This window comes from Corynebacterium sp. UMB8791 (assembly GCF_054166365.1).
Genome location: NZ_JBSZCG010000114.1, coordinates 1 through 57,671 on the forward strand (window position 1 = coordinate 1; position 57,671 = coordinate 57,671).

53 protein-coding genes and 1 pseudogene (1 of these 54 running past the window's edge) are annotated in these 57,671 nt (G+C 59.1%); 25 read left to right on the plus strand and 29 right to left on the minus strand.

The window, feature by feature from the left end:
- Entirely contained in the window at positions 1-684 is a 684-nt protein-coding gene (locus ACXIUA_RS05475; RefSeq protein WP_457976325.1) for an exonuclease domain-containing protein, read from the plus strand.
- On the opposite strand, the gene ACXIUA_RS05480 is transcribed toward ACXIUA_RS05475, so the two are convergent.
- Both ACXIUA_RS05480 and mnmA read right to left on the minus strand, forming a co-directional pair.
- Positions 681-1,526 (minus strand): methionine synthase, encoded by an 846-nt coding sequence (locus tag ACXIUA_RS05480; RefSeq protein WP_457976326.1) that lies wholly within the window; start codon positions 1,524-1,526, stop codon positions 681-683. The two genes, ACXIUA_RS05475 and ACXIUA_RS05480, sit on opposite strands and share 4 nt — an antisense overlap.
- Positions 1,523-2,614, minus strand: coding sequence for a tRNA 2-thiouridine(34) synthase MnmA (gene mnmA / locus ACXIUA_RS05485; RefSeq protein WP_457976327.1), 1,092 nt, complete (start codon positions 2,612-2,614; stop codon positions 1,523-1,525). Before mnmA ends, ACXIUA_RS05480 begins: the two co-directional genes overlap by 4 nt.
- 100 nt (positions 2,615-2,714) lie before the next feature.
- Here mnmA and ACXIUA_RS05490 point away from each other — a divergent pair, with 100 nt between their 5' ends.
- The 6 genes from ACXIUA_RS05490 (at position 2,715) to ACXIUA_RS05515 (ending at position 7,928) form a co-directional block, all read left to right on the plus strand.
- On the plus strand, positions 2,715-3,896 hold the full coding sequence (locus tag ACXIUA_RS05490) for an ATP-binding protein (RefSeq protein ID WP_457976328.1): 1,182 nt from the start codon (positions 2,715-2,717) through the stop codon (positions 3,894-3,896).
- A complete protein-coding gene (locus ACXIUA_RS05495; protein WP_457976329.1) occupies positions 3,893-4,597 on the plus strand; it encodes a response regulator in 705 nt (234 codons plus the stop codon). The genes ACXIUA_RS05490 and ACXIUA_RS05495 overlap by 4 nt, the downstream gene beginning before the upstream one ends.
- Positions 4,598-4,692: 95 nt before the next feature.
- Positions 4,693-5,607, plus strand: coding sequence for an ABC transporter ATP-binding protein (locus ACXIUA_RS05500; RefSeq protein ID WP_457976330.1), 915 nt, complete (start codon positions 4,693-4,695; stop codon positions 5,605-5,607).
- Positions 5,604-6,350 carry an ABC transporter permease gene (locus ACXIUA_RS05505; protein ID WP_457976331.1) on the plus strand — a complete coding sequence of 249 codons (747 nt, stop codon included), beginning with the start codon at positions 5,604-5,606 and terminating at the stop codon, positions 6,348-6,350. The genes ACXIUA_RS05500 and ACXIUA_RS05505 overlap by 4 nt, the downstream gene beginning before the upstream one ends.
- Before the next feature lie 2 nt (positions 6,351-6,352).
- Positions 6,353-7,102 carry an ABC transporter permease gene (locus ACXIUA_RS05510; RefSeq protein ID WP_457976333.1) on the plus strand — a complete coding sequence of 250 codons (750 nt, stop codon included), beginning with the start codon at positions 6,353-6,355 and terminating at the stop codon, positions 7,100-7,102.
- A gap of 16 nt (positions 7,103-7,118) precedes the next feature.
- Positions 7,119-7,928 (plus strand): spermidine synthase, encoded by an 810-nt coding sequence (locus ACXIUA_RS05515; RefSeq protein ID WP_457976334.1) that lies wholly within the window; start codon positions 7,119-7,121, stop codon positions 7,926-7,928.
- Here the strand turns inward: ACXIUA_RS05515 and ACXIUA_RS05520 are convergent.
- The 6 genes from ACXIUA_RS05520 to ACXIUA_RS05545 form a co-directional block, all read right to left on the minus strand.
- A complete protein-coding gene (locus tag ACXIUA_RS05520; RefSeq protein ID WP_070479191.1) occupies positions 7,925-8,986 on the minus strand; it encodes a glycoside hydrolase family 25 protein in 1,062 nt (353 codons plus the stop codon). The genes ACXIUA_RS05515 and ACXIUA_RS05520 overlap by 4 nt on opposite strands.
- A gap of 305 nt (positions 8,987-9,291) precedes the next feature.
- Positions 9,292-11,556, minus strand: a complete 2,265-nt coding sequence (locus ACXIUA_RS05525; RefSeq protein WP_457976335.1) for a hypothetical protein — start codon at positions 11,554-11,556, stop codon at positions 9,292-9,294.
- A gap of 633 nt (positions 11,557-12,189) precedes the next feature.
- Positions 12,190-13,314: a cysteine desulfurase family protein gene (locus tag ACXIUA_RS05530; protein ID WP_070363537.1), complete on the minus strand. Its 1,125-nt coding sequence runs from the start codon at positions 13,312-13,314 to the stop codon at positions 12,190-12,192.
- Positions 13,315-13,319: 5 nt separating this feature from the next.
- Positions 13,320-14,474 carry a THUMP-like domain-containing protein gene (locus ACXIUA_RS05535; protein WP_070362602.1) on the minus strand — a complete coding sequence of 385 codons (1,155 nt, stop codon included), beginning with the start codon at positions 14,472-14,474 and terminating at the stop codon, positions 13,320-13,322.
- On the minus strand, positions 14,471-15,328 hold the full coding sequence (locus tag ACXIUA_RS05540) for an NUDIX hydrolase (RefSeq protein ID WP_070362603.1): 858 nt from the start codon (positions 15,326-15,328) through the stop codon (positions 14,471-14,473). The genes ACXIUA_RS05535 and ACXIUA_RS05540 overlap by 4 nt, the downstream gene beginning before the upstream one ends.
- 24 nt (positions 15,329-15,352) lie before the next feature.
- Positions 15,353-16,195, minus strand: coding sequence for an ABC transporter ATP-binding protein (locus ACXIUA_RS05545; RefSeq protein ID WP_070362604.1), 843 nt, complete (start codon positions 16,193-16,195; stop codon positions 15,353-15,355).
- A gap of 210 nt (positions 16,196-16,405) precedes the next feature.
- Between ACXIUA_RS05545 and ACXIUA_RS05550 the strand changes: the two genes are divergently transcribed.
- Positions 16,406-18,430: a maltotransferase domain-containing protein gene (locus ACXIUA_RS05550; protein WP_457976337.1), complete on the plus strand. Its 2,025-nt coding sequence runs from the start codon at positions 16,406-16,408 to the stop codon at positions 18,428-18,430.
- Between the two features lie 34 nt (positions 18,431-18,464).
- Complete coding sequence (glgB, locus tag ACXIUA_RS05555) at positions 18,465-20,669, plus strand: 1,4-alpha-glucan branching protein GlgB (RefSeq protein ID WP_256021076.1); 2,205 nt, start codon at positions 18,465-18,467, stop codon at positions 20,667-20,669.
- A gap of 56 nt (positions 20,670-20,725) precedes the next feature.
- Here glgB and ACXIUA_RS05560 read toward each other — a convergent pair whose 3' ends face one another.
- The 19 genes from ACXIUA_RS05560 to rho all read right to left on the minus strand — a co-directional run bounded on the left by ACXIUA_RS05560 (position 20,726) and on the right by rho (position 37,315).
- Positions 20,726-21,604 carry a tetratricopeptide repeat protein gene (locus tag ACXIUA_RS05560; RefSeq protein WP_457976338.1) on the minus strand — a complete coding sequence of 293 codons (879 nt, stop codon included), beginning with the start codon at positions 21,602-21,604 and terminating at the stop codon, positions 20,726-20,728.
- A gap of 3 nt (positions 21,605-21,607) precedes the next feature.
- Entirely contained in the window at positions 21,608-21,913 is a 306-nt protein-coding gene (locus tag ACXIUA_RS05565) for an MTH1187 family thiamine-binding protein (RefSeq protein WP_070479533.1), read from the minus strand.
- 10 nt (positions 21,914-21,923) lie between these two features.
- The gene (locus tag ACXIUA_RS05570) at positions 21,924-22,211 is read right to left on the minus strand and encodes a hypothetical protein (RefSeq protein WP_457976340.1); all 288 of its coding nucleotides are present in this window, start codon (positions 22,209-22,211) and stop codon (positions 21,924-21,926) included.
- A 15-nt stretch (positions 22,212-22,226) separates the two neighbouring features.
- Positions 22,227-22,919, minus strand: coding sequence for an endonuclease NucS (nucS, locus tag ACXIUA_RS05575; protein WP_070479532.1), 693 nt, complete (start codon positions 22,917-22,919; stop codon positions 22,227-22,229).
- 45 nt (positions 22,920-22,964) lie between these two features.
- On the minus strand, positions 22,965-23,438 hold the full coding sequence (locus ACXIUA_RS05580) for a DUF2550 domain-containing protein (protein WP_070479530.1): 474 nt from the start codon (positions 23,436-23,438) through the stop codon (positions 22,965-22,967).
- A gap of 169 nt (positions 23,439-23,607) precedes the next feature.
- Positions 23,608-23,982, minus strand: a complete 375-nt coding sequence (locus ACXIUA_RS05585; RefSeq protein ID WP_070362610.1) for a F0F1 ATP synthase subunit epsilon — start codon at positions 23,980-23,982, stop codon at positions 23,608-23,610.
- A gap of 9 nt (positions 23,983-23,991) precedes the next feature.
- A complete protein-coding gene (gene atpD / locus ACXIUA_RS05590) occupies positions 23,992-25,485 on the minus strand; it encodes a F0F1 ATP synthase subunit beta (RefSeq protein ID WP_070362611.1) in 1,494 nt (497 codons plus the stop codon).
- 3 nt (positions 25,486-25,488) lie between these two features.
- Positions 25,489-26,463 carry a F0F1 ATP synthase subunit gamma gene (locus ACXIUA_RS05595; protein ID WP_070362612.1) on the minus strand — a complete coding sequence of 325 codons (975 nt, stop codon included), beginning with the start codon at positions 26,461-26,463 and terminating at the stop codon, positions 25,489-25,491.
- Between the two features lie 52 nt (positions 26,464-26,515).
- Positions 26,516-28,186, minus strand: a complete 1,671-nt coding sequence (gene atpA / locus ACXIUA_RS05600) for a F0F1 ATP synthase subunit alpha (RefSeq protein ID WP_256007778.1) — start codon at positions 28,184-28,186, stop codon at positions 26,516-26,518.
- 9 nt (positions 28,187-28,195) lie between these two features.
- A complete protein-coding gene (locus tag ACXIUA_RS05605; protein WP_070362614.1) occupies positions 28,196-29,029 on the minus strand; it encodes a F0F1 ATP synthase subunit delta in 834 nt (277 codons plus the stop codon).
- 5 nt (positions 29,030-29,034) lie between these two features.
- Entirely contained in the window at positions 29,035-29,604 is a 570-nt protein-coding gene (locus tag ACXIUA_RS05610; RefSeq protein WP_070362615.1) for a F0F1 ATP synthase subunit B, read from the minus strand.
- Between the two features lie 47 nt (positions 29,605-29,651).
- On the minus strand, positions 29,652-29,894 hold the full coding sequence (locus ACXIUA_RS05615; RefSeq protein WP_070362616.1) for an ATP synthase F0 subunit C: 243 nt from the start codon (positions 29,892-29,894) through the stop codon (positions 29,652-29,654).
- Positions 29,895-30,000: 106 nt separating this feature from the next.
- Positions 30,001-30,795 carry a F0F1 ATP synthase subunit A gene (atpB, locus tag ACXIUA_RS05620; RefSeq protein WP_070362617.1) on the minus strand — a complete coding sequence of 265 codons (795 nt, stop codon included), beginning with the start codon at positions 30,793-30,795 and terminating at the stop codon, positions 30,001-30,003.
- Positions 30,796-31,237: 442 nt separating this feature from the next.
- On the minus strand, positions 31,238-31,699 hold the full coding sequence (locus ACXIUA_RS05625) for a hypothetical protein (protein ID WP_256006503.1): 462 nt from the start codon (positions 31,697-31,699) through the stop codon (positions 31,238-31,240).
- Positions 31,700-31,710: 11 nt separating this feature from the next.
- On the minus strand, positions 31,711-32,853 hold the full coding sequence (locus ACXIUA_RS05630; protein ID WP_070362618.1) for an MraY family glycosyltransferase: 1,143 nt from the start codon (positions 32,851-32,853) through the stop codon (positions 31,711-31,713).
- Positions 32,854-33,513: an L-threonylcarbamoyladenylate synthase gene (locus ACXIUA_RS05635; RefSeq protein ID WP_070362619.1), complete on the minus strand. Its 660-nt coding sequence runs from the start codon at positions 33,511-33,513 to the stop codon at positions 32,854-32,856. It abuts the gene before it with no gap.
- A gap of 37 nt (positions 33,514-33,550) precedes the next feature.
- Entirely contained in the window at positions 33,551-34,417 is an 867-nt protein-coding gene (gene prmC / locus ACXIUA_RS05640) for a peptide chain release factor N(5)-glutamine methyltransferase (protein ID WP_457976341.1), read from the minus strand.
- Positions 34,404-35,477, minus strand: coding sequence for a peptide chain release factor 1 (prfA, locus tag ACXIUA_RS05645; RefSeq protein ID WP_070362621.1), 1,074 nt, complete (start codon positions 35,475-35,477; stop codon positions 34,404-34,406). Before prfA ends, prmC begins: the two co-directional genes overlap by 14 nt.
- Positions 35,477-37,315, minus strand: coding sequence for a transcription termination factor Rho (rho, locus tag ACXIUA_RS05650; protein ID WP_070362622.1), 1,839 nt, complete (start codon positions 37,313-37,315; stop codon positions 35,477-35,479). The genes prfA and rho overlap by 1 nt, the downstream gene beginning before the upstream one ends.
- A 304-nt stretch (positions 37,316-37,619) precedes the next feature.
- On the opposite strand from rho, the gene ACXIUA_RS05655 reads away from it, so the two are divergent.
- The 5 genes from ACXIUA_RS05655 (at position 37,620) to mobA (ending at position 42,871) form a co-directional block, all read left to right on the plus strand.
- Positions 37,620-39,362, plus strand: a complete 1,743-nt coding sequence (locus ACXIUA_RS05655; protein ID WP_070479523.1) for a long-chain fatty-acid--CoA ligase — start codon at positions 37,620-37,622, stop codon at positions 39,360-39,362.
- 62 nt (positions 39,363-39,424) lie between these two features.
- Complete coding sequence (moaA, locus tag ACXIUA_RS05660; RefSeq protein WP_083433233.1) at positions 39,425-40,543, plus strand: GTP 3',8-cyclase MoaA; 1,119 nt, start codon at positions 39,425-39,427, stop codon at positions 40,541-40,543.
- A 6-nt stretch (positions 40,544-40,549) separates the two neighbouring features.
- Complete coding sequence (locus ACXIUA_RS05665) at positions 40,550-41,782, plus strand: molybdopterin molybdotransferase MoeA (protein ID WP_457976343.1); 1,233 nt, start codon at positions 40,550-40,552, stop codon at positions 41,780-41,782.
- Positions 41,783-41,799: 17 nt separating this feature from the next.
- Positions 41,800-42,279: a cyclic pyranopterin monophosphate synthase MoaC gene (moaC, locus tag ACXIUA_RS05670; RefSeq protein ID WP_256041846.1), complete on the plus strand. Its 480-nt coding sequence runs from the start codon at positions 41,800-41,802 to the stop codon at positions 42,277-42,279.
- Positions 42,280-42,289: 10 nt separating this feature from the next.
- The gene (gene mobA, locus ACXIUA_RS05675; protein ID WP_284804928.1) at positions 42,290-42,871 is read left to right on the plus strand and encodes a molybdenum cofactor guanylyltransferase; all 582 of its coding nucleotides are present in this window, start codon (positions 42,290-42,292) and stop codon (positions 42,869-42,871) included.
- Positions 42,872-42,878: 7 nt separating this feature from the next.
- On the opposite strand, the gene ACXIUA_RS05680 is transcribed toward mobA, so the two are convergent.
- Complete coding sequence (locus ACXIUA_RS05680) at positions 42,879-43,367, minus strand: molybdopterin-binding protein (protein WP_284804927.1); 489 nt, start codon at positions 43,365-43,367, stop codon at positions 42,879-42,881.
- Between the two features lie 215 nt (positions 43,368-43,582).
- Here ACXIUA_RS05680 and ACXIUA_RS05685 point away from each other — a divergent pair, with 215 nt between their 5' ends.
- The 7 genes and pseudogenes from ACXIUA_RS05685 to ACXIUA_RS05715 all read left to right on the plus strand — a co-directional run bounded on the left by ACXIUA_RS05685 (position 43,583) and on the right by ACXIUA_RS05715 (position 54,722).
- The gene (locus ACXIUA_RS05685) at positions 43,583-44,872 is read left to right on the plus strand and encodes an MFS transporter (RefSeq protein ID WP_070479515.1); all 1,290 of its coding nucleotides are present in this window, start codon (positions 43,583-43,585) and stop codon (positions 44,870-44,872) included.
- A gap of 56 nt (positions 44,873-44,928) precedes the next feature.
- A complete protein-coding gene (locus tag ACXIUA_RS05690) occupies positions 44,929-48,663 on the plus strand; it encodes a nitrate reductase subunit alpha (RefSeq protein WP_457976344.1) in 3,735 nt (1,244 codons plus the stop codon).
- Positions 48,663-50,243 (plus strand): annotated as a pseudogene (gene narH / locus ACXIUA_RS05695) (nitrate reductase subunit beta); the annotation flags it as partial. The gene ACXIUA_RS05690 and the pseudogene narH, both read left to right, overlap by 1 nt.
- Before the next feature lie 143 nt (positions 50,244-50,386).
- Positions 50,387-51,082: a nitrate reductase molybdenum cofactor assembly chaperone gene (gene narJ / locus ACXIUA_RS05700; RefSeq protein WP_311474759.1), complete on the plus strand. Its 696-nt coding sequence runs from the start codon at positions 50,387-50,389 to the stop codon at positions 51,080-51,082.
- A gap of 15 nt (positions 51,083-51,097) precedes the next feature.
- The gene (gene narI / locus ACXIUA_RS05705; RefSeq protein ID WP_070362631.1) at positions 51,098-51,856 is read left to right on the plus strand and encodes a respiratory nitrate reductase subunit gamma; all 759 of its coding nucleotides are present in this window, start codon (positions 51,098-51,100) and stop codon (positions 51,854-51,856) included.
- Positions 51,857-51,976: 120 nt separating this feature from the next.
- A complete protein-coding gene (gene modA / locus ACXIUA_RS05710; RefSeq protein WP_457976345.1) occupies positions 51,977-52,762 on the plus strand; it encodes a molybdate ABC transporter substrate-binding protein in 786 nt (261 codons plus the stop codon).
- 22 nt (positions 52,763-52,784) lie between these two features.
- Complete coding sequence (locus ACXIUA_RS05715; RefSeq protein ID WP_457976347.1) at positions 52,785-54,722, plus strand: ATP-binding cassette domain-containing protein; 1,938 nt, start codon at positions 52,785-52,787, stop codon at positions 54,720-54,722.
- On the opposite strand, the gene ACXIUA_RS05720 is transcribed toward ACXIUA_RS05715, so the two are convergent.
- Positions 54,719-54,973 carry a MoaD/ThiS family protein gene (locus tag ACXIUA_RS05720; RefSeq protein ID WP_070363540.1) on the minus strand — a complete coding sequence of 85 codons (255 nt, stop codon included), beginning with the start codon at positions 54,971-54,973 and terminating at the stop codon, positions 54,719-54,721. The genes ACXIUA_RS05715 and ACXIUA_RS05720 overlap by 4 nt on opposite strands.
- Before the next feature lie 45 nt (positions 54,974-55,018).
- On the opposite strand from ACXIUA_RS05720, the gene ACXIUA_RS05725 reads away from it, so the two are divergent.
- The 4 genes in view from ACXIUA_RS05725 to ACXIUA_RS05740 are tightly spaced (at most 9 nt apart) and all read left to right on the plus strand, a layout consistent with a single transcriptional unit that may run on beyond the window.
- Positions 55,019-56,188 carry a molybdopterin molybdotransferase MoeA gene (locus ACXIUA_RS05725; RefSeq protein ID WP_457976348.1) on the plus strand — a complete coding sequence of 390 codons (1,170 nt, stop codon included), beginning with the start codon at positions 55,019-55,021 and terminating at the stop codon, positions 56,186-56,188.
- Positions 56,189-56,197: 9 nt separating this feature from the next.
- Positions 56,198-56,680, plus strand: a complete 483-nt coding sequence (locus ACXIUA_RS05730; protein ID WP_070976320.1) for a MogA/MoaB family molybdenum cofactor biosynthesis protein — start codon at positions 56,198-56,200, stop codon at positions 56,678-56,680.
- Positions 56,670-57,161 carry a molybdenum cofactor biosynthesis protein MoaE gene (locus ACXIUA_RS05735; protein WP_070362636.1) on the plus strand — a complete coding sequence of 164 codons (492 nt, stop codon included), beginning with the start codon at positions 56,670-56,672 and terminating at the stop codon, positions 57,159-57,161. Before ACXIUA_RS05730 ends, ACXIUA_RS05735 begins: the two co-directional genes overlap by 11 nt.
- Positions 57,148-57,671, plus strand: the 5' portion of a protein-coding gene (locus tag ACXIUA_RS05740) for a ThiF family adenylyltransferase (protein WP_288857864.1). 505 nt of this gene lie beyond the right edge of the window; the window shows 524 of its 1,029 coding nt (coding positions 1-524); it begins with the start codon at positions 57,148-57,150; its stop codon lies off the right edge, out of view. The genes ACXIUA_RS05735 and ACXIUA_RS05740 overlap by 14 nt, the downstream gene beginning before the upstream one ends.

Below are 57,671 nucleotides of genomic sequence, written 5' to 3' on the forward strand. Positions count from 1 at the left end.
ATGGCTTTCTTCGACGCATCCCGCATGATGTCCTTCGACCTCGAGACAACCTCTGTCAACCCGCGCACTGCACGCATTGTGACGTCCGCGCTTGTCACCATCGACGGCGCTCAGGCCAACGCACACGAGGCCCTCGCCAATCCCGGAGTTGAGATCCCCGCGGAGGCTGCCGCGGTCCATGGCATCACCACGGAGTACGCGCGGGAGCACGGCCGCCCGCACGATGAGGTCCTGCGAGAAACAGTCGACATGATTAAGCGCGGGTGGGACGACGGCCTTACCCTCATCGTCTTTAACGCACCGTACGACCTTTCTGTTCTTCGTCAGCTCACCGGCGATTTCACAGTAACTGGTCCCGTGTTCGACCCCCTCGTCATCGACAGGGCGAAAGATCGATACAGAAAAGGCAAGCGCAACCTCGGCGCGCTCTGTGAGCTGTACGGAGTGAAGCTCGACAACGCGCACGACGCCACGGCCGACGCGACAGCTGCGGCTCGCCTCGCATGGAAGCAAGTGCGCTCAACGTACCCTGAGCTCGCCCAAATGAACACGGATGATCTCATGGAGTTTCAGGCGGTCGAATACTATAAGCTCCAAACGGAGTTGCGGGAGTTCTTCGAGTCAAAGGGCCGTGACGTTTCCAATTTCACCACATCGTGGCCGATGATCGGGGATGCGAGCTAGCGCAACCCTTCCGCCATTTCGGCGGCTTCCCTATAGTTTTCAGCGGCATGCAGCAACGTGTCCGCGGGCCGAGCCCACACGTCGAAGCTGCATGCATCAGGATCAGTTTGGAGTTCGTCGAGTACGTTCCACACGTCACGCGGCTGCATCGGTGCGAGCGCGAAGCTGCTCCCTCGATCGAGCAATTGTGCAAAATGATCTTTTTCAGCCGTTGTTTGCAAGGTCGCAAGGTCGACGGTCTGCCATGGCACATCGATCATGACGGGCGCGTGCAGCAGGTACTCACCGAAGCTCGCGAGCCGTTCCTCGGGTTCCGGGTATGCTGAAATGCGCTCGGCGTCGGTTGCGCCGCGCAGGGTGCCATGCATCACTGCGCTAAGGCTGGGTTCGTCGATTTGCAGCACCGTCGGCGCTAAGCGACGCTCCACATCCTCTCGATGATCGTCAATAGCCTGTGCAAGCGCCTCGGTTACATCCCGCAGCGCGCCGGTGTCCGTGATCATTCGGTGGCCGTTGCTCATCTCGATTTCGGCAGCAAGCGTCCAAGGCCCGACTACCTGGACTTTGACCCTATCGAGCTTGCCTGCCCACAGAGACTCCAGCACGTCGAGGTCGCGGTCCATTTGGTCGCGCACCGCTCTATGTTGGGTGCCGACGCGCCACCCACGCGGGCCACGGTCGATGGGAATATCGAGCAACGCGGCCGTTCGCCCAATCAGATCACTGCCAATTCCACGCTCCGGCAACTGAGGGAGGTGAGGCAACGGTGACTCTGAAAGTACGACGTCCGCGGCAGCGACTAGGTCCGTGCCTGGCAACTCCCCAAGTCCAAAGGCCGTCATGGTTGCACGCTCGAAGTCCCGCAGATCGTACCGGACCCCAGGACAACATCGCCGAGGCCATCAGGATCAGGCAAGTACAACACAGCGGCCTGCCCCCGCGCGACGCCTTCCAGGGGCGTCTCGAGCTCGAGGTGCATACTGTCGCCCTCAACGCGCGCTCGGCAGGCCACGACCCCGCCGTGCGCGCGGATCTGGACGTTGGCCGCAAACTCTCCCTGCATCGCCGGGTGCAGTACTTTCAAGCGATCGGCGTCGATCTGCCATACCTTGAGCGCCTCGCGTGGACCGACAGTAACCGTGCCCGTGGTGGCGTCGACATCCGTGACGTAACGCGGCTTTCCGTCCTGTGCGGGCACGCGAAGGTTAAGTCCACGGCGCTGCCCGATGGTGTACTGGAATGCGCCGTCGTGTTCTTTGAGCTCGGTGCCGTCCTGATCGCGTACAATCCCGGGACGCATGCCAATCGATCTACCCAAAAACGCTTGGGTGTTGCCGTCAGGGATGAAGCAGATGTCGTAGGAGTCCGGCTTCTGCGCCGTAGAAAAACCGAATGCTGCCGCCTCCTCACGGATCTGAGGCTTTTCCGTGTCGCCGATCGGGAAGATGCACTTGTCGAGTTCGTCGCGGGTCAGCACCCCCAACACATACGACTGATCCTTCAACGGGTCGACAGAGCGCCGTAGGTTTCCGTCATCGTCGATAATCGCGTAATGCCCTGTCGCGATGGCGTCGAACCCAAGCGCGACAGCACGTTCAAGCAAGGCTGCAAACTTGATTTTCTCATTGCATCGCAGGCATGGATTCGGGGTCTCACCGTGTTCGTACGACCACACGAAATTATCAATAACCTCGGCCTTAAAGCGATCGGAGAAGTCCCACACGTAAAACGGGATACCGAGCTTGTCACATACGCGGCGAGCATCTGCAGAATCCTCAAGGGAGCAACATCCGCGCGCTGACTCTCTGGTGGCCTGCGGGTCCTGTGAGAGCGCCAGATGCACTCCCACAACGTCGTGGCCAGCTTGGACAAGGCGTGCTGCGGCCACCGAGCTGTCCACGCCTCCACTCATCGCCACTAAAACTCGCATGTGGCGGAAGTGTACCCGCGAGGAGAAGGAGAAGGAAAGCGCCCGGCGAATCATACCGTGGCATGACGACTGCCCCGAACAGGTCGGTTAGGTTGAAAGTATGCCACCCACGACTTCTCAATCACCGTTCCGTATGCGAGACGCGGGCATCGCACTTGCACTCGGCGTGGGTGCATTGCCTGGCGTTCTCAACGCTCCCGGTTCTTTGTGGGGAGTTGTGCCACTTCTTGTGTGGGCGCTTATCGCTCCGTTTGCTCGCTGGCAGTGGCCTACGATGACTGTGCTGACCGCATTTGCGTTGTTAGGCATGCACGCGTTCAGTCCCGAGCTCACCGTCGCCGTGATCGTCGTTGGAGTGTTCACGGCCTACGTCATCCGACGCAATGTACGCCCTGTACTCCGCGACGTCGCTGCCGCTACGCTCGTCGTCGGTGACCTTGTCGCGCTCTCCTTCGTCTCACCAGTGCTACGAAGCATGCCGTTTGTACAGCAGCTCCCCTACCTCGCGTGGAGCGCCACGCTGCTCGTCGCAGCTGGGCTCTTCGGAGAGCTGCGCAGACGAACCGAAGAAGCCGCGGTACGGGAGCTCGAACAAGCACTGCAGCAGCAGCGGATCGAACTCGAGCATGCCATGTCTGAGCAACGCGCCTTCCTCGCCCGCGAGATCCACGATGTTGTCACCCATTCGCTCACCGTGATCGTTGCCCAGGCGGATGGCGGACGCTACGGCGGGGACAGTGAGGAAGCGCTCCGGGTAATTGGAGAGGTCGGGCGGAAGTCACTGGGTCAAATGCGCGAAGTGGTCACGCTCCTCCGCTCACCCGAGTCTCGGTCAGTCGAGCCCTCGCCAGTTTCACTTGATTTCGATGAGCTGGTGCACACCAGTCAACTCGGTGGGCTTGATATCAAATACACAGTACGTGGCACCCCTCCAGAGCAGCTGCCACTTGCCACTTCCCTCGCAGCGAGGCGCGTAGTGCAGGAAGCACTTACGAACGCGCTAAAGCACGGCGACGGCACTGCTTTGCTCAATGTGGAATGGGGTGAAAGGCACGTGGTGATCCGTGTGACCAACAGGTTCACAGACACTGCGGCAAACGGCAGTCATGGCCACGGCTTGCGTGGGATGCGCGAGCGCGCCGCTCTGATTGGGGCGAAAGTGCAGGCGGGACCCGCTCCCAACAGCAACGGGCATATAGAGTGGGTCACCCAAGTGGAGATCCCTTACGCTCACCAACATTCCGACGGAAGCCAGCACCCGGGCACGATGGAGCGCGCATGAGCTCAATTCACATAGGCATCGTCGACGACCAGGTCCTCTTCCTCCACGGTATCCGGCGAGTGATCGACTCCCAGACGGATTTACAAGTAGTTTGGCTTGCTTCGAACGGAGCCGAGGCACTCGAGCAGCAAGCAACACACCCGGTAGACATAGTCTTGATGGACGTGCAAATGCCTATCCTCGACGGCATCACTTCGACAGCGGAATACGCCAAGCGTTTCCCAGACGTCAAGGTGGTCATCCTCACCACATTTGACGACGAAGACTATGTCGTCAACGCCCTGAAAGCCGGGGCGAGCGGTTTCTTGCTCAAGGACTCTCAACCCGAAGTACTGCTCGACGCCATCCGCACCGTCGCTGCCGGAGACGCCGTGGTCTCCCCGCGCGCCACCAAACGGATCATTGCTCGCTTTTCCAACCGCGCCCACCTAACCGCGCACGCCGACGTCGATGCCTCGCTCTCGGGCTCCGATCGCAGGGCACTTGGCGAACTCACCGCTCGCGAGCGCGAGGTGCTCATCGCAATTGGTCGTGGCTGGTCAAACTCAGAGATTTCTGACCGTATGTTCATCTCCATGCCGACAGTGAAGACACATGTTGGGCGCATCTTGTCCAAGACACAGTCGCGCGACCGCGTACACGCTGCGCTGTTCGCGTACCGCACGGGCCTTGTCAGCCGGTCTGACCTGCTCGACGAATAGGCATCATCATCCCCCTCGATCATCCCCCAGTATGACGCGGAAGATCGTACCCGGCTCCGATGTTTTCGTGGCAAAGCCTGCGAATAGTAGACACTATGAACTCACCAATCATTACTACACGGGGTCTGACCAAGACGTACGGTTCGCATACTGTCGTCGACAAGCTTGCCCTTGAAGTTCCCCAGGGCGCCGTACACGGGTTGCTTGGCCCGAACGGCTCCGGCAAATCAACCACGATGAAGATGCTGCTCGGCCTGGTCACCCCGACCGCGGGTGAAATTACCGTGTTGGGGCGGCCGATGACCCGTGCGACGCGTGGCAAGGTTCTCACCAGCATCGGTTCGCTCATCGAATCGCCAGCCGCATACCCGCACCTCACCGGCGCGGAAAACATGCAGATTGTGACACGCCTATTCAAGGCCGATCCGGCAAACGCAACACGAGCGGTACGACTTGTTCGCTTGGAGAAGCACATGGATAAGCAGGTCAAACACTATTCTCTCGGCATGAAGCAGCGCCTCGGCATCGCGTTCGCACTCGTACGCGACCCTCAGTTGCTCATCCTGGACGAACCGACCAATGGCCTCGACCCAGCGGGTATCGAGGAAATCCGCGAACTCATTATTAGCCTCGCGCGTGATGAAGGGCGCACAGTCCTCGTCTCCAGCCACCTGCTGTCTGAGATTGAAAAGATGGCCACCAGCTTCAGTATTATCAACCACGGCAAACTCGTCTTCCAAGGCTCGCAACAGCAGCTTTTCGACGCCCACCTGCCCGATGTCTACGTCCAAACCTCAGATGCAAGCACTGCCGCCAAGGTTCTACGAGAAAAGCAACCGCGCATAGTTTCCGGAGGCGTGGAATTGTCGGGACTTAGCGACGATGCCGTGGCTGATGTATGCGCACACCTTGTGCATCGTGGAGTTCCGATCCACCAGGTCTTGCGCAAACGCCGGAGCTTAGAGGAAATCTTTATCGGGATGACGGGACGCAAGGGACTCAGCGCATGAACCTCGAACTTCTGAAACTGCGTCGCACGCATATCATATGGCTGGGCGCGGCACTGTCCCTCGGCATCGTGTTGTTCGCTTCTATGAATCTGTTCGCTGCTGGACAAATCGACTCCTTCGTGACAGAACCGGCCGCAGCATGGTCTGGTCAGTTGGTAGCGGTTGCAATGTCACTCGCTTTCCTTACCCCTCTGCAGATGGCACTCGTCGCGAGTCGCGCAGTAGATAGCGAGCACGCTAGTGGCGGCTGGCTGCTCAACGCGGTTGCTGGCGTCCGAAAGGGCTCCCTGCTGCGCAGTAAGTTGCGAGTAGTGGCACCCCTCGTCGTCGTGCTCAAACTGCTGGAGTTCGGAGTATGTATCGCGCTACCGGTACTGCTCGGAGCACCACTACCGAGCACAAGCACTGCCACAGCTTGGGCCGTATACGGCGCCGCGGCGATGATTACCAGCCTGGCTATTGCAAGCGCCATGCTGTTGCTCGCAGCGCTCGCTGAATCACAAATCGGCGTGCACGCTCTCGGCGTGGTTGGAGGTTTCTTCGGCATCGCCTCGATGCTCTCCCCTGCATGGCTCGCCGTCATGAACCCCTTTGGCTACTTTGCTGTACTGCTTCCCTACACGTTCACGGACGAAGGCGTCGTCCCTACGCAGCCTGGATGGGCAGCATGGTGCATCTACATCGTTCTGCTTGCGACTGGGTTTGTGGCAGCCACGCGGTGGCTTAACAGGAAGGAGATCTAACCATGGACATGCTTTCCAACGAGTTTTCTAAACTTCGACGCACCCATGTCGCCGTAGTTCCCATCGCTATTCCTCTCATCTCCGTCGCTTTCGGTGCTGGCAACTACGCCGCCAACGCTGAGACACTAGATGCTGGGTGGGCCAGCTATTGGTCCCAAACGACGCTGTTTTACGGGTTGCTCTTCATGGTCGCGGGCATTTCGATTCTCGCTTCCGCAGCGTGGCGCATGGAACACCGCGGTGGAAATTGGAACACGCTGCTTACCTCGTCAAGGTCAGCAGCAAGCCTAGTTTCAGCAAAACTTGGTGTAATCGTCGCGATGACGGCACTTATGCAGTGCATCTTCATCTTCACCAGCATGATCGGCGGTTGGATCAGTGGCCTGTCAGGCATACCACCGCTGTCGTTGCTCGCGCCTGCGTTGCTCGCTGTGATTCCTGCGGTAGCGGTTGCCGCGTGGCAGAGTTTTGCGTCTATGGTGATTCGCAACTTCGCCATGCCGGTCGCAATCGGGGTGCTGTTGAGCATCGCTGCTTTCGGCACGATTGCTGCCGGGGCCACGGCAGCACAGTTTTTCCTTCCACCTGTCGGTGTATCCACGACGTTGTGGATGGGTGGTACCGCGGTCGCTGGCTCGGGTGCACTCGAGTGGGGTGCGATTTGCCGGGTCATCGCAAGCACCCTGTTGCTTACTGCCGCCGCGTGGCTTGCATCCGTCGTGTACCTGCGCCGTGTCGACGTGAAGGCGTAAGGTACTCTCACTGTCCATGGCAGCAAAGAGTGAATTCCACGAAATCGATACCGGCGTCGCGGAGGTGCTCCACGAGCCGGACGGCTCCATGGTTCTCCTCGTTAACGGGGTACCCAGCTCCCACATCGTCCCCGGCGACCCCGAAAGACTGGATTTCGAATACATGCGGTGGATCGCTGACTTTCTCAACGATCAACAGCCTGTCGACGCCCCCCGCTGGCCCAAACCACGCCTGACGCACTTGGGCGGGGCAGCCTGCACACTGCCCCGCTACTTCGCGTCCAAGTGGAAAGGCTCACGCAATACCGTCGTGGAAATCGACATGTCTCTTGCCGAACTCGCCCGCGAACTTTTCGATATCCCCCGCTCACCAATCGTAAAAATACGAGTAGGCGACGCCCGCGAAGTCACAGACAGCTTCAAGCCAAACACGCGCGACATCATCATCCGGGATGTCTTCTCCTCGGCGGTCACGCCCCGCAACCTGACCACAGTGGAATTCTTCGAGCAGGCGCGGAAATCACTGAGCCCGTCAGGAATGTACGTGGCAAACTGTGGCAGCCACGCAGATCTCAAAGAAGCGAAGGAAGAACTGGCTGGCATGCTCGAGGTCTGGCCTCATGTTGCCGCAATCGCGGACCCACCCATGCTGAAAGGTCGTCGCTACGGCAACATCGTCCTTATCGGCGCAAACACCCCAATCGAGGCGAGCCCTTCGTTGAATCGCGAGCTGCTCAAAGGCGCCGTGCCTGCACAGTTCAAAAATGAGAAATGGGCCCGTAGCCTTGCTACGAGCCCTCGCTACGACGCGCCTACCGACGTCTAGTGCGCAGCGTTATCCAACAGGATCAGCAGGTCACCAACCTGGTAATCACCAATCATCATGTTACGCAGGTCATCCACGGGCAGTTCGCCCTGAGAAGCCAGGCGCTGGACAAGGCCAGCGATGTTGTTCGCGTCCTTAATATCGAAGCCGAATTTCGCAGCCTCCGACGCAACCTGTGATGCACCCAGGGCACCGGCGGCCAACGCGAGGATTGCGACGACCAGCGCCGTGCTGTTCTGTTCCAGAACCTCAAGCTGATCGGAGTCCGGCACCTGGAACGTCTCAAGGACGCCACCTGCGGAACCGAGATTGCCAGCGGCGAAACCGCCGAACTGTGCACCGGTGCCGTTAAACAAGTTCATATCGACAGTCGCCGGAATACCAGCGACCCGGCCGGAGTCGCTGCGCTGCCAGAACGTCAACTTGTCCCAGCCACCGACCGGACGTGGCGGCTGGTTCTGGTATGCGGCAAGCCACAGCGGGTAGCTAGTAAACGCGTTGGTGTTGTTCATCCGCTCGTACCAGAAATAACGGTAGGTATAGAGCATCGGCCGCTTGCCCGATGCACGCTCCAACTCAGTGAGGAAGATCTGCGTCCACGCCGCGAGCTGTGTTGGACCAAGCCCCTCATCGACCTCAAGGTCAAGAACTGGTGGCAGCTGCTGCGCAGGGCCAGCGTTAATGACGTTTGCGAAGTGGCGAGCCTGCGCAATAGGGTCCATCCCCGGTCGCGCATAGTGATATGCACCGACCTTCAAACCTGCATCTGCAGCAGCTTTGACATCCTCTTCGTAAAACGAGTTCTTGTACGTCGTTCCCTCAGTCGCCTTGACGAACGCAAAGTGCTGCCCACCGACCGTTCCAGCCATCTTCCAGTTGATTGGCGCACCACCAGGGCGCTGGTGATCAGCCACATCAACGCCAGAGATCAGACCAGGGATCGATTGAGCATCCGCGTGGGAGCTCAACGATTGAGGTGCAAAAACAGTAAGCGCAAGGGCAAGCGTCGCGGCTACAAAAGCCGCGGTTGCAGAGCGAAGTCTAGGGGCTACATACATACGCGACACTCTAGCGCACACCAGTCACACTATTCACACGCGACACACACAAATCATCAGACGCTTCAGTACTATCTGCCTGTGCGTTGGCTGGGCACCACATTCCCACCGCATGCAGACACGACCAGCAAGTTCTCGTCACGACGGGCGGCAAAACCCGGATTCTGGTGCACCCCCTCATGCCACTCGAAAATAGTTCGTGCTGCCGGGGAACAATCCCACACCCCAGCCCGACACACAATAGAAAAACGGGGCCCTCGGCACCGGGAACACTCCCGGCACCACAGGCCCCACAGAACAACTAGCTAGAAGTGCAGACCACCAGCCATCGCAGCGGCAACACCACCACCAATTAACAGCAGCAGCACCACAATCGGAGCAACAATCGCCGCAATATTCGTCTCACCCTCCGCCTGGATACGATCCTTGCTTGCCGCATCCTGACGATCATCCTGCACACTCGTCGCTGGACGCTGCGCCGTCGTCAACTGCGAGGACTCATGCTTACCAGCCTTCGCCGTCGTCGGGGCAGTCTGTGTATTCTGCTGCGGTTTACGAGGCGCACCAGCCATCGCATCACCATCAACATCCGCATCCATGACCGCGGCAACATCAAACCGGCCAGCAAAGGCTTGGGAGCCATCCTCATTGACCACACGCACATCCAACGGCAACGACGACGTCTTAACCACACCAACACTGATTGGCAGCGCAACCGTCGCCTCGCCTTGGCCTGCAACCGTCACAGTCTGCTCAGCCTTCCCCGACGGGTAGACAACCTCAACACGCATCCGGGCCGCATCCAACCCAGGATTTGCAACCTTCAAGCTCACCGTATTCTCACCACGGTGAAGCTCAGGGGAACCTGCAACAGCAACCTTGACAGAACCCTGCGCATCTTCTGCCGCCTGCATCGCTTCCTGCTGCGCGGCAAGCGCTTTACCATCAACCTTCACATCGGCGGCACCGATGGTGGAGTTGTAATCCTTGCCGATCTTGCCGGTGTTGATCATCAGGTTGTCCCAGTCGGCTGGCACACGGTAGTCACCTTTGTAGCAGTCCATGCCTGGCTGGTTGCATACCTCTGGCAGTGGGCCACCAGAGACGGATTCTTCATCCGAGTAGTTAAAGTGGGTGAACTGGTAGAGGTAGTTCATCACCGAGTAGTAGTTCGGCAGGTAATCCGACTGCGGGACCTCGTTGGCGAACTTCATCGAACCATTATGATTCAACCCCAAGGTGTGGCCCAGCTCGTGCATGATCGTGTTACGCAACTGCTCATCGGTGCGCATACGCTCATGCTTGGCAACATAAAACGAGTTATCCGCAACCAAAGCCAAGCCGGTACCCCAGTGGCCACGCTGCATCTGATCACCAATGACACCAACCCGGAAGACTGCCGCACGCGCACCCAAAATGGTATCGATATTATCGACCAGCTTCATACCCGGGATGGTGCCCTCAAAGTAGTACGGGGCATACGGCTCAGTCTGCCCACCATGACGCGTCGGATAGTTTGCAATGTTGGTGTAGGTATCACCGGCATCGATGTGCAGGTTGACCCCGTACTGGTCGAAGCGATCCACCAGTTGCTGCAAAATATCGCGGTGTGGGCGGTAGCTTGCCACCGACATCTGCGCACACATGGCAGCATCCGCACCAGGTGTGTCGCAGCCAGCCTGCTGCCACTGCGAGTTCATCCAATTAAGCTGCAGGAACAAATCCGGTCGCTCAGGATCAGCACCCCACTGATCAAGCGGCATGACGGTACCGTCGCTTAAGGTGACGCCTTCGCGTTCCCACATATCCGGCAGACCGTCACCATCAGAATCAACAGCACTGTCCTGGGTTGTGACCTCCATGTGCATGGCAGCAGTCAACGTTGCACCAGCATCAATGCGCTCAAACCAACGACCACGCTGGAAGCTGGCCCCTGCTGGATCCACAAACCCAACCTCACCGGCAGCCGTGGTGCGCTGGAACGCATCGGCTACACCAGACGAGGTCGCATCATCAAAGGCCACCGCAGTCTCATAGCCAAGCTGGGCCGGGGCAACAACAAACTTCCCATCATCGTAGGAGCCGGAAAGGCCAACCTGGGAGTTAATCTGATTCGTCAGATCCGCCTGCACAAACGCTGAAGCATCCTTGTTGTTGGTCACCCGCACAATGACATCGACACGGTTGCCATCAAAGCGGTATTCACGCTCGACCGACACACCAGCGTCCTGGTCTTCACCGCGGTAGATGACCACCTGGGTGTTACCATCGCGGTAGGTATCCACGTCAAGGCCAGACTCTAAATCCACCAACGCACCATCGGCACGCAGGTCCACGTACAGTGAGGACTCCTGGCTGCCTGCAATGGAGCGGGCATCCGTAAACTTCAACGTCGAAATACGCCCCGGCTGTGTTACCGAGTTGTGAAAGACCGCACCCGGCCCGTCAGCGGTCACTGTGACCGACGAGTCAGCAACAGCCATCTCCGCGTGAGCAACCTGTGCACCATTAGCCGCAACGGCCAACACACACGCTGCTACGCATACCTTCCGCGCAATGCTGTTCATCATCGTTGTCACAATCCTTATACCTTCCATCACGCACCACCCAAGCGGTGGAACATGAAACCCTTCGTTGTTCTGACCCCAAGTTTATGCACCCGAACTATACATGGCTAATCAGCCCACAACGCCCCAACCAAACAGGCAAAAACACGCCTACAAAACCCGGATTGTTCAACACATCCAGCCCTACAACCTGCACACATAGCTTAAAAAACACTCAGAAACCATCGCAGCAAACCCAACATGTTCAACAAACCCACCGACACCTGTCGATGGGTGTTCAACAATCAACCCACCCGTATATTATGCGCTCTAGTGCAACAGTAGGTAAGAGAATACTTAACAAATCGGGATTACCAGGCACGACATGTGTCATTCGACACGTGTCGCCGATACTATTAATGCACAACCTTTTTATACTAAAAACCTTTCGTGGTCTGGTGTAGCCAAACTCAGGCCCTATGAATGCGTTAGGCAGACCTTTTCGCGATCGTTGAACAATTGGTACCCCCGTGTTTTACCCCCGTTGGGTTGGGTCGAAAGTATGAAAGGCCCGAACCAGCATGATGCTTGTACTGGTTCGGGCCCGGCAACCAACGCCAACACATCGACGTTAACTCGCCCACTATCGCGTGAGATCTACATGTTCCCCGCCGCTCGCGCCTTCGCAACTACATCAGCGATGTTCTGGACAAAGTAGTCGACGTCCTCACGTGTGTTCGTTCGCCCCAGCGAAATTCGTAGCGCGCCCAAGCCGAGCGCTTCCTCCACGCCCATCGCCTCAAGCACATGACTCATTCGGGTCACACCACTTGCGCATGTAGACCCAGTTGATACAGCGATGCCCAACGAGTCGAGCAGCATCAGCATCGCGTCCCCGTGGGCACCGCGGAACATGAAGTGGGCATGCCCCTCCACAGCTGGCTCCTGGGTTGTTACCACCACGTCCGGGACCTCACGCTGTACACCTGCCACGAGTGCATCGCGAAGTTCCTTCACGCGTTCGCGTTCACGATCCATCTCAGAGCATGCTTCCGCCAGTGCTACAGCTGTTGCAGCGGCAGAGGCCACGTCTACCGTCCCTGGTCGCAGTCCACGTTCCTGGCCGCCACCGTGAATCGATGCGGTCGGCGCCGGCGAGCGTTTCGCTAGCAGTAGGCCGGTTCCGCGTGGCCCACCAAACTTATGTGCGCTCGCTGCCAATGTGGTAGCACCGAGGTCGTGGAAGTGAACGGGGACCTTTCCAACGGCCTGCACAGCATCCACATGAACAGGAGTGTTCTGAAGCGCAGCTCTGCGAACAACCTCCTTCACTGGCTGGAGTGCGCCAGTCTCATTGTTTGCCCACATCACTGCGGCCACAGCTGCCGGAGTGTCAAGCGCCTCGAGGTCCGACAGGTGGCCGTCGTCGCCTACCGGGAGCCAATCCACGTGCTGTGCTCCTAGTGCCTTGACAGTCTCGAGCACTGCCGAGTGCTCAACCGGTGAACACACCACCCGGTCCCCTTGCTTGCCACGCATGGCTTCGTAGAGACCGCGGACCGCGATGTTGTCTGCCTCGGTGCCCGAGCCTGTGAAAATCACTTCAACCGGGTCCGCGCCAAGCAACTCCGCGACTTGTTCTCTTGCATCGGCAAGCACCGCGTTGGCTTGGCGTCCCGCTGCGTGTTGCGCACCGGGATTCAACGCACCTGCGTGTTCAACCCAGGCATCGATTGCTACCTGACGCATCGGAGTAGTTGCAGCGTGATCGAGATACTTCATGCGCACTACCCTACGCGCTGATGCTCCCTTGCCTCGCAAATGTATGCAGTCGGGCTGTTGCCTGTTCGCGCAATAAGTACCGCCATCTGTCGGTGCCCTTTCAGCTTCATCTTCTTCCGAAGCTGGTCCGGGTTGACGTCTACCCCGCGTACGAGGATCTCAAGCGCCCCCGCTTGATAGTTGGCCAGTGCTGCCTTAAGACGCTTGAACGGCACAGCCTCTAAGAAACGGAAGCCACTCGTTGCTGCGGGAAGCTCATCACCCGTAAGAAATGCAATGTGCGGGTCCACCATCCACAAGCTGTGCCGGTGCGCCCAGTGGCGAACTAGCCCGGCGCGGATGATCGCTCCGTCGGGCTCGATCATCCAAGTACCTGGTTCGGCGACAGTGGTGTCGTCAGGCTCGTCCGACCTCACTATCTCTCGCGAACCGTCCGCGCGCAGCACCACCGCTTCGCGAATGCCGGATCCGAAACCTTCTGTGTACAGGCAGGTTTCTTTGACGCCGCCATCGAGAGAGACGACGCTGACGAGCCCGCTCCACTCGCTGTAGTCGATTCCGGGTGCACACTTTACTGCGAGTTCTCTGCCACGATGTGCTTCCACGAGGTCTGGCAGGGGTGGTAGGAGTTTTGCTGGGTCGGTGATTCGTCGGCCGTTGGCGCGTCGTGCTGGGTCAGCCACGATGACATCGGCGCGGCTAATGGGTTGCAGTGCATCGGCTTGGCAGAGGAGCACGTTGGCGTCGGCAAGGTTTGCTTGAGCCATCGCAAGCCGTACGCGATCGAGATCGGAGCCTATCCAAGAGAGCTGTTGTTTTCTTATCGACGCCCCTTCGCTTCCCACTGAACAGGTCACGTCGTGGACCGTGGCTGCTCCGAAATCCTTGATCAGCTGCGCTCTGTATTCGGCAACGAGCTGTGGCGTTGCTTGTTGCGCGGCGTCGCTATCGGTAAGCCAATGTTCGGGCATCTTCCCACGGGCGCTGCGCTGCGCAGCGAGTAACTCCGAAACGACACGGGCATGATCGCCGAATTCCTTTTCCAGTACGGCTCTGTCGCGAATTAGCGTACTTGGAATGAGTTCGAGGTCCGGTCCAAGCGCCAGAATCTTTTGCAGGTTGTCCCGTAGGAACCCAACCTCGTCCAAAGTAAAACTCATTTGGGCGTCCCGATCCTATCTGTCGGGTGCTGGTGGAAAAACTCGTGGTAGCGCGGATCATCGGCGGGGTCTCCGATGATCGGGCGCATGTCGGCGTTGCGTGCAAGTTTGACCGCATCCTCGAAGGTGTCGCAGGAGCACAGCTGTTGGAGTTGCCCCCATGTTGATGGCACGAAGCGAACGAGCCCGGCGCGCCATCCTTCCATGAGTAGCTTCGGGGAGAACCAGTTTGCGTCGTCTGCCTCGCCGGTTTCCGCGTCTGGTTCTTGTCCGATGGGTGCTTTTGCGAGGAAGCTGAAGGTGTCGAACCAGTTACCTCGGTGCGAGCAACCTACCCAGCGTGCAAATGGGATGAGGAGGTCGCTGCAGACGTTGAGTTCATTGGCCTGCAGCATGTCCGTAAGCGAGATCTCGTGCGAGACGAGTTTGAGCCGTTGGTCGTGGAAAGGACGTGCGTCGCCGAGTAGGGTTCCTTCGTCGTCAACGGCGAGCAGTGTTCCGGTTTCTTCGAACAATTCGCGAACAGCGGCAAACAGCAGGGCATGTGCCTTGTATTTGGTGACGCCGAGCCTTCGTGCAACAGAGACTGCCGACTTGCCAATCCACAGGTCGCCGTCATTCCAGGCGCGGGGTGGGAAGTCGCGACTATCGACGCCACCTCCGGGAAAAACTGTCATGCCTGGGTAGTTTTTCATGCTCATGACTCGTTCTTGCATCCACACCTTGATTCCGTCGGGAGTGTCGCGGATAAGGATGACGGTGGCAGACAGGCGTGACCCGTTGAACCCACTGGTTTCCGTTGCGTCGACGGCGTCTGTTGCGTCGACAGAAAATGCGCCGGTTTTGCGGTACACGGTGCTCCACCTCCTCGCGTGGTGTTATGCGCGGTGCGCACCACTTCGTGCGCTTCGTGCACGGCGTGCATAGAACCGGCCGTCGTCGTGCTGCACTTCGATTGGCTGATGATACGCCTTAGAGACGTTTTCACTGGTCAATACGTCTTCGATAAGACCTTGGGCGATCACTGTTCCTTCGTCGAGCAGCAAGGCATGTGTAAAACCATATGGGATTTCTTCCAGATGGTGGGTGATCATCACCATAGCTGGCGCATCGGGGTCGAGTGCGAGGTCGCCGAGGTATGCGATGAGGTCCTCGCGTCCGCCGAGATCCATACCTGCCGCCGGTTCGTCCATGATGAGCAGTTCTGGGTCGATCATGACCGCGCGGGCGATGAGGACGCGCTTCTTTTCTCCATCTGAGAGCGTTCCCCACGTGCGGTCGATAAGGTGCATAGCCCCGACCTGTTCCAGGACTTCGAGTGCTTGCTCGTAGTCGACGTCCTCGTACTGCTCGCGCCAACGCCCGACGACCGCGTAGCCTGCGGAGACGACGACGTCGCCAACTTTTTCACTTGGCGGAATCATCGAAGCAATCGCTGAGGACGTCAATCCGATTGCCGCGCGAAGGTCACGCATATCTGTTTTACCGATGCGCTCTCCGAGTACGAATGCGACGCCGCGCGATGGGAACTCTTGGGCAGCCGCCATTCGGATCAGTGTGGTCTTGCCGGCGCCATTTGGGCCGACGATGACCCAACGTTCGTCGAGCTCCACCTGCCAGTCGATAGGGCCAACAAGCGTGTTGCCTCCGCGAATAAACTCGACTCCTCGGAAGTCGATAAGCAGATCTGGATCAGTGGTTGGTTCGTTCACGGCTACCATTCTGGCTTCTTTCTACTTCGGCGTCTTGGTGGATAGAAAAACAAGCGACTGAGTTCTCAGTGTAACCATATCGTTGTATGAGAATCGCCACGGATGAAAGCGAACCCTTATGTCGATATTTAACGCGAGAGTTAGCTAGTCTGAGAGAAGAAAGAGCACACCTATAGGTGTGTCCGACTTCCATCGGCCACATGTGAGGACAAAAACGACATGGTTGCACGCTTTGGTATCGACGACGTACGCCCTCAAGTTTCCGGGCGAACTCTTCCGGCAAAGGCGGTGGTAGGTGAGGTTGTGCCAGTCTCTGCCCTGGTGTGGAGAGAAGGCCACGACGCTATCGCTGCAAGCTTGGTTATTACGGATCCGAATGGAGAACAGTACTCCATTCACATGCAGCAAGAACCGTACCGCCCGGACTACACCCATGCGGTGTTTGTCCCCGATGCTCAGGGGCTGTGGCGCTACCGCGTTGATGCGTGGAGTGACGTCATGGCGACGTGGCGCAACGCCGTCACAAAGAAGCTGGAGGCCGGGCAGACTACCGAAGAAATGGCGAACGACATCGCCCACGGCATCCACCTTTTTGAAGCCGCAATTGCGCAGACTCCGGCCCCAGACCGCGAGGTGCTCGAACGGGCCGCTGCGGCGCTTGATAATCCCGCGCTGCCACTGGCTGAACGAATTCTCGCCGGCATTTCTGACGAAGTACTCGAAGTACTCAATGCTTTTCCGCTTCGGGAGCTCGTCACCCATGGGCCTATTTGCGATATCTACGTAGAACGACGCGATGCGCTGGTGAACTCGTGGTACGAGCTCTTCCCGCGTTCCACCGGCGGTTGGGACGATGAAGGCAACCCGGTTCACGGTACCTGGGCTACCACTGCGAAGGCGCTCGATCGCGTTGCTGCAATGGGCTTTGACACGGTCTACTTCCCTCCTATCCACCCAATCGGTGAGATCAACCGGAAGGGCAAAGACAACACACTTGTCGCCGAGGAGGGTGATGTCGGCTCCCCGTGGGCGATCGGTTCACGAGACGGTGGGCACGATGCCTTCCACCCGCAGCTCGGTGGTGAGAAAGAGTTTTGCGCGATGCTTGACCATGCGCACGAACTCGGATTGGAGGTAGCGCTGGATTTGGCCTTGCAGGCTGCGCCGGATCACCCTTGGGCGAGCGAGCACCCCGACTTCTTCACCATCTTGGAAGACGGCACGATTGCTTACGCCGAGAACCCGCCGAAGAAGTACCAGGATATCTACCCGATCAACTTCGATAACAACCCGGAGAAGGTCTACGAGGAGATTTACCGGGTTGTCATGTACTGGGTAGACCTGGGCATCCGAACGTTCCGTGTGGACAATCCGCACACGAAGCCGGTGAACTTCTGGCACTGGTTGATCACCCGCGTCCACGAGACGCACCCCGACGTCATCTTCTTGGCCGAAGCGTTTACCCGCCCACCAGTGATGTACGGGCTGTCGAAGGCAGGGTTCTCCCAGTCCTACACTCACTTCACCTGGAAAGTATCTAAGAGTGACCTCATCGACTTCGCTGAGCACATGGTCGACGTCGCGGATGTCTCGCGCCCGAACCTCTTCGTGAACACGCCTGACATCTTGCACACCTCGCTGCAGTACGGAGGTCCAGCCGCGTTCGCAATTCGCGCCACGCTTGCCGCCACAATGAGCCCATTGTGGGGCGTATATTCCGGCTTTGAGCTCTTCGAAGGCGAAGCCGTCGCAGAAGGTAGCGAAGAGTACAACCACTCCGAGAAGTATGAACTGCGCCCACGCGACTTCCAGACAGCCCTCGATAACGGGCAGTCTCTAGAGCCTTACATCACTTCGCTGAACCGCTTCCGCAAGGCGCAGCCTGCGCTGCAGCAGCTACGTCAAATTCGCTTCCATCACGTGGACAACGACCAGATCCTCGCGTACTCGAAGGTCGATGCGATCTCTGGCAACGCGGTCCTCGTCGTCGTTAATCTCGACCCTTGGAACGCGCAGGAAGGCACGCTGTACCTCGACGCGTCGGCAGTTGGTCTCGAATATGGTGCGCAGTTTGCCGTCCATGACTTGGTAACTGACGCGTACTACGACTGGGGATCAGAAAACTACGTGCGCCTCGCACCGGAAGTCAACGTCGCTCACATTCTCAAGCTGCCTGATGTTGCGCCACAGAAGAGAGAAGCGCTCGCTTTCCGGCAAATTTCAGATCACGACTACCGCCCATAACAACCGCGACCAAACAGACGCTAGAAAGATCATTATGTCTGCAAATTCAGTCAACCCAGCACTGCTGATCCCGGCTCACGACCGGCACCGCCTCCTCGAATGCAAGCACCACGCACCGCACGACTTCTACGGATGGCACGCGGCACCCGAGGGCTCCCTCATTCGCACCCGATTCCTCGGCGCAACGAACGTCGAGTTACTCATCCACGATGAGATCCGGCAAATGCAGTCCCTTGGCGACGATATTTGGGCGATCGGCTTGACCGACACCACTGCGCCCGACTATCGCTTCAAGGTGCACTACCCCGAGGGCGACCCGGTGACCGTCGCCGACGCATATCACTTCCTGCCTACACTCGGCACGCTCGACCTGCACCTGATTAGCGAAGGCCGCCACGAGCGTCTCTGGGAGGTGCTCGGCGCCAACGTCCGTACCTACGAGACGACGCTCGGCACCGTCACTGGTACCTCGTTCGCTGTATGGGCCCCGAACGCACAGGGCGTAGCCGTCGTCGGTGACTTCTGTGCATGGAACCCAAACCAGTACCCGATGCGCGTCCTCGGTTCGACTGGAGTGTGGGAGATCTTCATCCCGGGCATTGAGGCAGGCACCACGTACAAATTTGCAGTACAGACGTCCGACGGCCGTCGCATCGACAAGGCCGACCCTCTGGCGAAGCAAACGCTGACACCTCCAGAGACCGTCTCCGTGGTTGCCGCCCCTTCCGAGTTCAAGTGGACAGATGAGGATTGGGCGCAAAAGCGTAGCGAAGCAGACCCGACCAACTCCCCAATGAGCGTCTACGAGTGCCACGTCGGCTCATGGAAGAAGGGCGCAACCTTCCAGACGATGCGCGACGAGCTCGTACCGTACCTCGTGGAAAACGGCTTCACCCATGTCGAGTTCCTCCCGGTGGCCGAGCATCCATTCGGTGGCTCTTGGGGCTACCAGGTCACGGGGTACTACGCCCCAACCGCCCGTTGGGGGACTCCAGATGATTTCCGCGCACTCGTCAACGACCTACACGCAGCAGGCATCGGGGTCATCGTCGACTGGGTGCCAGCCCACTTCCCGAAGGATGACTGGGCACTCGCCCGCTTCGACGGCACTGCCCTCTACGAGCACCCCGACTGGCGCCGTGGCGAGCAAAAAGACTGGGGCACCTACGTGTTCGACTTCGGGCGCAACGAAGTTCGCAACTTCCTGGTCGCTAACGCCCTGTACTGGTGCGAAGAGTTCCACATCGATGGCCTCCGCGTCGACGCCGTCGCATCAATGCTCTACCTCGATTACTCCCGCCAGCCTGGCGAATGGCTCCCGAACCAGTTTGGTGGGCGCGAAAACTGGGACGCCGTCCAATTCCTGCAAGAGATGAACGCAACGGTTCACCGCAACCACCCAGGCATCGTGACCATCGCGGAGGAGTCTACTGCTTGGCCAGGCGTGACCGCTATGACGGAAAACGACGGCCTCGGTTTCTCCCTGAAGTGGAACATGGGCTGGATGAACGACACCCTCGAGTATTTCTCCCTCGACCCGATTCACCGCTCATACCACCACAATGAGATCACGTTCTCACTGGTCTACGCGTTTTCCGAGCAGTACGTCCTGCCGTTTAGCCACGACGAAGTAGTCCACGGCAAGGGCTCGCTTTGGCAGCGCATGCCTGGCGATGACTGGAACAAGGCCGCCGGCCTTCGCACGCTCTTCGGCTATATGTTCTCCCACCCAGGCAAGCAGCTCCTCTTCATGGGCTGTGACTGGGGCCAGACCACCGAGTGGGACGAAGCGAACTCAATCAACTGGGACAATATTTCTGACGGCTGGGGCCACGAGTACCACCGCGGTATCCAACAACTGGTTCGCGACCTCAACCGGGTGTACGTCGACACCCCTGCGTTGTACGCGCAGGACAATGTGCCTGCCGGATTCCAGTGGGTCAAGGGCGACGACTCACAGCACAACATCCTCGCCTACCTCCGGTGGGATACCGAGGGCAACCCTGTGCTGGCCGTCATCAACATGTCCGGAGCTTCCCAGCCAAATTACCGGATCGGCCTGCCGGTCGCCGGTGAGTGGGAGCTACTCATCAACACGGACGCAGGCGTCTACGGCGGTGCCAACAACGACCTGCCACACACTGTGCACAGCGACGATGTTCAGTGGGATCACTTCCCTCACTCGATCGAGCTGCACGTACCAGCAATGAGCGCACAGCTGTACAAGCTGAGCCGCTAGAACGCTAGAGCCCGGGCCTCAGGAGTTCCTGCAGGCCCGGGCTTTTGCATATCACGCTAGAACAGCGCACTCGCAAGCTTCGTACGAGCGGCGAGCACACGCGGGTCGCCGGCGTCGAAAAGCCCGAAGAGCTCGAGCAGTCGCTCCTTCGCCTCTGGAGACTGCTTGACCAAGCCCAACAGACGGTCGAATGCTCTCTCAGGCGCACCGGACACGAGCTCAGCATCAGCAGCCACCATCTGTTTCGCGACATCGTCAGGGTGCTCCGCAGCATCAGCAATAGGATCAACCGACAAGTTCGCAGGGTCAAGCCGCTTGACGACGGCCACCGTCGCCTTCGCCTGCGCAACCTCCTTGTTACCAGGCTCCTCGCTCAGCATCGCATCGTAGATAGCCGTAGCCTGATCGAAATCACCTGCCTGCATCGCACGAGCTGCCTCTTCCAAACGCGGGTCCTCTGCTGGGGCAGCATCCTCAACGGGCTCCTCGTCTAGGCCCTGCAACTGCCTGCCAACGTTGCTCACCAATGCCTCGAGCCAAGGCTTCAATTCTTCCTCCGACTGATCCCCCTCGAAGCTCGTCAGTGGGCGCCCAGCAGCGAGCGCGAGCGTGGTCGGAACAATCCGTACACCAAGCGCCTGCGCGATCTGCGGAGTGGCATCAGCATCAACGTATGCGTACGCGAATCCTCGCTGACCGGTAGCCAACTTGGTCAACGTCGCCCGTAGCGACTCGGAATCAGCTGAACGCGCACTACCGACATGAACGACAACCGGAATCTGCATTGAGCGCTGCAGTACTTTGGCTTCGAGATCCGCCTCGGAGACGGTAAACACAGGCACAAACCCCTCGCGCTGCATTTCTTCGCGCGCTTCCGCCTGCTTTGCTACCTGAGCTAAATCAACAGCTCCTGCCGTAAATTGTGGTCCTGTCACGTCCTAGTTCTCCTCGAGATGCTTGTTCAGGGACTCCATCTTCTGGTGGAGCATATCTGTAAACCCACGACGGATATCCGCTTTAATCACCAACGAAACGCGCGGAGAAACCTCCTCCACAGCCTGCGTCGCACGCTTAATGGTGTCCATCACCTCGTCCCACTCACCCTCGATGGTGGTGAACATGGCGGTCGTTTCGTTCGGCAGCCCCGATTCGCGAACCACCTTCACGGCGCGGGCCACAGCCTGCGACATTTCAGCGTTCGGTGTATCAGTGACGGCTGGTGCTACTGAAAATGCTGCAATCATGCCTCCTACCCTACCGCCTGGACCAACAATGTTTATGCCAGTGTCTCCGGTCATCCGCGCCGCGCCCCACTTCCTTTGGCCACGCAACTACGTGAGCTACGCCGGGCGGGATGTTCTGGTTACAGCCGGGGCACACATAGAACTTTCGGGCTGCGGCAGAGCCAATCTGGCGTACCTTGTAAGTCTCGCCCTGTGTCCACCCGGGCCCCTCCATTTCTTGGGTCCCAATGAAAGTAGAACCATCTCGTGGCAGCACGTAGCTCGGCTGGATATTTCGACGCCGATTTCTCCGCGGCACTGCTACATCGCTCCTCTAAAACAGGCGCAGCTCGTCTGATTCGATTCCACGCAGGTCGTCATAGTCCAGCACAATACAGCGAAAACCACGATCTTCCGCGAGCGTGCGGGCCTGAGGCTTAATCTCCTGCGCAGCGAACACACCCTGTACTGGACGAAGTACGCTATCGCGGTTAAGCAGTTCAACATACCTGCTGAGCTGCTCGACGCCGTCGATCCCTCCCCGGCGTTTCACCTCAACGGCAACTGTCTTGCCGTCTGCGTCCTTGGCGAGCAGATCGACTGGGCCAATCGCCGTCGGATACTCACGGCGGACGAGCGTAAACCCATCGCCGAGCGTAGAAATATGCTCAGCCAACAGCTCCTGTAGGTGCGCTTCCACCCCGTCCTTCACAAGACCTGGATCTTCACCGAGCTCCACGTTGGTATCAGACACGATCTCCTCGACCGTTATGCGAAGCTGTTCGCCTTTTGGGTTCTCCACGATCCACAACTCGTCCCCCGTGTCTTCCCCATCAATATCCACGACGGCTTGTTCACGTATCGTGCACGGCGGTGTCATCCAATTCAGTGGTTTATAAGCACGGTCGTCTGCGTGGATCGACACAGACCCGTCAGCTTTCATCAAAATAAGGCGAAGCGCAGACGGCAAATGCGCATCGAGACGACCAACATAATCTACTGAACAGCGAGCAATGACAAGACGCATGGATACTAGGCTACCGGTCGTGTCATTCTGTACGGAATTATCCCGCTAGTTGCGCTGATCGCGGCCGCGGTCACGCAGCGCACGCCGACGCAGCGCCTCGTAATCAACCTTTTCCTGCCGCTCATCAGGTGCAGACTCAATCCATGAAATCAACGCCATCTGCGCGCGCTTCTGGCCCGCGAATTCAATATCGCCATCGGCACCGTGCAGCAGTACGGCTTCCTTAATCCCTGGCATGAACGACTGCTCTTCTTGACTCAGCGCTCGCATTCCCTCGAAGCTGGTCTGGGTGCGCTCAATGCACATGTCGTACTGGAATGACAAGGACCGCAGTTTATAAAAACGGAGCTCCTCCGCGTGATAGATCAGCACACCGTGGCGCCAACCGTGGACCCCGGTGGCCGGGAGTTGTCGGAACAGGCCTATCGCGCCGGAGTTGCGGAACATTAAAAAGCGCCACACGCACACAGTAATAACAAAGAACACAAAGAACAATGCCACGTACAGTAAAACGATCACATTGCACCTCTGCTTCGTTCAAACCGACCTTGATGAAAGTATGCGCTTCATTTTAGCGACCTTCGCTGCCAGTGCAAGCAACGAAGAAACGGAAAGCCCCGCTGCTAAAACAGCGGGGCTTTACAAGGTTGAGCGTGGCGCTCTACCTTCCTCCTACGCGGTGACCGCGTTAGCGAGATTCACTGCGACGGACGGCAGCAAGCTCGGCCTCTGCACGAGACTTCGCGAGTGCGTCATCAATGTTCTGAAGCTCTGCCTGAGCTTCATCACGATTCACTTCGTGGGCGAAGATGGCGTAATCCGCAAGAATGGTCACTTTGTCACCTTGCACGGAAAGGAACCCACCCTGGACGGCGGCGACGATGCGCTCGCCGTCGATTGGGCGGATGGTCACGACACCATTGTCCTTGAGCTGACCAAGGATGGGTTCGTGGCCAGGCAGAATGCCGATCTCACCTTCGGTAGTCTGAGCAGTCACGATGCTTGCTGGACCCTTCCAGAGCAAACGGTCTACCGAGACTAATTGAGCGGTAAGTTCAGCCATTATTGCCTCCTAGCCCTGCAGCTTCTTGTAGGCAGCCTCAACGTCATCCAAGCCACCCAGGCCGTTGAATGCCTGCTCTGGGTATGCATCGAATTCACCGTTGCACAGCTTCTCGAAGGCATCGATGGTCTCCTCGAGAGGTACGTAGGAGCCCTCGTCGCCGGTGAACTTCTTAGCGACGAAGAAGTTCTGGCCCAGGAAGCGCTCGATCTTACGAGCACGCATAACCGTGACCTTATCCTCTTCGGAAAGCTCGTCCATACCGAGAATTGCGATGATGTCCTGCAGTTCCTTGTTCTTCTGCAGAATACCGATAACTCGCTGTGCAACCTCGTAGTGACGCTCGCCGACGATACCTGGCTCAAGGATGCGCGAGGTCGAGGTCAGCGGATCCACTGCTGGGTAGATACCCTTGGAAGCAATGGAACGCGAAAGCTCGGTCGTCGCGTCCAGGTGAGCGAAGGTCGTGGCCGGAGCCGGGTCGGTGTAGTCGTCAGCCGGAACATAAACTGCCTGCAGCGACGTAATCGAACGGCCCTTGGTCGAGGTAATGCGTTCCTGGAGAACACCCATCTCGTCTGCCAGCGTTGGCTGGTAGCCCACGGCCGATGGCATACGACCCAGCAGGGTCGAAACCTCAGAACCAGCCTGGGTGAAACGGAAGATGTTATCGATGAACAGGAGCACGTCCTGGTTCTGAACATCGCGGAAGTACTCCGCCATGGTCAGGCCGGACAGCGCGACACGCATACGAACCCCTGGCGGCTCATCCATCTGGCCGAAAACAAGGGCCGTATCTGGAAGAACGCCCATGTCCTCCATCTCGAGGAAGAGGTCCGTACCCTCACGGGTACGTTCGCCGACGCCGGCGAACACGGAGGTACCGGAGAACTCGCGTGCAATACGCGTAATCATCTCCTGGATGAGAACTGTCTTACCGACACCAGCACCACCGAAGAGGCCAATCTTGCCACCCTTCACGTAAGGGGTAAGCAGGTCGATGACCTTAATGCCGGTCTCAAGGATCTCGGTCTTACCTTCCAAGTCCTTGAACGCTGGTGGCTCGCGGTGGATGCCCCAACGCTCACCACCGACGCCGACCGATGGGTCGTCCAAGCACTGACCAAGCGCGTTAAACACGTGGCCCTTGACCTGGTCGCCAACCGGAACGGAGATCGGATTGCCGGAGTCGCGTACCTGTGCGCCACGGACCAGACCGTCGGTTGGTGCCATGGCGATCGTGCGGACGAGGCTGTCACCCAAGAACTGGGCTACCTCAAGCACGATGGTGCGGGACATTTCGCCGAGGTCGATGTCAACCTCAAGCGCGTTGTACAAAGCGGGCAGCTCGCCACGCGGGAACTCCACGTCGACGACTGCGCCGATGACGCGCACGACGCGGCCATTCTCAGACCCTGCCGGGTTCTGAGCGAAATCGGACTCATTCTGAGCCTGACCCGTTGGCTCCTCGCCGAGCTCGTCGTAAGAGTGAGCAGTAGTCATGATTTAGTCACTTTCTCCACTACCAGACAGCGCGCCAGCGCCGCCGATAATCTCGGTGATTTCCTGGGTAATTTTTGCCTGACGGGCTTGGTTAGCCTCACGGGACAAGTTGTTCGCCAATTCGGTCGCATTGTCCGTAGCGTTCTTCATCGCCGTACGACGTGAAGCGGACTCCGCTGCAGATGCCTCCAAGAAAATCGAGTACAGCGAGCGAGAAACATACGCCGGAAGCAGTTCGTCCATCAGCGTATCCGCATCAGGTTCGAAATCCATGTCCGGTTGCACATCCCCGCTTGTGGTGAGCATGTCTTCCTGCTCGTACTCGTAATCCTCAAGCACCGGCTCAATTGGGAGCAACTGGTGCACCCTGGCTTCTTGTGTCAACATCGACACAAATTCTGTGTACACCACGTGTACCTGGTCGAAGCCACGAACCTCCTGCCCCTCAGGGCCGTGCAGGCCCTCGCGCCACTTAGCGGTCCCTTCAGAGCTCGCCATGAAGCCGTCGATCAGGTGGCGACGAACGTCGTGGGTCGCTTCCCACGAAGGCTTCTGGGACCAACCGGTCCAAGAGCCTTCGACCTCCATATCGCGGAAACGGTAGTGGGTCACGCCCTTACCGCCCGTGATGTAGCGGACGACTTCGTAGCCAGCTTCCTCAAGCATGCGCTCGAGCTCTGCTGCCTTCTTCAACACGTTGTGGTTATACCCGCCGGCCATACCGCGGTCTGATGTGACCACGAGGACTGCTGCGACTCGACCATTCTCACGCTCACGGAGCATGGGGTGATCGAGGGAGCTCGCAGCTGCGAGGCGTTCCATGACGTCTTTCAACTCGTCGGCATACGGCTTTGCCGCTTCGACGCGCTGCTGTGCCTTGGTGATCTGCGAAGTCGCGATCAGCTCCTGGGCTTTAGTGATTTTCTTCGTGGAGTTTACAGACCTAATACGGTCACGTAGTTCGCGAAGTGTTGCCATGGTTTACTCTCCTCCCTTCCTATATGTAGACGTTTACGTCTTGTTCCAAGAACTACTTCTTGGAACGGCCGACGTTAAGGGTATTTTTCTTGACCTCACGCTTGTCCAGCGGATCCGCCTCTGGCTCGCGCACGATGTGCTCACCGGTGGAGGACTGGAACGAGCGAGCGAAGTCATCATTGACGCGCAGCAGCGTCTGCTTGCTCGTATCGTCGAGCGCAGCGCCACCGGAGATCTGTTCGTAGACTTCCGGAGCGACGGAGCGAATGTGCTCCTGCAGCTCGAACTCGTAGCGACGCACGTCTTCGACGGGAACGACGTCAAAGGCGCCTTCGTTTGCAAGCCAGATAGATACGATCTGGAACTCAACAGGCTGCGGAGCGTTCTCCGACTGCTTGAGGAGCTCTACGAGACGCTGACCGCGCTCGAGCTGGCGCTTCGAAGCTGCATCGAGGTCGGACGCGAACGCAGCGAACGCTTCCAGGTCACGGTATGCAGCAAGGTCGAGACGCAGGTTACCTGCAACCTTCTTCATACCCTTAGTCTGCGCAGCGCCACCGACACGGGACACGGAGATACCCACGTCAATAGCTGGGCGAACACCCTGGTTGAAGAGGTCGGACTGGAGGAAGACCTGGCCGTCTGTAATCGAGATGACGTTGGTAGGAATGAACGCACCCACGTCGTTAGCCTTCGTCTCGATGATCGGCAGTGCGGTCAACGAGCCTGCACCCAGCTCATCGTTGAGCTTCGCAGCACGCTCCAGCAGACGAGAGTGCAGGTAGAACACGTCACCTGGGTATGCCTCGCGGCCTGGTGGACGACGCAGCAGCAACGAGATGGCACGGTATGCCTCTGCCTGCTTGGTCAGGTCATCGTAAATCACCAGCACGTGCTTGCCCTGGTACATCCAGTGCTGGCCCAGCGCTGCACCAGAGAATGGTGCGAGCCACTTGAAGCCTGCGGAGTCGGATGCAGGTGCAGCCACAATCGTGGTGTACTCAAGCGCGCCGTGCTGCTCGAGGGTTGCACGAACGCCGGCAATCGTGGAGCCCTTCTGGCCCACCGCGACGTAGATGCAACGAACCTGCTTCGACGGGTCACCGGTTTCCCAGAAGTGCTTCTGGTTCAGGATGGTGTCGATGCAGACTGCGGTCTTACCAGTCTTACGGTCACCAATGATGAGCTGACGCTGACCACGACCAATTGGGGTCATGGCGTCAATAGCCTTGATACCAGTCTGCATTGGCTCCTCAACCGGCTGGCGGTCGAGAACGCCTGCAGCCTGCAGCTCAAGCGCGCGCTCTTCGTTGGATTCAATCGGGCCCAAGCCGTCAATCGGCTGGCCCAATGGGTTAATAACACGGCCGAGGAACTCTTCCCCGACCGGGATGGACAGAACTTCGCCTGTCCGCTTTACTTGGTCGCCCTCGGTGAGGGTCTCGAAATTACCCAGAACCACGACACCGATCGAATCGGTCTCAAGGTTCTGTGCGACGCCAATGACGCCGTTCGGAAACTCGAGCAGCTCATTCGTCATGCATCCTGGCAGCCCGGAAACCTGGGCAATACCATCTGCAGCCGAAGTCACCACGCCGACCTCCTCACGGGAGGCCTCCGCGGAGTAGCTCGAGGTGTAGTTCGCTATCGCGCTACGGATCTCATCGGAGGAGATCGTCAGCTCCGCCATGTTCTTCCTGCTCTCGGTAGTTTGTTCCAGCATTATCTCTTACTAAAGGGTCGCGTTGGCGAGAAGGTCGGTGCGCATGCGGTTCAACTTACCGCGCGTCGACCCGTCAATCAGTTCATCGCCGACTCGGATGGTCAGTCCACCGAGGAGGCTGGGGTCAACCTCAGAATGGATCGCCATCTCACGACCGTAAATGTTCTCAAGTTTCTGTGCCAGTGCATCGCGCTGCGCATCAGAGAGCGCCTGTGCGGTGACCACACGTGCCACGGCCTTCCCACGCAACGCGGCGACGTCAGCTGCCAGAGCAGCGAGATCGTCTACCGGGTGGTGTTCTGGACGGCCAATGACCTGCAAAGCTAGCGCTTCAGTAACCGTGGTGACCTTGCCGTAAATGACATTCGCAAGCAGACCGCGCTTCTGTGCGGCTGTAGCGGTTCGGTCGGAGAGAAGCTGAGTAAGCTTCCGCTCCTTCTCAAGCAAGGTGGAGAGTTGGTACAGCTCGTTTTCGACCTGCTCCAACTGCCCTTGAGCCTCCGCGCCCTTCATCAGCGCGCGTCGACCTAGGTTGATCAGGCCTGCGCGGAACTCGCGCGGGTTTGACCACTCCTCGGAAGCTGCTGCAGCAAGGATCTGTGCCGTAGGCTCTGCCACCTTGGCACCGAAAACATCGTTGATGATCCCGCGACGCTGCGCGGCATCAAGCGAGTTATCAGCGACAGCGATGCGCAGTGCACGCTCGGCGTCCAGCTGATCCACGGTCAGGAACAATTCCGTACCGAGCTGCAATGCAACAGCAACGGTGTCCCCTGCCCCTTGAATCAGCTGATCAAGCTGCTCAGAAACTTTTGTTTGTGCTTCGCGACTAGCTGCCTTCATTTCGCCTACTTCCTCGTAGAAACGTTGTCGAGTTCGGCGAGGAAAGCATCAATCGTGTTCGAGCGGCGGGTATCATCCGAAAGCTCGGTACCCAGCAGACGCTCTGCCAGACTGATGGAGTTCTGACCCATCTCGTTGCGCAGTTCAGCGACGACCTGCTCGCGGGAAGCCAGAAGCTGCTTTTCGCCTGCTTCAACAATTCGACGAGACTCTTCCTCAGCGCGCTCACGAAGTTCTGCCTGAATCTCCTTGCCCTTTGCCCGGGCAGCTTCACGGATCTCAGCAGCTTCGGCACGTGCCTCAGCGAGTTCAGCGTTGTTCTTTTCTAGAGCAGCCTTAGCCTCGGCCTGGGCAACCTGAGCACGCTCAATGCCGCCCTTGATTCGGTCTTCGCGCTCCGCCAGTACTTCCTGGAACTTCGGAAGGACAAACTTCCAGAAGAGCAAGAACACGATGACGAAGACAACGGTCGACCAAACCACGTCGTACATGGCAGGCAGGAGAATGGACGGCTCCGTCTCAAGCGGAAGCTTCTCTCCCTCTGCCAACACGAAAATATCGTTGACGTTAGTCATTGGTTGCTCCTGATCTAAAAAGTGTACGTGGAATTCGTGAGTTCTTTTTAGAACAGGAAGCCTGCAACGAGGCCAATCAGGGCAAGTGCCTCAACGAAGGCGATACCCAGGAACATGGTGGTACGCAGCTGGCCGGCCATCTCTGGCTGACGTGCCATACCCTCAACGGTCTTACCGACCAGCATGCCGATGCCGATACCAGGGCCGATGGTAGCGAGGCCGTAGCCGATGGTGCCGAGACCGGTGTATTCGGTAGCGGCTGCTGCCTGAGCAAGAATGATGTCGTTCATGTGAAAGTCGTTCCCTTTCTTGGTGTTTGCTTGCAACGCTTCCTGCAAACAAACGAGTGACAATTTGTATGGGGTTTATTCAGTTTGACCAGTAGGTTGCGCTTTGTTAGTGCGCGTCTGCATGCAGCGACAGTTCGATGTACACCGCAGTCAACAGAGCGAAGATGTACGCCTGCAGGAAGATAATGATTAACTCATACAGGGTGAACAGCAACGCCGCGATCAGGGTCAGCCCTGACACACTCGTCCAGGCCGAGATCTGCCAGAAGAAGAAGTTCGTAGCAGAGTACAGCAGAACGAGAATGATGTGGCCAGCCAGGAAGTTCGCCATAAGACGAAGTGCCAGCGTGACCGGACGCAGAATGAACGTCGAGAAGAACTCGATCGGCACAACAAGGAAGTGCAGAGCGAACGGCAACCCAGGAATCACGGTCGAGTGCTTGAAGAAGGCAACGCCGTAGCGCTGCACGCCCGCGTAGATCATCGCAATGTAGGCGACAACGGCCAACACAATCGGCATACCGATACGTGCGTTTGGCGAGATGTTGAGGCCAGGGATGATCGTGGCGACATTCATGAACAGGATCGTGAAGAAGATTGTCGCGATTACCGGCAAGAAGCGCCGGCCCTCTTTCTTCCCCAGCGTGTCTTCGGCGATGTGGATGCGGACGAAATCCACGCCCAACTCACCGATATTCTGCAGACCCTTAGGAACCAGTTTTGGCTTCCTAAAAGCAATAACAAAGAGGACCACCAGTACTGCCGCCATGAACAGGCGAACCAGCATGATACGGTCCAGCGCGAACCAGCCATTGGCGAAATCTTCACCAATAAACTGGTCGAACGTGTGCCCCGGGAAAAATTCTGGACCCAATTGGGGTGCGTGGAATGTACCCTTCATGGCCAAAGTTGTAACGCTCAGCGTTCTCTCCCGTTCTCGGGCCGCACTTAACGTGCGGTGCGATGGACGTCTCCAACAAGCTGTCTCCGTGGCGGACTCCGTCGCACATCTTCTACCACGGGACAGGGGATGTATTTTCGTGCTTCTTCCAGCGAAAAATAAGGAAGCAGCAGACCTTAACTAACCCGCCCGATACTTTAACAGGTCACAGCGTATTTTCACGCTTTAGGGGGTCTTCCAAAGCTTCTTCTGAGCATTTTTCGGTTACACGCCATTAAAATATGGCTGGTACTGGCGTTTTCACCTAAAATGTTACTTCCCCCACACCCGTTCCAAAAAGGGGTAGACACCCACAAATTCGGTAGTAATTCCCCTACATTCCGACATAGAAAAGCGTTGCCACCCCAAGGCGAGGGGGTAGCAACGCAAATGTCTGTACGCCTTAAGGCTTCTGAATATATGCCGTTCGTACGCTCAGTACCCCCATAGCTTCGGCGCCTAACGCAACAACAAGTGCCGCGATCGTAGTTACACCGAATGCTGTCGAGTCGTAAAACGTTGCGTTCCGAAGCCCGAGCAAGATAAGCACGATGACGACCATCTTGATGAGCCAACCCCCGAGGACGACAGCCATCGTGGTTGTAGGGGTGGAATTAGACGTCGCAAGAACACTGATAGCGGTCAACAGCACAAAGCCACCACCAATACCGACCCCCATCAATACAGCCCAAAGACCTGGCGCGCCGCTCACGGCTCCCCATGCCATCAGCGAGATGATAAGCAGCGCCAGCAATGCCAACGTTCCAAAGCGCAGTGCACGCAGCAGCGGCCGCCGTTGGTTCTCATACTGCTCAGTGTCTGACACTTCCAGGTTCGGCGTCACAGGGTTCTTTGGAGTATCCACGATTGGACATCCTACACAGATACAGGGCCAATCTTGCCTTTCAGCCATGGAATGAGCGTCGCAACAAAGGCCACCACCAACGAAAGGACGGTAAAAGCTACAGCAAATCGGGTGGGGACGATCGAAAAGCTCACCGCACCGAGGGCTACTGCAGAAATCCACATATAGAGGACCAAAACAGTGCGTCTGTGTGTATGCCCGAGGCGAAGCAGTCGGTGGTGAATATGTCCGGCGTCTGCCTCCCACGGTCGCTGTCCACGAATCACCCGTCGAATAACCGCCCAAATCAGGTCAAGCAACGGCAAGGCAATTGCAGCAAGCACAACGATGATTGGGCTCACTAATGCCACCATGTCCGCAGCCCCATAGAGTGACATGTTGATCTTGCCCGACGCTGACGTCGACGCGGCTGCCAGCAGCAATCCAATAAGCATCGCGCCTGAGTCCCCCATGAAAATTCGGGCAGGCTCGAAATTATGCGGCAAGAACCCGGCACAAATTCCGACGAGAATCGAGCAAATGATCGCCGGCGGGTAGGCCGAAACAGCACCACCCTGGTCGTGGAGCACAGTGAGGGAGAAGAGAAGGATAGCTCCCCCGGCGATCATCCCCAGGCCAGCAGCGAGTCCGTCAATGCCATCAACAAAGTTCACAGCGTTGATAATCAACACAGTGAAGAACGCGGACAACAACATACCCTGCACTTGATCGAGGATTAGCGTGGTCCCCTCCCCAAACGGGACGTAAAAGACGGTAAAGACCAGTCCAAGAAAGCTCATGAGGCCAGCTACCAAGAGTTGTCCGCACAGCTTTACGACGGCCCCAAGCTCGTAGAGGTCGTCGATAATTCCAAGAATCACGATGCCGCTCGCACCAGCGAAGACTGCCGTCATCTCGGGCGTCACCGGTGCGAACCCACGTGTGAGCGCCGGGAGCTGCTGCGCAAGAAAAAGGGCGCACACGAGCCCTGTAAACATGGCAAGGCCACCGACAGAAGGCGTCGGCTGGGTATGCACATCGCGTTTGCGGATCTCTGCCACCCTGCCCGTCCGAACGAGCGCTGTGCGCACCACGCCTGTGAGCAGGTAGGTGATCGCTGCGGCAACAAGCAGAACCAAGCCCAATTCACGCAGCGGGACTCCGGCGCCGCCCATCTACTTCCTCCGCAACTGCTCTGGGTCAAGTTTTAGGACTTGAGCAATGCGTTCCGTGCTGATAGCTCCCTCTCGCAGGATGACTGGGCTAGGGCCAGAAATATCGATAATCGTTGACGGGGTGCCAACTTCGGCGGGCCCACCCTCGAGATACACGCCGACTGCCTCCCCGAACTGCTGGCGTGCAGCAGCCGCGTTGAGCGCTGGTGGATTGCCCGTCAGGTTCGCCGACGAGACCGCCATCGGGCCAGTTCGCTGCAGAAGTTCAAGCGCCAGGGGTTGATTCGGCATCCGCAACAACACGGTGCCACGAGTATCGCCGAGATTCCAGGGAAGGCTCGGGGCTTCCGGAACGACGATTGAAAGCCCTCCCGGCCAAAACGCTTCAACGAGAGTTTTAGCGGTGTCCGTGAACTCCCGCACCAGCCCCTGGATAGTAGTCCAAGACCCTACCAACACTGGCACTGGCATATCGGGGCCCCGCCGCTTCGTTGCCAGCAGTGTCGCCACCGCCTGGTTATTAAATGCGTCGGCGCCGATGCCGTAGACGGTGTCAGTAGGAAGGACGATGCAACGCCCCTCTTTCACTGCGGCTTCTGCTGCCTGCAGTCCTTGTTCGCGTTCTTCTGGTTCGAGGCACTGGAAAACCCTACTCGCCATAATGCTCCTCGTCTCCTTTGTTCAGTACCGGACTAGCTTACTCGCTCCGCTTCCGGGCACAGACAAAGCGTTGCTTTCCGGTGAGGTCCGCTAACCGCTCCACTCGTTCGAACGTGCCGGATGCTGTAACGGCGTCGACAGTCAGGTCAGAAGTTGCGTCATCATGTTCAACTGCAAATACTCCGCCCGGTTTCAGCAGCGCCGCAGCCACCGGCACCAGGCCACGTATCGCATCCATACCGTCGTCTCCGGAAAAGACTGCCTCTGGTGGGTCTACGTAGACCTCTGGGTCCAGACCGTCGGTATTGGGAACGTACGGCGGGTTGCTTACCACCATGTCTACGGTGCCATGCAGCGTAGACAACAAGTTGTGATCAGTCATGTCCCCTTCGACGATCCGGACGTTCAAGCCGAGTTCATCGCGATTTCGTTGGGCATACTCGCGAGCAGCTTCGGACCGCTCCACCGCGATCACCTCGGCGCACGGTGCCGCATGCGCGATGTAGAGCGCGAGCGCACCCGAACCAGTGCCCAGATCCACGACAGTGGGCGCCTGCGAAGTGGCGGACTGCTGCAATGTCTTCACTGCCCAATCGGCTAGGACCTCGGTCTCCGGCCGCGGGATAAACACACCCGGTCCGACACGCAGCGTCAAAGGCCCAAACGGCGCGGCTCCAACAATGTGCTGGAGTGGTTCGCGCGACGCCCGGCGTTGAACCGCTGCTTCAAACGCTGTTTCAAACTCCTGGTCAACGTCGAGGAACAGTACGTTCATCGGGGTGTCGTCGAGAAGCCAGGCAGCGATCAACCTCGCGTCGACTGCTGGCGTGGCAACGCCCGCGGCCGCAAGCATCTGCGCGCCACGGGCGATGACCTGTTGAGCGGGTTGTTTACTCGGCTTCAAGTCGTTCCTGCCGCTCGTGTGTCTGCAACGCCGTAATCAGATCGTCCATGTTGCCATCGAGCACCGTGTCAAGGTTGTTCGCCTTGTAGTTGATGCGGTGATCCGAAATACGGTTTTCGGGCCAGTTATAGGTCCGAATGCGCTCGGAGCGGTCCATAGTCCGCACCTGGGAAGCGCGTCCCTCGGCGGCTTCGGCCTCGGCCTTCTCGCGCTCGAGCTGGTCAAGGCGAGCTTGCAACACCTGCATTGCGCGTGCGCGGTTCTGAATCTGCGAGCGCTCGTTCTGACAGGTCACCACGATATTCGTCGGCAGGTGGGTAATACGCACGGCGGAGTCAGTGGTGTTCACACCCTGGCCGCCCTTGCCGGAGGATCGGTAGACATCAACGCGAATGTCTTTCTCATCAATATTTACCGACGCCACTTCGTCCGGCTCCGGGAACACATATACACCCGCGGCCGACGTCTGAATGCGGCCCTGCGACTCAGTGACTGGCACACGTTGCACGCGGTGCACGCCACCCTCAAATTTCAGCTTGGACCATGCACCGTCACGTGACGGCGTCTTCGCCTTCACCGCGACGGTCATATCCTTTACGCCGCCAAGGTCCGACTCAGACAAGTCGAGTACTTCCCAGGTCAAGCCGTGCTTCTCGCAATACTTTTGGTACATGCGGGCGAGGTCACCAGCAAAGAGGGCCGCCTCTTCACCGCCAGCACCGGCCTTGAGCTCCATGATGATGTCATCACCATCGTGCTCGTCGCGAGGTGCGAGCAGGTCCGCGAGTTCCTCCTCAAGCGCGACGATCTCTTTCGCAAGGCGTTCAGCTTCTTCGGCGAACTCTTTGTCTTCGTACGCCATCTCAGCCGCAGCTTCGTGATCTTCCCTCGCCTGGTTCAGCGCGTCGTTGACCTTGATGATCGGCTGCAGTTCGGCGTAGCGCTTTGAAAGCTTCCGGAATTTATCCTGGTCGCCCGCAATATCTGGGTCGCCCATCTGGGCCTGAATGCCCTCGTATTCGGCGACGTAGTCGTCGACGAGCGAAACTTCGCCAGCCATTAGATGTACTCCTCTGCGTCTTGATCAGCCACCATTGGTGCCGAGTTGGCAACGCCCATCAAGAACTCGCCGTTGCTCTTCGTCTTCTTCAACTGCTTGATCAGCATGTCGATGGACTGCTGCGGGTCAAGTGCCGACAGGATTCGACGCAACTTGTGCATCACGCGCGCTTCATCCGGCCCCATAAGCAGGTCATCCTTGCGGGTACCAGACGGGTTGACGTCGACAGCTGGGAAGACCCGGCGTTCCGCGATCTTACGATCAAGCTTCAGCTCGGCGTTACCGGTGCCCTTGAACTCCTCAAAGATGACGGTGTCACCAGCGGAGCCCGTCTCCACCATCGCCGTAGCGATGATCGTAAGCGAGCCACCCTCCTCGATGTTGCGCGCAGCACCCAGGAAGCGCTTCGGCGGGTACAGCGCGTTGGAATCAACGCCACCGGACAGGATACGGCCCGATGCCGGCGACGAATTGTTGTACGCGCGACCCAGGCGCGTGATCGAGTCGAGGAGGACTACAACGTCTTGCCCCATCTCAACGAGGCGCTTGGCGCGTTCAATCGCGAGCTCCGCGACAGCGGTGTGCTCTGACGGCGGACGGTCGAAGGTGGAGGCGATAACCTCACCCTTCACACTGCGTTGCATGTCCGTGACTTCCTCAGGACGCTCGTCAACGAGGACGACCATCAGGTAGCATTCTGGGTTGTTCTTCGCGATTGCGTTCGCGATGTTCTGCAGAATTGTCGTCTTACCAGCCTTTGGAGGGGAGACGATCAGTGCACGCTGACCCTTACCAATCGGCATGACCAGGTCGATCACTCGCGTGGTCAGGATGTTTGGCTCTGTCTCCAGGCGCAGACGCTTATTCGGATACAGCGGGGTCAGCTTGTGGAATTGCTTGCGCTGCTTAGCGTCCTCTGGCGTCATGCCGTTCACGGAATCGACACGGACCAACTGGTTGTAGCGCTGGCGGTTGCGGCCAGAGCCATGCTGGTGACCCTGCCCGTTCGCGCGCACCTGACCGATGACCGCATCGCCGGAGCGCAATCCATTCGCCCGAACGAGGCGGTTGTTCACGTACACATCTGCGCTGCTCTGACGGTAACCAGTGGTGCGGATAAATGCAGCATTGTTGTCAATGACGTCGACGATGCCGGCTACTTCCTGCAGCTCTTCTGGTGGGATGTTCTGGTTATCCTGCTGGTCACGGTTGTTGTCACGGCCGCGGCGTCCACGACGGCCACGGCGTCCACGACGGCCTCCTCCGTCTTCGTCATGGTCGCGGTTGTTACGGCCGCCGCGGTCATTGCGTTGGTTGCGGCCGCGGCCGCCGTTGCCGTCGTTGTTGTTTTCAGACTTCTCGTCGGCCGAGCCGTTATCGTGCTTTTCGGGCTTATCGTTCTTCTCGTCGTTCGAGTGCTTCTGTTCTGCGTCGGCATCGTGGGACTCATGATTGTGTCGCGCACGGTTTCGGCGAGCACGGCGTGCCGCAGATCGGGACTCATAGCGCCCCTCGTGCTGCCCGGACTGCTGCTCTTTGCCCTTTTCCTCTTTGCCCGTCTTGTCGCCTTGTTCCTCACTATTTTCAGCGGGATCTGCGGCCTTGCGGGTGGCGCGGCGACGGTTGTCGCTGTGAGTTTCCTCTTCTACTGCCTTCGCAGGTTCTACTGCCTTCGCAGGAGCCTTTCCAGGCACGGTGCCAGTAGTAATTGCTTGGATAAGCTCGCCCTTCCGCAGACCGGAGACACCTTTGAGGCCTTTTTCTGCAGCAAGTTTGCGCAGTTCAGGAATCTTCAGCGCTTGAAGGTCAGTTCCTGCTGCGTTTCCCGTATCTGTCACGGATGTCCTTTCGTCACTTCGCCAGCAAAGAGAGTGAACACTGATTCGAAGCTTTCGTGTGCATTGTGTCGTTTCGTTCACTGTGCGCTGCAACTTCGTTAGCAGTAACTGAATTGCCTGCGCGCTCCCCCATGGTCAGTGAAAACCATGTAATAAAACTACGCCACTGCACGTAGATTGCAAAAAGGGGAAGCGGATCGATGAGGTTGGCTGCGCAGCAAAGTTCGTGCGATGCGCATGATCCGCCTCGTATTGTATCGCATGATTGAATTGCGCGTGCTTCATTCGCGCTAAAGTGGTGCCCATGCTTTCAACGATGCAGGAAGTGCCGTTTTCCGTCGGTCGCATTTTGGAGTATGGGCGCACCGCTCACGCCTCGACGAAGTGTACGACATGGGGGCCCACGGGCGCCGAAGAGTGCACGTTTGCGGACATTGGCGCGCGGGCCAGCGCTTTTGCCAACGCTGCGGAAAACTTGCTGGGCATTGACGGGGACCAGCGCGTGGCTACGTTCATGTTTAACTGCTCCGAGCATATTGAGGTGATGTTTGGTACCGCCGCGAAAGGCGCCGTGTTCACCCCACTGAATATTCAGTTGATGCCGGATCAGATTGCCTATGTGGTGAATCATTCAGAGGCGAAGGTCATTGTGGCTGATCCGCGGCTAGCTGAAAAGCTTGGCCGAGTGATGGAGATGTGCCCGCTGGTTGAGCACATTGTTTTTATTGGCGCTCTGCTCAGCGACGACGTCCTTGGGTTGTCGTTCGGAGCTGCCAAGGTGCATAGCTACGAGCAGCTTCTCGACGGCCAAGCAACACGGTACTCGTGGCCGGAACTGCCAGAAAACACTGCAGCCGCACTGGTGTATTCGACAGCAACGACTGGCGCGCCAAAAGGCGTGGCGTATTCGCACCGCTCTCTTTGGCTCGAGGCAATGACGCTTCGCTCAACGGATTCACTAGCGATTACGCACGGCGAGTCTTTCCTGTGCTGCATCCCCATCTATCACGTGTTGAGCTGGGGCGTACCGTTCGCAGCGTACGTCACCGGCGCACCGATGGTACTACCAGGTGCCGACGTTTCCGCACCGACGCTTGCAACGATTATTGCCTCGACGCACCCACGCGTAGCGCACGGCGTACCGACGCTGTGGATCCAGCTAATGGTGCACTATCTGCATACGCCGCCTGAGCGCATGAGCTTGCAGGAGATCTTCGTCGGAGGCTCTCCTGCCCCGCCTGCACTGATCAAGGTGTGGGAGGAACGCTACGGTGTCGACGTCGTCCACGTGTGGGGCATGACGGAAACGTCTACTGTCGGCACGGTGGCACGCCCGCCATCAGGCGCTTCAGGCGAAGCTCGCCAGGCGTATCGTGTGTCCCAGGGACGGTTTGTGCCATGGCTGGAATACCGCGTGGTCAACGATGGAGAGGTGATGGCATCAACTGACCTTTCACAAGGCGAGATGCAGGTGCGAGGAAATTTGGTTGCCAACGGCTACTACCACTCGCCAACCCAAGAAAAGGGCGAGTTGGCCTCGACGTTCCGGGGCAAAGAGATTAATGACGCCCGCCACCACTTCACTGAAGACGGCTGGCTGCGCACTGGTGATGTCGGAACAGTCACCGCCGATGGCTACATGACGTTGTACGACCGTGCACGCGACGTTATCCGATCTGGTGGCGAATGGATCTATTCCGCGCAGGTGGAAAACCTCATCATGGAAGCCGAAGATGTCATCGAGTGCGCTGTGATTGGCTTCCCCGACCGCCAGTGGGGCGAGCGCCCACTGGCTATTACCGTGCTTTTGGACGATATCCCGCGCACCGCGGAAACAGCGGAGCGGCTGCGAAAGAACCTCGCCGATGTGTTACCAACATGGATGGCACCTGAGTATTGGACGTTCGTCGATGTCATCGACAAGACTTCGGTGGGCAAGTTTGACAAGAAGGACCTAAGGAAACACCTCGCCAAGGGCGACTATGAGATTATCGCGCTGCCTGGCCCGGGTAACCGCGGAAGGAAGGCACAAACACCCGAGCAATAAATACGGGTTTTTCACTGCTAATTCTTGACCTGGCGTATTTCGTACTTATTATTGACAGCACTATGCCCATTCACCTTCCTCTTGCATCGCCGTTAGCGTCCCGCGCAGCTTCCGACGGTCCACTCGCACCAAACGCCAGCTTGGACCCAGGTGAGCAGCCCGCCCCGCGCACGCTCGACGATCGTTTTGGGCGTACGGCACGAGACCTCCGGGTCAGCCTTACCGACCGCTGCAACCTGCGCTGCACGTACTGCATGCCTGCAGAGGGCCTTGAATGGATGCCAACTGAAGAGGCACTCACCGACGAGGAGACGATCCGGCTGATCCGCCTGGCTGTGGAGCACCTCGGCATCCGCCAGGTGCGTTTCACAGGGGGCGAGCCACTCCTGCGGCGCTCGTTGGAACGCATCATCAGTGAGACGAAGACCATGCGCACCGACGAGGGCGTCGCACCCTCAACTGCGGTCACCACGAATGCCCTGGGCCTTGCGCGCCGGGCGCAGGGGCTTGCCGACGCCGGCCTCGACAGAGTGAATGTGTCGCTCGATACCACGGATCGGGAGCTCTACGCACAGCTCACCCGCAGAGACCGCATCGACGACGTGTTTGCGGGCATCGACGCCGCAGTGGAAGCAGGCCTTCAGCCGGTGAAGGTCAACGCGGTAGTGATGCCGGGCATCAACGAAGACGGTGTCACAGACCTCGTGCGCTTTGCGCTGGAACGCGGGCTGCAGCTGCGTTTTATCGAACAAATGCCGCTGGGCCCACGCGAGCAGTGGAAGCGCACCGACATGGTGACGGCGCATGACTTGGTTGAGCGTCTCCGCCACGATTTCACGCTTGCACCTGCCGTCGAGCCACGAGGTTCTGCACCCGCTGCCCTATGGGATGTCACAGACGGTACTCGCAGCGGCAAGCTTGGGATTATCGCGTCTGTGACACACCCTTTCTGTGGCGCCTGCGACCGAACCCGCCTCACGACTGACGGCTCCATCCGGTCCTGCCTGTTCTCGAAAGCGGCCGACGAGGTCTCGCTCCGCGACGTCATGCGTGGGGGCGCCTCCGACGCGGAGCTCGCGGACCTCTGGTCGAAAGCCATGTGGCTGAAGAAGCCAGGTCACGGCATTGATGACGAGGGCTTCCTGCAGCCGGAGCGCCTCATGAGCGAAATCGGTGGTTAAGAACTAATGAACACTCTTCCTTCTGTCAACGAACATTTGGCCCGTGTCCTGGCTGCGGCGCGGCCCCGCGTTAAGCGCGATGTCCCATTAGGTGACTGCGTAGGCCAGGTACTCGCAGCCGACGTCGTGGCACGGTTCCCAGTGCCACCTTTTTCAAACTCGGCGGTCGACGGCTTCGTAGCCCACGAGTCGGATCTATTCGGTGACGGGCCGTGGGTACTGCCTGTAGCTGGTGAGATCCCGGCCGGACATGACGCAATCGATTGCCCAGCTGGCCATGCAGTCCGAATCATGACTGGCGCACCGATGCCGCAACAGGACAGTCTTCATGTCGTCCCAGTCGAGCAGACGAATATCCCCCGAGGCCCTTATCCTCTCCCTAACGAGGTCCAGATCACTTCTGTTGACCTTGGCCGTTCCCACATCCGACACGCTGGTGAGAATGTCGGCGTCGGTGAAGTCGTTGCGCGAGAGGGAACACGGATTGATGCTGGCACACTCGCCGCACTTGTCGCCACTGGTGTCCGCACTGTGGACGTTTTCGAACGCCCGACCGCCGCAGTCGTCTCTACTGGCGACGAGCTCGTTGCCTGGCCCGGCGACATTCGCGGCGCGCAAATTCCCGATTCAAACCTGCCAATGGTGGCGACGCTTCTGCGCGAAAGCGGCTACGCCAAGGTATTCACGATGCACGCTGATGACGATACGCAATCGACCGAGGTCTTACTCCAGCAGGCCGCGCAGCAGGCAGACATCGTGGTCACTACCGGCGGAGTCAGCGCTGGAGCGTACGACGTAGTCCGCACTGTCACAGCCTCCTCACCAGATATGTGGTTCGGCCATGTCGCCCAGCGCCCGGGAAGTCCGCAGGGCGTTGGACGTTGGTCTGAAGCTGCATTTATTTGCCTGCCCGGAAATCCAGTTGCGGCGTTCGTCTCGTGCGCGCTGTACGCGATCCCGTTACTGCGTGCGAGTGCAGGAAACCACACGCGTTGCAGCATGGACGAGCGAACAATGGTGGAAGCGGACGTCGATACGCACTTCCCCGCCCCGCGTGCTGATCGTCATGTATTCGTACCTGTGCGCCTGCACACCGAACACGGTGCTGTCCGCGCTGAAGCCTTTGCCGGCGGACATGGCGGCTCCGGATTCGTTGCTTCCCTACCTGCAGTGGACGGAATCGCGGTCCTTGCCCCTGGAACCGACGCCCCCACTCGCATCCCAGTGATGCTGTTTTAAAGAAAGAAAGACTCAACATGAAATTTACCCATCTCAATGCTGCTGGCCAGGCCTACATGGTTGACGTTACGGAGAAGCAGCCAACCGTTCGGAATGCAACCGCGCAAGGTGAAGTCGCTTGCTCGCCTGAGGTGATGAAGGCACTGCGTGAAGGCACCGTGCCGAAAGGCGACGTGTTAGCCGTTGCACGCGTCGCAGGCATTTCGGCTGCGAAGCGCGTGCCGGACTTGCTGCCACTCGCCCACACGATTGGCGTACACGGTTGCGCGGTAGACGTGGAGTTGCGCGAAGACCACGTTTTCATCGAGGCCACCGTTCGCACGGCGGACCGCACCGGTGTCGAGATGGAGGCGCTGACCGCTGTCAGCGTTGCGGCACTTGCCATCGTGGACATGGTCAAGGGTGTCGACCGTTCGGCATATGTGCGCCGGATGGGGATCGTGGCCAAGTCTGGTGGCCGCTCTGGCGACTGGTCGCGCGAGCTTCCCGAGACATAGCGTGCGAGGCGTGCGAAGCGTGCAACACAAGTGGGAGGATGTTGGCGTCATTGTGCTCGCTGGGGGACGCTCGACACGAATGGGCGCCGATAAGGCCCAGGTGAAAGTGAATGGCACCCGCCTCGTTGATGCGGTCTGTTCCCTCATCCCGGATGGGGTGCCGCGCATCGTTGTGAGCCCACAGCCGCTCGGAGTGCCCACAGTGAGTGAGGATCCGCCATTCGGGGGTCCCGTCGCGGGGATTGCTGCGGGACTCTCACGTATCGACGCCCCCTTCGTCGCCGTCGTCTCCGTCGACGCACCGCGCTCTCCTGAACTGACCCCGGTACTTGCGAGGCCCGTCCACGGCGGCGCGGACGTGGCGGTCGTCGAAGCTGCTGATGGCTACCTGCAACCGCTATGTGCGGTGTGGAACCGTGCCTCTTTGATGGCGGCGCTCGATACTGTCGGCACGCGCGACATTCCCGCGAAGCGCCTCTTCGACGCGGTGAAATCCGTAGTCCGCGTCCAGGGCACAGGCGCTGAGCGCGACTACGATACGCGCGAGGAACTTGACTCGCTCGGGAACGTGGAGTTCCCTTCTACCGAATAGCTCCTGCTTAGCGAACCCATTCTGTCAGGCTCGGCCAAAGCACGAGGATCACACCAAGGGTGTCGCTCACACCACCCCGTGAACTCGGGGTATTGACGATGAGGCTCGCGCCGGGTTCACGCGACGTAAGTCCAATCACGCCCCGACACAGCCCAGCACGTGGGGAGTGTTCCAGCCCCGCGATGAGTACTTGCGTTTCGATGCCGTGGAGCCGTGTACTGATGAACTCCTCGGTGACTTCGGGGGTGAGATTGCGTGGTCCGAGTCCCGTACCGCCACAGGTGAGAATGAGTGAATTTCCACCTTCCACCGCTTGTGCCATTGCATTCCGGAGCGCTTCATCACCTTCTGGAATGATGACGGGTTGTGCGACCTGAAATCCAGCTTCAGTGAGCAACCGGGTGGCTGCGGGGGATGCTTTGTCTTTTCGCTCACCCCCGAAAACCCGGTCCGAAACGACGATAACGACCGCTGTGGGGGCCGTAGTTGTTTCCATGAAGTGTTCCTTCCCTGCACAAACACCAGCATCTGTACAAATCACCGAATTACGACACACATATGTTGCGTAATAATACACGGCTTTTCTCGTGGATAAGTCGATAGTAGCAGTTCACTGCCACTATCCTTAATAGTAGTTTCGGGTATTTCTAACATTTTTACCCACCCGGACCACATAGACCTTTATCGTATTTTTGAAGAGGATTTCACCCCATGTCCAAGCTCGACACCTCCCAACGGGTACTCACCGGTTGGGACACTGAAGATCCAGAAAAGTGGGACGCCGGAATCGCATGGCGCACACTTTGGATCACCACAATTTCGATGTTCTTCGGGTTCGTCACCTGGTACATCGTTGCGGCGGTCGCGCCGCGCCTCAATGAGATCGGGTTCGACCTCACTGCTGCACAGCTTTACTGGCTGACTGCAGTCCCAGGACTGGCGGCTGGTATCTTCCGCCTGATTTGGATGTTCTTGCCACCAGTTCTTGGTACCCGAAAGCTCATTACGCTTTCGACAGCACTCTTCCTCATCCCACTGGTCGGCTGGTATTTTGCGGTCCAGAGTCCTGAGACTTCATTCGCGACGCTCATGATCCTGTCCTTTATGACAGGTATCGGCAGCGGTATCTTCTCAGGCTTTATGCCGTCGACGGGGTACTTCTTCCCGAAGGCAAAGTCCGGTACGGCGCTCGGCCTCCAGGCAGGCCTGGGCAACCTCGGCATGTCGTTCGTACTGTTGCTGGCGCCTTGGCTCATCGGCATCACGATGATCGGCACGATCGAGGCTTCGGATGGTTCAGGTACCGCGATCAACGTGCATAACGTTCCGGCCTTCTTCGTCCCTTGGGTCATCATCATGGTCATCGTGTCCTGGCTGATGCTGAAGGACGTTCCGGTGAAGGCAAACTTCCGCCAGCAGATCGATATTTTCGGAAACAAGAATACTTGGATCCTCACCATCATTTACGTGATGACGTTCGGCGCCGTCTCCGGATTCGGCGCTCAGCTCGCGCTCTTGATGAAGAACTCCTTCGGCGACAACGCGACGAAGCTGCTCGGTTGGGCATTCATGTACGCCCTGCTCGGGGCCCTGGTTCGCGCACTGTGGGGCCCACTGTGCGACAAGTACGGCGGCGCAATCTGGACGTTCGTCGCTGGTGTTGGCATGACGGTCACCACTGCAATTGCCGCAATTTTCCTTGCCCGTGGTGGTGACGCCGCGGCACCGTTCTTTTACACCATGCTGGCCATGTCTGTCTTCGCTGGCATCGGCAACGCTGGCACATTCAAGCAGATGCCAATGATTCTGCCGAAGCGCCAGGCAGGCGGTGTTATCGGGTTCAGCGGCGCGATCGGAGCATTCGGACCGTTCATCGTTGGTGTGCTGCTCACGCTGATGAGCGCACCAACGTTCTTCTGGGGCTGCGTAGTCTACTTCACCTTCGCTACGGCACTCGCATGGATCTACTACGCCCGCCCGAACGCACCGTTCCCTGGCTAACAGCCATTTCATTCACGACCCCGTTTTCTCACTTTCATTCAAGGAGATTGTGAACCATGACTGATGCGACACAGTCCAACCCGCTGTTTAAACTTGGTGGGTTCGTTCGCAAAGGCGACGTCACGCCTTCCGGCCAGCAAATTTTCCTCGAAGGTGGCCGCCAAGCCGACGTGTTCTACCGCAACCGTTGGTCCTTCGACAAGATGGTGCGCTCCACACACGGTGTGAACTGCACCGGTTCCTGTTCCTGGAAGGTCTACGTCAAAGATGGCGTCATCACCTGGGAATCCCAGGCCGTTGACTACCCCACCACTGGCCCTGACTTCCCAGAGTACGAACCTCGAGGGTGCCCACGTGGCGCATCCTTTTCCTGGTACACCTACTCGCCTACGCGCATCCGCTACCCGTACGTGCGCAGCGCATTGCTGGAGATGTACCGCCACGAAAAGAAGCAGCACGACGGCGACCCGGTACTCGCCTGGCGTGCGATCCAGGAAGACCCAGTCAAGCGTCGCGCCTACGTCGGTGCCCGCGGCAAGGGTGGCCTGGTGCGCGTTGCTTACGAAGAAGCCGTCGAGATCGCCGCTGCAGCACACGTTTACACCATCAAGCAGTGGGGCCCGGACCGCATTGCAGGTTTCACGGTGATTCCTGCGATGAGCCAGGTCTCGTACTCTGCTGGTACCCGTTTCTTGGGGCTGATCGGTGGCGCGATGCTGTCCTTCTACGACTGGTATGCGGACCTTCCCCCTGCCTCCCCGCAGACATTCGGCGATCAGACTGACGTGCCAGAGTCCGGTGACTGGTTCAACTCTTCTTACCTGATGATGTGGGGCTCGAACATCCCGGTGACCCGCACCCCGGACTCCCACTTCATGACCGAAGTGCGCTACAAGGGCACCAAGATCGTCGTGGTCTCCCCGGACTACAACGATGCCGCGAAGTTCGCCGACGAGTGGATGCGTATGTCGCCCGGTACCGACGGCGCACTCGCCTTCGCGATGGGCCACGTCATTTTGAGCAAGTTCCACGTTGCGCAGCAGCCGCAGTACTTCATGGACTACATGCTCAAGTACACGGATGCACCGTTCCTGGTGGAGCTTGATCAGCTCGAGGACGGCACGTTCGCTCCAGGAAAGTTCCTCACCGCAGACAAGCTTGATGACGCCGCCCTGGCCAACAGCGATAACGCCCAGTACCGCCTGCTCAACATTGAAGCAGACGGCACTGTTGTCGACCCAGGTGGCACCATCGCGGACCACTACAAGACCGATCCCGGTAAGTGGAATCTCCGCCATGACAACGCCAACCCTGTGATGTCCATGGCGGACACCGACTCCTACGGCACCGCCGAAGTGTGCTTCCCACGCTTCGACATGGATGTTTCTCGCGAGGCTTTGGACTCGGACGGCCCGATCGGCGCTGGCGTCTACCGCCGCGGTGTTCCGGTCCGCGAGGTCGCAGGCCGCACCGTTACCACCGTGTACGACATCATGCTGGCGCACTACGGCGTGAACCGCCCGACGCTGCAGCTGCCAGGCTCCTGGCCGGCTGATTTTAACGACGCCTCCGAGGTCGGCACCCCTGCTTGGGCCGAGGAGCTATCCAATGTTCCAGTTGCGCAGATCGAACGCATCGCCACCGAGTTTGCGCAGAACGCACTGGACTCGAAGGGCCGCTCCCAAATCATCATGGGCGCAGGCGTGAACCACTACGTCCACGCGGATTCCATCTATCGCACCTTCCTCGCACTGACTTCTATGTGTGGCACCCAGGGTGTCAACGGTGGTGGTTGGGCGCACTACGTGGGCCAAGAGAAGCTGCGTCCGCAGTCGGGCTGGAGTCAGTACGCGTTCGCAAATGACTGGAACCGTCCACCGCGTCACATGATCACCACCGGGTTCTACTACCTGACTACCTCCCAGTGGCGCTACGACAACTCGAAGGCCTCAAGGATGGCCTCGCCTCTGGCGCGTAAGGGTGCGTCGGAAGATAAGTTCTTGTCGGAGACGCTGGTCGAGGCCATGAAGCGTGGTTGGATGCCGTCGTATCCACAGTTCAACCGCAACCCGCTGCTGCTTGCTGAGCAGGCGAAGGAAGCGGGTATGGATGTGAAGGACTACATCGTTGACCAGCTCGAGTCGGGCCAGATGGAGTTCGCTGCCGAGGATCCGGATGCCCCGGAGAACTGGCCTCGCATCTTGCTGAACTGGCGCACGAACCTGATGGGCTCGTCGGCGAAGGGCACCGAGTACTTCCTGCGTCACATGCTGGGCGTCGATTCAGATGTCTCCGCGGAGGAGCTGGCGGAAGGCGAGCGCCCGAAGTCGATTCGTTGGCGCGACGAGGCCCCGATGGGCAAGCTCGACCTGATGATGACTACGGACTTCCGTAATACCTCCACCACCCTGGTGTCTGACATCGTCTTCCCTGCCGCCACCTGGTATGAGAAGAACGACTTGTCTACGACGGATATGCACCCGTTCATCCATACGTTTAACGCTGCGATCAACCCGCCGTGGGAAGCCCGCAGCGACTGGGAGATCTTCCGCGACATGTCCGACGCCGTCTCCCGCATGGCCGGCAAGTGGCTGGGTGTGCAGACGGACGTCGTCACTGCCCCGATCTCCCACGACGCACCGGATGAGATCAACCCGAACATGGCGAACGGCGTTGTACCGGATGTCAAGGAAGTCGGCATGGTGCCAGGCCAGACGATGCCGAAGCTGGTTCCGGTTGAGCGCGATTACACCAAGGTGTTCGAGAAGTGGATGTCCTTTGGCCCGCTGACAGAGAAGGCCGGCACGAACGTGCACGGCACGCCATTTAACGTCGAAAAGCAGGTTGGTGAGCTCTTCGGCATGAACGGCGTCGCTGAAACTGCCTCTGCGGGTGACCGGCCTGCACTGAACTCCGCCGTGAAGGCAGCACAGGCGATCCTTCACCTTTCGGGTGTGTCCAACGGTGAGGTTGCGCGCAACGGCTTCGAGAATCTGGGCAAGATGCTCGGCTCGGACACAAGCGAGTTCTGGGAAGGCACCGAGGACGCCCAGATCGTCTGGGACAAGGTCAAGGAACGCCCGCAAGAAGTCATTACCTCTCCTGAGTGGTCCGGCGACAAGCGTGATGGACGCCGCTACACCGCGTTCTCCCTGAACCTGGCGATGGATAAGCCTTGGAACACGCTCTCCGGTCGTATGCACTACTTCATCGACCACGACTGGTTCATCGACTACGGCGAGCAGCTTCCTGTGTTCAAGCCACCGCTTGACCGCATGCGTCTCAACGGCGAGACTCGCCCAGGCGAGATCCTCAAGGGTGAGGACGGCAACCCGGAGATCACGGTGCGCTACCTCACCCCACACAACAAGTGGTCGATCCACTCCCAGTACTTCGACAACCTCCACGTCCTCTCCATCTCCCGCGGTGGGCAGGTTGTGTGGATGTCTGACACGGATGCACAGAAGATCGGTGTCAAGGACAATGAGTGGGTTGAGCTCTACAACCGCAACGGCGTTGTCTCGGCGCGTGCTGTGGTCACCCACCGTATTCCGGAGGGGACGGTCATCATGAACCACGCGCAGGAACGCACAGTGGGCACACCGCTGAACGAGCGCTCCGGCCGACGTGGCGGCACGCACAACTCGCTGACCCGCATCACCATTAAGCCACTGCATGTGGCTGGTGGCTACGGTCACTTGACTTACGGATTCAACTACATTGGCCCAACCGGCAACAACCGCGACGAGGTTACCCGCATCCGTCGTCGCTCCCAGGAGGTGCAGTACTAATGCGAGTAATGGCGCAAATTGCCATGGTCATGAACCTGGATAAGTGCATCGGATGCCATACGTGTTCGGTGACCTGTAAGCAGGCATGGACCAACCGTGAAGGCACGGAGTACATCTGGTTCAACAACGTTGAAACCCGTCCCGGCGTGGGCTACCCGCGCTCGTGGGAGGACCAGGACAAGTGGAAGGGCGGCTGGAAGCTTGACGGCAGCGGCAAGCTCAAGCCACGCCAGGGTGGGCGTATCAAGCGTCTGGCCACTATTTTCCACAACCCGAACATGCCGACGATCGAGGACTACTACGAGCCGTGGACCTATGAGTACGAGAAGCTCATTAGCGCCCCGGCTGGGCAGAAGACGCAGCCGACTGCGCGTCCGAAGTCGCAGATCACCGGCAAGCCAATCGACACAATCTCCTGGTCTTCGAACTGGGATGACAACCTTGGTGGCTCGACTGCGACCATGGACGAGGACCGCGTCCTGGAGAAAATGAACCTGGAGGTCAAGAAGGAAATTGAAGAGTCCTTCATGTTCTACCTTCCGCGCATCTGCGAGCACTGCCTGAACCCAACGTGTGTGTCTTCCTGCCCGTCGGGCGCGATGTACAAGCGCACGGAGGACGGCATCGTCCTGGTCGACCAGGACAGCTGCCGTGGCTGGCGCATGTGCGTCTCGGGCTGCCCTTACAAGAAGGTGTACTTCAACCACAAGACAGGCAAGGCCGAAAAGTGTACGTTGTGCTACCCGCGTATTGAGGTTGGCCAGCCGACGGTGTGCTCGGAAACCTGCGTGGGCCGCCTGCGCTACCTTGGTGTGCTGCTCTACGACGCGGACCGTGTTGCCGAAGCGGCGTCGACACCCGATGAGAAGGATCTGTTTGAGGCGCAGAAGTCGCTCTTCCTCGACCCCCGCGACCCTGAGGTCGTCCGGGCTGCGACCGAAGAGGGTATCCCTCACTCTTGGATCGAGGCTGCGCAGAACTCCCCGATCTACGATCTGATCTTCACGTACGGTGTGGCGCTGCCGCTACACCCAGAGTTCCGCACACTGCCGATGGTGTGGTACATCCCGTCGCTGTCGCCGATCGTCGATCAGGTGACCAAGACTGGCGCTGACGGCGAAGACCACAAGGTACTGCTCAGCGCGATCTCCAACATGCGTATCCCACTCGAGTACCAGGCTGGCCTGTTCACTGCAGGTGACACCGTCCCAGTCGAGCTTTCGCTGCGTAGGCTCGCCGCGATGCGTTCCTACATGCGCGACATCAACCTAGGCCAGCCGACGAACGAGGCGATTGCGAGCGCAGTCGGTATGACTGGCAAAGACCTGGAAGCGATGTATCGCCTGCTGGCGATCGCCAAGTACGACGACCGCTATGTCATCCCGACCACTTCGCCGGAGACCCCGCGTGGTGTTGCCTCGCTGGATCCGTTTGGTGGCGTCGATCCTGCCAGTGGCGACCTGATGGCCAACCTGGGCATGGGTGCGCCGAGCGCCTGCCACGAAGAGGCCGACAACGCGCAGCCTGGCAAGGTGTCCCTCATGTCGTGGACCGGCGACCGTCCTGACGCGATGTTCCCTACCGCGTTGAAGACTCGCGAGCCGAAGACTGCAAGCGAGAACTACCGCCCTGCTGCTCCGGAAGCATCGACTCCAACGCCGAACCCGGTTGAGGAAGGACCGAGTGCTGACGGCAACGTCGCGCGACGCGAGGGTGAGCAGTAATGAGCACCCGAACCCAAATCGGGGTTGTACCCGAGGAACTAGTGGCACCAGTGGCGTGTGATACACAGCAGCGTCAGATCGCAGCGATGGCGCTCAGCCTCACGTTGCGGTACCCAGAAGAGGAGTTCTTCTCCACGCTGGAGACCATCGAGGAACAGCTCGGGCTGCTTCCAGGCCCTATTGCTGCGGAAATCGCGGAGTTCATCGGCAGGGCACGTAGCCTCGGACTTCTGCCACTCCAGGAGCACTACGTCGAGACCTTCGACCAGCGGCGTCGCTGCGCGCTGCACCTCTCCTACTACTCGGTTGGTGATACCCGCCAGCGCGGTGCCGCGATCTTGGCGTTTCGTCAACAGTTGGCAGGTCTAGGGATGGAAGAGATCTCGGAGGAGCTGCCGGACCACCTTTGCGTCGTCCTGGAAGCGCTTGCGTTCGCTGACTCCGACTCCCAACAGCACGCGTTAGAGATGATTGCCGCGCACCGAGACGGCCTCGAGGTGCTGCGTCACGCTCTGGTCGGACTGGGTAGCCCGTACGCTCACTTGCTCACGGCTGTGTGCATGTTGCTGCCCAGCATCGACGAGGAAACTATCGCTCGCTACATCAACCTGATTCGCCAGGGCCCTCCTGCGGAGATGGTCGGTATTGAAACTACTCCCCTGCCGTTTCCAACGGCATCTCCCAACCACAGTTAAAGGACTGAACTCACTATGACTGGTATTGAAGAATTCCTGTGGGTGGCCTTTCCCTGGTTGGCCATCGCTGCGTTTGTCATCGGCATTATCTGGCGCTGGCGTTATGACCAGATGGGCTGGACTACCCACTCGTCACAGATTTACGAATCGAAGTTGCTGCGGCTTTCCTCGCCACTGTTCCACTGGGGCATGGTCTTCGTGGTCATTGGCCACCTCATGGGCCTAGCGATTCCGAAGACTTGGACCCGAGGCATGGGTATCAGCGACCATGCCTACCACCTCATCGCAACGATTCCTGGCACGATTGCGGGTATCGCCGTGGTGTTGGGGTTGCTCGGCTTGCTCTACCGTCGTGTGGTCAACCGTTCGGTGTTCTTATCGACGGCCACCTCCGACAAGTTCATGTATGTGTTCTTGACAATCGCGATCTGCTCCGGCTTTATCGCGACTGTCTCGACGCAGGTCTTCGGTGTGCCCGGCGGATACGATTACCGCGAAACGATTTCGCCGTGGCTGCGCCAGCTGCTGATTTTCAACCCGATGCCGGACCTGATGGTGCAGGCTCCGTGGCAGTTTAAGGTCCACGTGCTTGCTGGCTTCACATTGATTGCATGTTGGCCATTCACCCGCCTCGTCCACGCATTTTCTGCACCGGTGGGTTACTCCACCAGGCCGTACGTGGTCTACCGCTCGCGCGGTGAAGAGGTCCAGGGCCGCCGCTCTGAGGCCCAGTGGGAGCCGATCCGCTCGAACGGACGTCAATTGAAGCGTTAGTGCTTCAACCCGCTCGCCAGTGCTGCCCCCGGAGCTCTTCTTCCGGGGGCATTCTTCGTGTCTACCCCTTTTTTAAGATAATTTATATTCATATTCAAACCAGTACTCGAAGGAGTTCTCATGCGCTCTACTCGCCTTGCCACATTGTTCGTGGCTGCCCTGGCCGCGACCGGTCTGACCGCCTGCGCCGGTGGCACCGATTCCGAAAGCACCGCCTCAAAAGCACCGACCGCTGAGGCACCCAGCGACCTCATCGTGATGGGCGCGGCTTCCACGCGCGTACTCAACGAGGACCTTTCGGAAATGTCGGAGAGCAACCTCGAGTTCGTCAACGCCGGCTCCTCTGACCTGGTGCAGCAACTGAAGGAGGGCGCACCTGGTGACGTGTTGATCACAGCTGACCAGAAGAATATGGACAAAGCTGTCGAGGCGGGCGTCGCAAAGGATCCGAAAGTCGTGGCGACGAACTCGATGGTGCTCGTGGTGCCGAAAGGCAACCCAGCGGGCATCAAGAGCGTCGAGGATGTCCAAAAAGAGGATGTGAACCTGGTTGTGTGTGATGCGCAGGTCCCATGTGGCTCGGTGACCAACGAGCTTGTCGCGGCGAACAATCTCACCATCAACCCTGTATCTCTGGAACACAGCGTCTCCGACACCCTGGGCAAGGTTGTCTCCGGCGAGGCCGACGCTGGCTTCGTGTACCGCACCGACGCTGCTGCAGCTGGTGATGGCGTTGAGGTTCTCAATATCCCTCACGCTAATGAGAAGCCGAACTCCCTCGTCGCCGCTGTAACCACCAACACCACCGACGAGGCTGCCGCGCAGAATCTCTTCGAACTGCTTGCAAGCCCAGAAATGGCCGTGGTGTGGGAGAAGTACGGCTTCACCCCTGCTGCGCAACAGTAACCACCGGGTAGAGTCCGTATTCATGCAGCAATCAACGCTTCGCCAGGCCCCACGCCAGACACCAATGTTGGTGTGGGGCCTGGCGCTTCTTGCACTCGCCGCCATTGTGCTGCCGATCCTGGCGCTTGGTGCACGTGTGCCATGGGACCAGCTCGGTGAGATCCTTGCCTCCGCATCGACACAGCAGTTGCTCCGCGTCACGCTGCGCTCCGCTGTCCTGGCGTGCGTCATCACACTCCTGCTGGGCACACCGCTTGCGCTATGGATGCAACACTTGCGACGAGGTGCAGGCCTTGCGCGAGTACTCGTGCTACTTCCGCTAGCGATGCCGCCGGTCGTCGGTGGTTTAGCGCTCAGCGCGTTTCTCGGACGCCGAGGCTTGGCTGCGCCGCTGTTGGACGCGCTGCATATTCAGTTCGCGTTCGCGTTTCCGGGTGTCGTCGCTGCACATGTGTTCATTGCGCTGCCGTTCGTTGTCATCACACTTGACGCGGCGCTGCGGCAACTCGATCCGGAGATTACATACTCGGCCGCAGGCGTGGGGCTGAGCCCCTCGACGATTACTCGCAAGATAATCCTGCCTGCAATCGCGCCCTCACTCGTCTCTGCGGCCGGGCTGGCGTTTGCGCGCTCGCTCGGCGAGTTCGGCACCACGTTGACCTTCGCCGGCTCTATGCCTGGCACAACGCGCACCATGCCGTTGGGCATCTATATTGCCCGCGAAGTAGATCAGGACGTCGCGTATGGGCTATCAGCCATCCTCATCGCACTGGCGGTGCTCACACTTGCCGGATCGACGCTACCGACGGTCTTCCTCTCGCGTACGCGCTCCCGTGAAGTCGCTCGCGCCACCCACGAGGTGGACACGGAACGGCTGCGCCTACTGACAAGCCCCGAGGACGGGGGCGTACCCGTCGTCATCGGTGAAACAACGTTCCCTGCGAACGCCACGACGGCGCTCATAGGCTTGAACGGCTCGGGAAAGACCACTCTGGTCGGCAGGATTGCAGGGCGCCTCGGCGGTTTGCGCACTTTGATCGGCGACCGCGTGGTTGATGCGGGCACGTCGTCGAGCAAGCTTGTCCCGGCGCACAAACGCGGAGTTGTGTTGCTTACCCAGAACCCCGGTCTGCCACCTACGTCGACCCCACTGAAGGCTGTCGCGATGGTCGCTGGCAGCAAACAGCGCGCACTTGAGCTGCTGACCTCAGCGGGGCTGCGCGACCTTGTCGACGTCCCCGTCCGCGCCCTCTCTGGCGGTCAAGCATCACAGGTGTCGCTAGTACGAGCGCTCGCACCGCGCCCCCGCGTGCTAATTCTTGACGAGCCACTCGCTGCGATCGACGTGAACTCTGCGCATCACTGGCGCCAGGTACTGCGGGCTACGGCACACGACCGCACCACGATCGTGATTACGCACACCCCATTGGACGTGGCCAACCTTGCGGAATACGTCGCGGTAATGGACCGAGGCAACGTCATCAGCCTGCGGCCGACGACCGAGGAGCTCAAAGTTCCGGCGACGCAGTTTTCTGCGCGACTGGCTGGCGTGAACTGGTTGCCCGCTAGCGTGAACTGGATTCCAGCGCACATGGTGGGTGCCGCGCACCAAGGTTCCGTTGCGCGCGTGGCAACCACAGTCGGTGAGCTCACCGGTGTCGCCTCAGAGCAGTGTGAACAGCATGAGCATGCCGTCGTAGTCTTCGCGCCGCAGGACGTCTCGCTACACGTCCCAGCCGGAGCAGCGCCGGGAGATTACAACTCACTGGAGGCCACCGTGGCCACAGTCGATGTCAGTACCTCGGGTGGCCTCACTGTGGAGCTCGACGTCCACGGTGCGGTTGTGGCGCTCCCGGTCCAGCGTCAGGAGGCACTCGATGCGGGCATTGAGCCCGGCGCATCTGTAACGTGCTACGTCAAAACGGATGACATCGCCATCTACCCAAAGCCGACGGATTAGCCCCCAGCGAACGGTGGCAAGACATCAACGCGCTCAGCGGACTCGAGCGAGTCAGTCTGCTGGGCGCGTTTTCCGTCGATCAGGAAGGTGCAGCGCGCCAGGATGTCTGCGAGCGTTTGGCCTGCGTCGGTGGTGCCGTTGTGGCGCGAAGCGGCGTCGGCAAGCAGTTCCTGCAGTGTGGCAAAGTTCCCAACTTCTTCCTGTGCGACGCCTGTGGCCGCGCGTGCGGCGGCAAAGTAGTGAATTTGCATGTCGTCCATGGTAGCGAACTGGTGGTGGCGCGTAGAGTAGGCGCCATGACACGAACTACTGAGGAGCACCTGAATGCGGTGCGCGAGGCCGTCGGCCCTCGGCTTTCGGAGCGCATCAGCGTCGTTGAAGCTGGCAAGCAGCAGCGTGTGCTCGCGGCCGATGTTGTTGCCGTGCGCAAGCAACCGACCTTCGACAACTCGCAAATGGACGGGTACGCGTTGACGCAGGTGAAAGCGCACACAGCGACGATCGGCCCGACGATTGCCGCAGGCGCTGACCCCGACGAACTGTATCCAGAAGGCCTGCAGGGCGTTGTGGCGCCGATCATGACCGGCGCGAAACTTCCTCGTGGCACGGTAGCAGTCGTCCCAGTGGAGCGTTGCACCCCGCCGACGTTCGGGGCGACTGGTGAACCTGTCAAGATCCCTGAGGTCAAGCGTGGTCAGTTCATGCGCCTTGCGGGCAGCGATATCCAGCCCGGGGCTTGCATTGCACATCGCGGTGATGGGGTGACACCGGCGCTTGTTGGCGCCGCGATCAGCCAGGGAATCGAGACCGTTGAGGTCGAGCGCACTGCGCGCATCTTAGTGATCACGGGTGGCGCTGAGGTCTCCCCGAGCGACCAGGCCACAGGCCCCGCGACAATTCCGGACTCGAACGGTCCGATGCTTGAGGCGCTAGCCGCGCGCCATGGCATCGAGGTTGTAGCGCGCCTGCTGACCAACGACGATCCTGAGGCACTCGAGCGAGAGGTCGCAGCAGCGGTCGAGGAGTACCAACCCGATGCGATTGTGACTTCGGGTGGGATTAGCCACGGCAAGTTCGAGGTCATCCGTCAGGTGTTTACGGATGGCTGGTACGGACATGTCGCTCAACAGCCCGGCGGGCCACAAGGCATCTCTGCGTTTCACGGTGTGCCTGTACTGAGCCTGCCAGGCAACCCGATCTCCACCATCGTGTCATTCGTCCTCTACGTCGCACCAGTGTTGGGTCGCGCGCCAGCTCCTGTACGCGTAGCTATAGATACAGATGTCGTTGGAATCGCCGGCAAGGATCAGTTCCTGCGCGGTGAAATTCGAGATGGCCTTGCGCATCCGTACCACGGTACAAGCTCGCACCTGCTGACCCAGGGTGCCACCGCGACCTGTCTGATCCGCATTCCCGCCGCGGCTACGGTTCCCGCGGGTACACCAGTCATGGTCTATCCGCTGTAGATTGTGCCTATGAATACCAATCAACGTACTGCACGGGTTATCGTGGCTTCTACGCGAGCAGCCGCTGGTGTCTACGAGGACAAGTCAGGTCCGATCGCGGTCGGGTTCCTGCGGGAAGCGGGGTTCGACACCCCCGACGCCACCGTCGTGGCCGATGCCGACCTTTCGGATGCAGTCCATGAGGCACTCGCCGCTTCCCCGTCAGTACTGCTGACCTCGGGCGGAACCGGCATTACACCGGATGACCAAACGGTTGATATTGTGGAGCCTCTGTTGGACCGGCAGCTGCCAGGTATCGTGCACGCGTTCTGGGCCTATGGTCAGCAGCAAGTCGCGACGGCAGTGCTGTCGCGTGCTGTCGCCGGAGTGGCGGGTCGCACGTTTGTCATGACACTGCCAGGTTCACGCGGCGGGGTGAAGGACGGGTGTGCCGTGCTCGCTCCCCTGCTCGACCACATCACTGCACTCATAGAAGGATCACATGAGCACTAGTTCACAACCAGCCTCTACTTCGGACCCACAGTTCGTCGCCGAGCAGGTCAATACCGTCATCGGCGCACGCATTACCGAAACGCCGCTTGAGCAGTTCGCTGCGGATGCGGCCACGGCTACAATGACGCGCTCCATGGGTGCGCTCGTCCGCTTTGAGGGCGTTGTCCGCGACCATGACGGCGGGCAGGCAGTGCGTTCGCTGACGTACGAATCACACCCCAGCGCCCAAGACGAGCTCCGCGCGATTGTCGAAGACATCGCCCAACAACACCCGGTGCGAATCTGGGCCGCCCACCGAGTCGGCTCCGTGCCGATCGGCGAGATGGCGTTCCTGGTCCTCGTGGCCAGTGCGCACCGCGCCGAGGCATTCGCCGCCTGTGAAGAGGTCACCAACAGAGTGAAATCACAGGTCCCAATATGGAAAGAGCAGTCCATGGCGGACGGCGCAACGCAGTGGGTTGGTATCGATGACGCTCGATGAGCGCTACCTACGGCAAACCACACTCATCGGTGAGAGGAAGCAGCAACAACTTTTCGACGCCCACGTCGTTGTTCTTGGCGCCGGAGGCTTGGGGGCTCCGACCTTGCTGTACTTAGCCGGTGCTGGCGTCGGCACGATCACTGTCATCGACGACGACCGGGTGGATCTGTCCAACCTGCACCGGCAGGTCATCCATACCACCGCTGCCATCGGTACCGCAAAGACGGCGTCGGCAAAGGCACAGATGTTGGCGTTGAACCCGGATATCAACGTCCGCACTGTATCCGACCGCCTCACGTGGGATAACGCACTGCAGCTGCTCAGTGACGCTGACATCATCGTCGACGGCACTGACAACTTCCAGACTCGCCACATCGCATCGCACGCGGCCGCGCGCTTGGGCGTGCCGCACGTGTGGGGGTCAATCCTCGGGTTTGAAGCACAGCTCACGGTGTTTTGGGCAGGCCACGGGCCAATCTACGAAGACCTCTTCCCCGCTCCACCAGCACC

What these genes read in the sequence shown, in the direction of transcription:
- ACXIUA_RS05475 (WP_457976325.1), top strand. Translation starts at nt 1, where the DNA reads ATGGCTTTCTTCGACGCATCCCGCATGATGTCCTTCGACCTCGAGACA.
- ACXIUA_RS05480 (WP_457976326.1), bottom strand. Translation starts at nt 1,526, where the DNA reads ATGACGGCCTTTGGACTTGGGGAGTTGCCAGGCACGGACCTAGTCGCT.
- mnmA (WP_457976327.1), bottom strand. Translation starts at nt 2,614, where the DNA reads ATGCGAGTTTTAGTGGCGATGAGTGGAGGCGTGGACAGCTCGGTGGCC.
- ACXIUA_RS05490 (WP_457976328.1), top strand. Translation starts at nt 2,715, where the DNA reads ATGCCACCCACGACTTCTCAATCACCGTTCCGTATGCGAGACGCGGGC.
- ACXIUA_RS05495 (WP_457976329.1), top strand. Translation starts at nt 3,893, where the DNA reads ATGAGCTCAATTCACATAGGCATCGTCGACGACCAGGTCCTCTTCCTC.
- ACXIUA_RS05500 (WP_457976330.1), top strand. Translation starts at nt 4,693, where the DNA reads ATGAACTCACCAATCATTACTACACGGGGTCTGACCAAGACGTACGGT.
- ACXIUA_RS05505 (WP_457976331.1), top strand. Translation starts at nt 5,604, where the DNA reads ATGAACCTCGAACTTCTGAAACTGCGTCGCACGCATATCATATGGCTG.
- ACXIUA_RS05510 (WP_457976333.1), top strand. Translation starts at nt 6,353, where the DNA reads ATGGACATGCTTTCCAACGAGTTTTCTAAACTTCGACGCACCCATGTC.
- ACXIUA_RS05515 (WP_457976334.1), top strand. Translation starts at nt 7,119, where the DNA reads ATGGCAGCAAAGAGTGAATTCCACGAAATCGATACCGGCGTCGCGGAG.
- ACXIUA_RS05520 (WP_070479191.1), bottom strand. Translation starts at nt 8,986, where the DNA reads ATGTATGTAGCCCCTAGACTTCGCTCTGCAACCGCGGCTTTTGTAGCC.
- ACXIUA_RS05525 (WP_457976335.1), bottom strand. Translation starts at nt 11,556, where the DNA reads ATGATGAACAGCATTGCGCGGAAGGTATGCGTAGCAGCGTGTGTGTTG.
- ACXIUA_RS05530 (WP_070363537.1), bottom strand. Translation starts at nt 13,314, where the DNA reads ATGAAGTATCTCGATCACGCTGCAACTACTCCGATGCGTCAGGTAGCA.
- ACXIUA_RS05535 (WP_070362602.1), bottom strand. Translation starts at nt 14,474, where the DNA reads ATGAGTTTTACTTTGGACGAGGTTGGGTTCCTACGGGACAACCTGCAA.
- ACXIUA_RS05545 (WP_070362604.1), bottom strand. Translation starts at nt 16,195, where the DNA reads ATGGTAGCCGTGAACGAACCAACCACTGATCCAGATCTGCTTATCGAC.
- ACXIUA_RS05550 (WP_457976337.1), top strand. Translation starts at nt 16,406, where the DNA reads ATGGTTGCACGCTTTGGTATCGACGACGTACGCCCTCAAGTTTCCGGG.
- glgB (WP_256021076.1), top strand. Translation starts at nt 18,465, where the DNA reads ATGTCTGCAAATTCAGTCAACCCAGCACTGCTGATCCCGGCTCACGAC.
- ACXIUA_RS05565 (WP_070479533.1), bottom strand. Translation starts at nt 21,913, where the DNA reads ATGATTGCAGCATTTTCAGTAGCACCAGCCGTCACTGATACACCGAAC.
- nucS (WP_070479532.1), bottom strand. Translation starts at nt 22,919, where the DNA reads ATGCGTCTTGTCATTGCTCGCTGTTCAGTAGATTATGTTGGTCGTCTC.
- ACXIUA_RS05585 (WP_070362610.1), bottom strand. Translation starts at nt 23,982, where the DNA reads ATGGCTGAACTTACCGCTCAATTAGTCTCGGTAGACCGTTTGCTCTGG.
- atpD (WP_070362611.1), bottom strand. Translation starts at nt 25,485, where the DNA reads ATGACTACTGCTCACTCTTACGACGAGCTCGGCGAGGAGCCAACGGGT.
- ACXIUA_RS05595 (WP_070362612.1), bottom strand. Translation starts at nt 26,463, where the DNA reads ATGGCAACACTTCGCGAACTACGTGACCGTATTAGGTCTGTAAACTCC.
- atpA (WP_256007778.1), bottom strand. Translation starts at nt 28,186, where the DNA reads ATGCTGGAACAAACTACCGAGAGCAGGAAGAACATGGCGGAGCTGACG.
- ACXIUA_RS05605 (WP_070362614.1), bottom strand. Translation starts at nt 29,029, where the DNA reads ATGAAGGCAGCTAGTCGCGAAGCACAAACAAAAGTTTCTGAGCAGCTT.
- ACXIUA_RS05610 (WP_070362615.1), bottom strand. Translation starts at nt 29,604, where the DNA reads ATGACTAACGTCAACGATATTTTCGTGTTGGCAGAGGGAGAGAAGCTT.
- ACXIUA_RS05615 (WP_070362616.1), bottom strand. Translation starts at nt 29,894, where the DNA reads ATGAACGACATCATTCTTGCTCAGGCAGCAGCCGCTACCGAATACACC.
- atpB (WP_070362617.1), bottom strand. Translation starts at nt 30,795, where the DNA reads ATGAAGGGTACATTCCACGCACCCCAATTGGGTCCAGAATTTTTCCCG.
- ACXIUA_RS05630 (WP_070362618.1), bottom strand. Translation starts at nt 32,853, where the DNA reads ATGGGCGGCGCCGGAGTCCCGCTGCGTGAATTGGGCTTGGTTCTGCTT.
- ACXIUA_RS05635 (WP_070362619.1), bottom strand. Translation starts at nt 33,513, where the DNA reads ATGGCGAGTAGGGTTTTCCAGTGCCTCGAACCAGAAGAACGCGAACAA.
- prfA (WP_070362621.1), bottom strand. Translation starts at nt 35,477, where the DNA reads ATGGCTGGCGAAGTTTCGCTCGTCGACGACTACGTCGCCGAATACGAG.
- ACXIUA_RS05655 (WP_070479523.1), top strand. Translation starts at nt 37,620, where the DNA reads ATGCTTTCAACGATGCAGGAAGTGCCGTTTTCCGTCGGTCGCATTTTG.
- moaA (WP_083433233.1), top strand. Translation starts at nt 39,425, where the DNA reads ATGCCCATTCACCTTCCTCTTGCATCGCCGTTAGCGTCCCGCGCAGCT.
- ACXIUA_RS05665 (WP_457976343.1), top strand. Translation starts at nt 40,550, where the DNA reads ATGAACACTCTTCCTTCTGTCAACGAACATTTGGCCCGTGTCCTGGCT.
- moaC (WP_256041846.1), top strand. Translation starts at nt 41,800, where the DNA reads ATGAAATTTACCCATCTCAATGCTGCTGGCCAGGCCTACATGGTTGAC.
- ACXIUA_RS05680 (WP_284804927.1), bottom strand. Translation starts at nt 43,367, where the DNA reads ATGGAAACAACTACGGCCCCCACAGCGGTCGTTATCGTCGTTTCGGAC.
- ACXIUA_RS05685 (WP_070479515.1), top strand. Translation starts at nt 43,583, where the DNA reads ATGTCCAAGCTCGACACCTCCCAACGGGTACTCACCGGTTGGGACACT.
- ACXIUA_RS05690 (WP_457976344.1), top strand. Translation starts at nt 44,929, where the DNA reads ATGACTGATGCGACACAGTCCAACCCGCTGTTTAAACTTGGTGGGTTC.
- narJ (WP_311474759.1), top strand. Translation starts at nt 50,387, where the DNA reads ATGAGCACCCGAACCCAAATCGGGGTTGTACCCGAGGAACTAGTGGCA.
- narI (WP_070362631.1), top strand. Translation starts at nt 51,098, where the DNA reads ATGACTGGTATTGAAGAATTCCTGTGGGTGGCCTTTCCCTGGTTGGCC.
- modA (WP_457976345.1), top strand. Translation starts at nt 51,977, where the DNA reads ATGCGCTCTACTCGCCTTGCCACATTGTTCGTGGCTGCCCTGGCCGCG.
- ACXIUA_RS05715 (WP_457976347.1), top strand. Translation starts at nt 52,785, where the DNA reads ATGCAGCAATCAACGCTTCGCCAGGCCCCACGCCAGACACCAATGTTG.
- ACXIUA_RS05720 (WP_070363540.1), bottom strand. Translation starts at nt 54,973, where the DNA reads ATGCAAATTCACTACTTTGCCGCCGCACGCGCGGCCACAGGCGTCGCA.
- ACXIUA_RS05725 (WP_457976348.1), top strand. Translation starts at nt 55,019, where the DNA reads ATGACACGAACTACTGAGGAGCACCTGAATGCGGTGCGCGAGGCCGTC.
- ACXIUA_RS05730 (WP_070976320.1), top strand. Translation starts at nt 56,198, where the DNA reads ATGAATACCAATCAACGTACTGCACGGGTTATCGTGGCTTCTACGCGA.
- ACXIUA_RS05735 (WP_070362636.1), top strand. Translation starts at nt 56,670, where the DNA reads ATGAGCACTAGTTCACAACCAGCCTCTACTTCGGACCCACAGTTCGTC.